The 57,671-nt window shown below is 45.7% G+C and carries 21 protein-coding genes and 1 pseudogene (1 of these 22 running past the window's edge); 17 read left to right on the plus strand and 5 right to left on the minus strand.

Annotation, left to right across the window (positions count from 1 at the left end):
- Positions 1-386: 386 nt before the first annotated feature.
- Together AB204_RS09390 and ydgH are read right to left on the minus strand one after the other, a co-directional pair.
- Complete coding sequence (locus AB204_RS09390) at positions 387-1,778, minus strand: basic amino acid/polyamine antiporter (protein ID WP_047963143.1); 1,392 nt, start codon at positions 1,776-1,778, stop codon at positions 387-389.
- Between the two features lie 433 nt (positions 1,779-2,211).
- Positions 2,212-3,165 carry a DUF1471 family protein YdgH gene (gene ydgH / locus AB204_RS09395; RefSeq protein ID WP_047963124.1) on the minus strand — a complete coding sequence of 318 codons (954 nt, stop codon included), beginning with the start codon at positions 3,163-3,165 and terminating at the stop codon, positions 2,212-2,214.
- A 391-nt stretch (positions 3,166-3,556) separates the two neighbouring features.
- Here ydgH and pntA point away from each other — a divergent pair, with 391 nt between their 5' ends.
- Positions 3,557-5,095 carry a Re/Si-specific NAD(P)(+) transhydrogenase subunit alpha gene (pntA, locus tag AB204_RS09400; RefSeq protein WP_047963125.1) on the plus strand — a complete coding sequence of 513 codons (1,539 nt, stop codon included), beginning with the start codon at positions 3,557-3,559 and terminating at the stop codon, positions 5,093-5,095.
- A gap of 10 nt (positions 5,096-5,105) precedes the next feature.
- Positions 5,106-6,524: a Re/Si-specific NAD(P)(+) transhydrogenase subunit beta gene (gene pntB, locus AB204_RS09405; RefSeq protein ID WP_047963126.1), complete on the plus strand. Its 1,419-nt coding sequence runs from the start codon at positions 5,106-5,108 to the stop codon at positions 6,522-6,524.
- A 128-nt stretch (positions 6,525-6,652) separates the two neighbouring features.
- Here pntB and AB204_RS09410 read toward each other — a convergent pair whose 3' ends face one another.
- Entirely contained in the window at positions 6,653-7,882 is a 1,230-nt protein-coding gene (locus AB204_RS09410) for an MFS transporter (RefSeq protein ID WP_084728557.1), read from the minus strand.
- Positions 7,883-8,209: 327 nt separating this feature from the next.
- On the opposite strand from AB204_RS09410, the gene AB204_RS09415 reads away from it, so the two are divergent.
- The 14 genes and pseudogenes from AB204_RS09415 (at position 8,210) to AB204_RS09480 (ending at position 54,673) form a co-directional block, all read left to right on the plus strand.
- Positions 8,210-28,186: a non-ribosomal peptide synthase/polyketide synthase gene (locus tag AB204_RS09415; RefSeq protein ID WP_047963127.1), complete on the plus strand. Its 19,977-nt coding sequence runs from the start codon at positions 8,210-8,212 to the stop codon at positions 28,184-28,186.
- Positions 28,187-28,614: 428 nt separating this feature from the next.
- A complete protein-coding gene (locus tag AB204_RS09420; RefSeq protein ID WP_235428059.1) occupies positions 28,615-29,301 on the plus strand; it encodes a class I SAM-dependent methyltransferase in 687 nt (228 codons plus the stop codon).
- Positions 29,295-30,425 carry a peptidogalycan biosysnthesis protein gene (locus tag AB204_RS09425; protein ID WP_047963129.1) on the plus strand — a complete coding sequence of 377 codons (1,131 nt, stop codon included), beginning with the start codon at positions 29,295-29,297 and terminating at the stop codon, positions 30,423-30,425. The genes AB204_RS09420 and AB204_RS09425 overlap by 7 nt, the downstream gene beginning before the upstream one ends.
- Positions 30,426-30,436: 11 nt before the next feature.
- Positions 30,437-30,781: a hypothetical protein gene (locus AB204_RS09430; RefSeq protein ID WP_047963130.1), complete on the plus strand. Its 345-nt coding sequence runs from the start codon at positions 30,437-30,439 to the stop codon at positions 30,779-30,781.
- A gap of 1 nt (position 30,782) precedes the next feature.
- On the plus strand, positions 30,783-31,304 hold the full coding sequence (locus tag AB204_RS09435) for a pyridoxamine 5'-phosphate oxidase family protein (RefSeq protein WP_047963131.1): 522 nt from the start codon (positions 30,783-30,785) through the stop codon (positions 31,302-31,304).
- Positions 31,305-31,874: 570 nt separating this feature from the next.
- Positions 31,875-32,567, plus strand: a pseudogene (locus AB204_RS09440) (IS5 family transposase).
- Positions 32,568-33,239: 672 nt separating this feature from the next.
- Positions 33,240-40,838 carry a Tc toxin subunit A-related protein gene (locus tag AB204_RS09445; protein WP_047963132.1) on the plus strand — a complete coding sequence of 2,533 codons (7,599 nt, stop codon included), beginning with the start codon at positions 33,240-33,242 and terminating at the stop codon, positions 40,836-40,838.
- Between the two features lie 52 nt (positions 40,839-40,890).
- Entirely contained in the window at positions 40,891-45,384 is a 4,494-nt protein-coding gene (locus tag AB204_RS09450; protein ID WP_047963133.1) for a SpvB/TcaC N-terminal domain-containing protein, read from the plus strand.
- 53 nt (positions 45,385-45,437) lie between these two features.
- A complete protein-coding gene (locus AB204_RS09455) occupies positions 45,438-48,488 on the plus strand; it encodes an RHS repeat-associated core domain-containing protein (RefSeq protein WP_047963134.1) in 3,051 nt (1,016 codons plus the stop codon).
- Between the two features lie 897 nt (positions 48,489-49,385).
- Positions 49,386-50,303 carry a tyrosine-type recombinase/integrase gene (locus AB204_RS09460; RefSeq protein ID WP_235428060.1) on the plus strand — a complete coding sequence of 306 codons (918 nt, stop codon included), beginning with the start codon at positions 49,386-49,388 and terminating at the stop codon, positions 50,301-50,303.
- 238 nt (positions 50,304-50,541) lie between these two features.
- Positions 50,542-51,420, plus strand: coding sequence for a DMT family transporter (locus AB204_RS09465; RefSeq protein WP_047963136.1), 879 nt, complete (start codon positions 50,542-50,544; stop codon positions 51,418-51,420).
- A 158-nt stretch (positions 51,421-51,578) separates the two neighbouring features.
- Positions 51,579-52,670 carry an amidinotransferase gene (locus AB204_RS09470; RefSeq protein WP_047963137.1) on the plus strand — a complete coding sequence of 364 codons (1,092 nt, stop codon included), beginning with the start codon at positions 51,579-51,581 and terminating at the stop codon, positions 52,668-52,670.
- 117 nt (positions 52,671-52,787) lie between these two features.
- A complete protein-coding gene (locus tag AB204_RS09475; protein WP_047963138.1) occupies positions 52,788-53,783 on the plus strand; it encodes a fatty acid desaturase family protein in 996 nt (331 codons plus the stop codon).
- A 23-nt stretch (positions 53,784-53,806) separates the two neighbouring features.
- On the plus strand, positions 53,807-54,673 hold the full coding sequence (locus AB204_RS09480; RefSeq protein WP_047963139.1) for a 2OG-Fe(II)-dependent halogenase WelO5 family protein: 867 nt from the start codon (positions 53,807-53,809) through the stop codon (positions 54,671-54,673).
- A gap of 120 nt (positions 54,674-54,793) precedes the next feature.
- Here the strand turns inward: AB204_RS09480 and uspE are convergent, their stop codons facing one another.
- Positions 54,794-55,738 (minus strand): universal stress protein UspE, encoded by a 945-nt coding sequence (gene uspE, locus AB204_RS09485; protein ID WP_047963140.1) that lies wholly within the window; start codon positions 55,736-55,738, stop codon positions 54,794-54,796.
- Positions 55,739-55,865: 127 nt separating this feature from the next.
- Positions 55,866-56,621 carry an FNR family transcription factor gene (locus AB204_RS09490; protein WP_047963141.1) on the minus strand — a complete coding sequence of 252 codons (756 nt, stop codon included), beginning with the start codon at positions 56,619-56,621 and terminating at the stop codon, positions 55,866-55,868.
- Between the two features lie 266 nt (positions 56,622-56,887).
- Between AB204_RS09490 and AB204_RS09495 the strand changes: the two genes are divergently transcribed.
- Positions 56,888-57,671 carry the 5' portion of a dimethyl sulfoxide reductase anchor subunit family protein gene (locus AB204_RS09495; RefSeq protein ID WP_047963142.1) on the plus strand. 113 nt of this gene lie beyond the right edge of the window, so only the first 784 of its 897 coding nucleotides appear in the window; its start codon is at positions 56,888-56,890; the stop codon falls past the right edge of the window.

Here is a 57,671-nt window from a genome sequence, read left to right on the forward strand (position 1 = left end):
GGTTCATTTATCCCATAGTAATATCTAGCGAGCTATTTTCAGAATTAGTAGGAATGTTTTATTAATATAACAAATGAATAACATCTGAAACAGAATAAATATTTATGTATAGAACGGATTTTGATCTGTCCCTATCATTTTAGTTACAACATACTTATTGAAAATAAAAAACTAAGAATATTTGAAACCAATAAGAAATAATCAAAACCTTGCTATATGCAACAACAAAAAAAATCTCTAAGCCTACAAATCAACATCTATTTCTGTCCACGTCCATAGAACTTGTGAATAAAAAAAGGGGAAGAATTTTATTTCTTCCCCTTTGGAAAACGACTTGGAATCGAAAAAATTTGTATTAAGCTAACATCAATAGTGTCAGCTTATTATTAATGTATTAACAACCATGTAGCAGGGATCGTTGTAAGAAATAAGACTACAATAGCCAGCTTTTCCATTACGTTCAGTGGGTTTCTTTCCGTATTTTGCCTGCGAGCATACAGGAAAACCAATAACCCAGGAGCATATAGCACAACTGAAAGCAGTAGATTCATCAAACCTGATGCATAAATTAGCCATAATCCGTAAGCACAGGCACCTATTGCAATAGATAATAACGCTCGGCTGCCACGTTCAAAAGCAACCTTCACTAAAAATGCGCCTACAAGAAAGTAGGGAACAAGGATCATCTCTGACGCAATTGAAAATAATGTATTGTAATTGCTGCCGCTTAACCAGATTAAAATCAAAGAGATTTGAACCGCGCCATTTGTGATCCAAAGTGATGATTCAGGCGCTTTCTTGTTGTTTTGTTTATTAAATATTTTTGGGAATGAGCCGTGTAAGGAAGCGATAAATGGCACTTCTGCGGCCATAATTGTCCAGCTCAGATAAGCGCCACAGACAGAAATGATTAAACCAGCAATAATCACAATATCCCCGGCAGAACCCATTAACCCTACCATAAGGTTTGCCATTGAAGGATTGCGCATGGCAGCTAATTCAGGTCTTGTGACTAATCCCAGTGAAAGAAGGGTAACAAGGACATAAACACCCAATGCTGAAATGACGGCCAGCACAGTTGCGATACCAATATCTTTACGTTTTCTAGCTCGGGCTGAAACAACAACTGCACCTTCAACACCAATAAAAACCCATAAAGTAATTAGCATCGTATCTTTAACTTGCTGCCAAACCGGAACACCCATTTCAATGCCGCTGAAATCAAAGGAGAACACATCCATTTTGAAAGCAATGACGGCCAGAACAATAAACATGCCCAATGGCAAGAGTTTCGCCATCGTAGCCAATTGGTTGACTCCCGCAGCAGTTTGTACCCCTCGAAGGACTAACCCATGAACAAACCACAGTAAAATAGATTCACCTATCAGCGATTGCCACGTATTTCCATCACCGAAAATGACTGAATGTTCGGTATCGGTAAAAAAACTTAAGGCTGCAAAAACGATAACCAAATAAGAAACATTAGCAATAATGGCGCAGAACCAATAACCCCATGCAGAACAGAACCCGACTAATTCCCCGAATCCTTCCCTTGCGTAGGTAAAAATACCACTATCCAAATCAGGACGAAGACGCGAAAGCAAAAGTAAGGACGTGGCTAAAAAGAGAATACCTATGCCTGTTATTCCCCAACCTATCATTAATGCAACAGGGCTGCCTACCTGTGCCATGTTTTGTGGCAGACTGAATACGCCAGCCCCAACCATGGAGCTGAGTACCAGTGCTGTCAGAGATGTGAGGCCTAATTTTTTTTCCAAAGATACGTTCCTAAAAATAATATAATCGACACGATTAGCCAGAACACTTGTCCTGAATATCAAACACATATTGGACATTTGTTGCATCCATGCTATGGATTGCAGATAAAATTCAGTAGATAAACCTAAAAAACAGGGCGATTCTACGGAGTGAAAGGATTGTATGCAATGGTTGACTATGCAAAAAAATATAAATTTTATGCATAAAATTATGTAGAGGAATAAAAAAACGAATTACAGATATTTTTTCTAATATGCAATATTGCCTTGAGAAACATAGGAATAAGTACATGATAAACACTTTTGATAATACACATTGTGTATTTTACAGACAAAAAACAAATAATGAACAATTATGCAAATCTTGTAAACAAGAAAAAAGGCACAGTGTTTTATTTGTGCCTTTTTCATGGTGTGATGAATAACGTTTCGATTATTTGAATAAGTCAGCACTGATCGTCACGTTACCACCATTGGACTGCCATTCTCTGGTGACATGGTAGTATTTTGCGCCTTTTTCGGCTGCACGTTTAGCAACCTGATAAGACACTTCCGGGGCAGTAGTGTAATAACCAGAGAAAGTGATGGAATCAAATGGCACCATCTGAGCGGCGGATGCTTTATTCAGTTCTTGAATTTTTGTGCCATTCGGTAAGGTTACAGTGTAACGCCCACCTTTTGCTGTCTGGGTTTCAAAAAAGCGACCAACGACATTGCTTGTTGAAGTTGAAGAAGCCACACCAGGAATTTCTACTTTCTCAGCTTCTTCACCACCTTTTGCCAGTGCCTGACGGCCCGCATCAGAATCGGCCGGAATTACAGCTTGATTAGATTGAACTTTGCGTTTTGGTGCATCTTCTTTATAAACATATGCTGTAACTATTTGGTTCCCGCCATTATTTGGTGCAATGTCACGAACAATAAAGAAGGAGGCTGCATCTTTCTTTTTGGCCGCTTTGGCGATGGCTTCTTTCATGTCAGGATCAGTGGGGAAATAGCCATTCACCGTTACCGTATCAAAAGGTTCCAAAGTAATTGCTTCTGTTTTAGGTAATTCTTTAATACCACGATAGATGCGATAATTAGGTGTTTTATCTGCTTTTTCTGCATCCTTATGATACAAATCGGCCACAACACGTAAATTACCACGTCCATTGAGATCGTCGAGACTTTGGATGTAAAAACTTTCAGCGCCTTTTTTATCTGCCTGACGAGAAACTGCATCGGCAGCTTCATAAATTGCATTAAAACGACCTGTGACTGCAATTCGCTCAAAAGGTTTGAGCTCTGCGGCTTGTTCCGGGGACAATTCTTTAGCCGCATGTGCAGCAGTAATCGTGGTTAATGAGAACACCGCAGTAGCGATGATCGTTGTCTTCAGCTTCATAAAAAATCCTTTCGCCTTGCGCATTAAAATATTTATAACGTGCTGAACATTGTTATGTATCACATAGCTCGCAATTATTACATGTAATAATGCCAATTGTCGCAAGAATTTATACCTTCTAAATAAACGATTGTCAGTTTTTAGTATATGGCACTAGGAATTTTGATAAATATAGTGAGTTATATGAGATACGTTATCGTTTAGATTGGAAGGTCATTTTGTTTTTTTCTGACATTATGATGATAAATCATTGACATTATTTTCATTGCGTTACTATTTTATATTCTATTGATAGGTTTTGCTGATGGCAGAAATAAAATCAATCTAATCGTTAAATAGGCTTCAACAAGGTAATAATCGGCAATATTTCATTCTTAAAGAAGGAAACATTATGCATATTGGTGTACCAAAAGAGCGACTTTCCAATGAAGCTCGCGTTGCTGCCACACCATCAACGGTGGAGCAATTGCGCAAATTGGGGTTCAGCGTCACAATTGAGACAGAAGCAGGGCAACTTGCTAGTTTTGATGATATTGCTTATCAAAATGCGGGGGCTGATATTGCAGAATATCATCAGATTTGGCAATCAGATGTTATTTTAAAAGTCAATGCTCCTACCGATGATGAAATTGCCTTGATGAAAGAAGGCGCTACGTTGATGAGTTTCATCTGGCCGGCACAAAATCCTGAATTAATGGCAAAGCTGTCAGAACGTAAGGTGACCGTTCTGGCCTTGGATGCAGTTCCGCGAATTTCCCGCGCACAATCTTTAGATGCGCTTAGTTCAATGGCGAATATTGCTGGCTATCGTGCCATAGTTGAAGCTGCCCATGAATTCGGCCGTTTTTTTACAGGGCAAATTACAGCAGCAGGTAAAGTACCACCAGCTAAGGTCATGATTATTGGCGCAGGTGTTGCAGGGTTAGCAGCCGTTGGTGCCGCGGGTAGCCTCGGTGCGATTGTCCGGGCTTTTGATACGCGTCCAGAAGTTAAAGAACAAGTACAAAGTATGGGCGCTGAATTTTTGGAATTGAATTTCAAAGAAGAGGCCGGTGCAGGGGATGGCTATGCAAAAGTCATGTCGGACGCTTTTATCAAGGCAGAAATGGAATTATTTTCTGCGCAGGCAAAAGAGGTTGATATTATCGTCACTACGGCACTGATTCCGGGCAAACCAGCACCTCGTCTTATTACTAAAGAAATGGTCGATTCCATGAAACCGGGCAGCGTGATTGTTGATCTGGCTGCCCAGAATGGCGGGAATTGTGAATATACAGAAGCTGATAAACTTGCTGTAACACCAAATGGTGTGAAAGTGATAGGTTATACTGATTTGCCCAGTCGATTGCCAACTCAATCATCACAGCTCTACGGAACCAATCTGGTCAATTTATTGAAATTACTCTGCAAAGAGAAAAATGGAGAAATCAACATCGATTTTGATGATGTTGTTGTACGCGGCGTTACTGTCATTAAAGAGGGTGACATCACCTGGCCAGCTCCACCTATTCAAGTTTCGGCTCAGCCTGCCACCGCAAAACCCTCATCAGTCGTGAAGAACGAGGCCAGACCAGAAGAAAAACCTAAATCTTCGTGGCTGAAGTATGGAGGGATCATATTGGCGATAATTCTGTATGGCTGGTTGGCACATGTTGCACCGAAAGAATTTTTATCTCATTTCACCGTGTTTGCGTTGTCTTGCATCGTGGGTTACTACGTTGTCTGGAACGTCAGTCATTCGTTACATACACCATTAATGTCTGTCACCAATGCGATTTCAGGGATCATTGTCATCGGAGCCGTGTTGCAAATTGGTGCAGGGGGATGGGTGAGTTTCTTCTCGTTCATTGCAATATTAATCGCCAGCATCAATATTTTTGGTGGCTTTACTGTCACCCAACGTATGCTGAAAATGTTTCGTAAAGGATAAGGGGTAACTTATGTCGAACGGAGTATTTTCGAATGGAATATTTTCGAGTGGAATAGTTACAGCGGCATATATTGTTGCTGCCATTTTGTTCATTTCCAGCCTCGCCGGGCTTTCCCGTCATGAAAGCGCCAAACGGGGTAATATTTTTGGCATCGTTGGTATGGCAATTGCGTTGATTGCCACTATCTTAGGGCCTGACTCCGGCAAAGTTGGCTGGATTATGTTGGCAATGATCATTGGCGCTGTTATTGGCATTCGTCTCGCCAAAAAAGTGGAAATGACGGAGATGCCTGAATTAGTCGCTATCCTGCATAGTTTTGTCGGTTTGGCGGCAGTTTTGGTGGGGTTCAACAGCTTTATCTCCCATGATATTTTTGCAGATTCCGTTATGGAAAATATTCATCTGACAGAAGTCTTTCTGGGAGTCTTTATTGGTGCCGTGACGTTTACCGGTTCAGTGGTGGCATTTGGTAAATTGAGAGGAAAGATTTCTTCCAAGCCGTTGATGTTACCACACCGTCATAAACTTAATCTGGCAGCATTGGTCATATCTTTGATACTGATGCTCACTTTTATAAGAACGGAAAGTGTTGGATTACAAGTTTTCACTTTGTTACTGATGACAATCATTGCACTTGCTTTCGGATGGCACTTAGTTGCCTCCATCGGTGGCGCAGATATGCCCGTTGTTATTTCCATGCTGAACTCATATTCAGGTTGGGCAGCAGCAGCGGCGGGTTTCATGCTAAGTAATGACTTGTTAATAGTCACAGGTGCTTTGGTGGGTTCTTCGGGGGCCATCCTTTCATATATTATGTGCAAAGCGATGAATCGTTCTTTTATCAGTGTTATCGCCGGCGGTTTCGGTACCGATAGTGTTTCCTCAGGTGATGAACAAGAGATGGGGGAATATCGTGAAACAACGGCGGAAGAGGTCGCTGAACTGTTAAAAAATTCCACTTCAGTAATCATCACTCCGGGTTACGGTATGGCAGTTGCTCAGGCACAGTATCCGGTTCATGACATTACCGCGAAGTTGCGTGAAAAGGGCATAAATGTTCGTTTTGGCATTCATCCGGTTGCAGGGCGTTTGCCGGGGCATATGAATGTGCTGCTTGCCGAAGCAAAAGTTCCTTATGATATCGTTTTGGAAATGGATGAAATCAATGATGACTTTACTGAAACAGATACAGTTTTGGTTATCGGAGCCAATGACACAGTAAACCCGGCCGCTCAGGAAGATCCTTCAAGCCCTATTGCTGGAATGCCGGTACTGGAAGTCTGGAAAGCACAAAATGTCATTGTATTTAAACGCTCGATGAATACGGGATATGCCGGAGTGCAAAATCCACTTTTCTTTAAAGAGAATACCCAAATGTTATTTGGTGATGCTAAAGCGAGCGTCGAAGCAATTCTTCGGGCTTTATAGCCACATAAAGCAATATTAATACCCCGGAATTAATACTCAGGAGCTTCATGTTATAACATGAAGCTCTTTTTTATTGTAGCCCCAGGGAGGAAGTTTCGAATCACCTGAAAATATCCAATTAATTCAAGTTAATTTTTAATAGCTTTATTTTGTTGAATTGAAAAAAGCCAACACATTAACCCGGCTATCAATGCACTGATAATTATCAAACCCCAGGTGCGCGCATAACCTGCTGATTGAATATAAGCCCCAATTAAAATATAGGTAGGCATAAGGCCAACGTTTCTGACTGTTGTCAATATCCCACTTATGCGCCCCCGATGACTACTTGGAGAGTTATTGGCTAAATACACGCCTTCTTTGGTTAAAAGCAAAACCTCTCCTACCGAAAGGAAAAACCATGCTATAAACTGAATGCTGACTGAGCTATAAAATAATATCAGGCTATATCCTAGTGCAAAAGCAAAACCAGAGATGGAAAGGCTTTTAATATCACATAAATTTTCTGTCAGCTTTATTATTATTGGTGTAATGATAACTATTAATATACTTGAAAATGTCATTAATTGCCCATACAGAATTGGACCTTGCTTTTCAAATAAATGGCTTAAGTAGAGCGGGGTAGTGATTGCCATCTGATTCAACGAAAACCAAAGAAAGGTACATAAAATTCCAAATATGAGTAATCTTGGCCTCTCTTTAAAAACCTGCCATACTGAATCTCCAGTAGCTCTTTCAAGCTCAGGATAGTCTGTTTCATTAATTTTATGATTATGAGTATTATGACTTACACCGAATAAAACAATTAAAACACCGACTAAACTTGCAAGCCCATTCCCCCAAAAAACCCACTCTGTGAAATTCCAGAAAAGATAGCCGGCTAATACAGGGCCAATACCAGAACCCAAACTGTATGCAAGGTAGCTTAATGACATTACCGCACTGCGATTATTTGTGGATGATATGTCTGCTGTAAGTGCATTACTGGCAGGAAGAGCCACTCCGTAAAAAAAGTAACCTAAGAAAAGTAAAGCAGGTAACATTACATGCCAGTCTGAAAAAAAACCACTGAATATCAGAACCAATGAACCTGCGGCCTCTCCCAGAACCATCACTTTCTTATGCCCGAAAATATCAGATATATTACCTCCGATAAGGTTACCCACAAGAAAAATCGTGGTGATCCCCATAGCCAGCCCACCAGCCACTGTCGTTGAGTATCCAAGTTTTTGTGTGAACAAAAGAATCATGAATGGCATGATAAAATTACCTAGACCCAGAACAAATTTTGCCAATGCAATAAAATATATGTCTTTAGGTAATCCTTTGTACATCAATAATGGACTAAGCAGTTTCATGGATATTTATATTTTCCCTGTTATTTTCCTGAAAAAACACGTCATCGACGGATCCAGCAAATGAGTGAAATGATCATGCATACGTCAAGTTATCATGCTAAATAGTATATTATTTTTATTATGGAAATCAGACAAAAATATCGACAAGCATAATGAATTTCGTGATATTGATTAAAGTTTATTTGTTGCTAATTTAAAGTTATTTGCTTTAGGCTAAACAATGTTAGCGCGTAATGGCCTGATTCCGTGAGAATTCGAGGAGTGGGAATGGTACTTGGTGATCTTTCTGTCACCGTGTCTTTGGTTAATTAACGTAAGGAATTAGCAATGAAAAACGATAAGGTGATGACTCTACCAACCAAATGTGAAAAAGCAAGTTTATCGACATCACAAGAACAAAAAGGGTCATTTCATCATATTAAAGGTTATTCAGAAAATCACCATATATCGGCATCTTATAAATTGGTGGGAAATTTAAATATTGACCTATTTCAACAAGCTTTAAATGTTTTATCTGTCCGTCATGATATATTATGTTCAACTTGGATTAAAAATAATTCTCTTCCGGTTGTTAATCCTCTGAATGAGGATATTTCATTTTCCCTCGCAATTTCTGATCTCCGTACAGTTGATGAGCAGGAAAAGAGGGTTGCTCAGGTTATTGATGAAACAATCAATGTCCCCTTTGATTTTACCCGGGGCCCATTGTTAAGAGCTGTCTTAGTATTATTGAATAATGATGAATATATATTTTTATTAAATCAGCACCCAGTTATTTCTGACTGTTGTTCCGTTAGCGTTCTCATTAATGAATTATGTGTTATTTATAATGATCTATTGAACCATCGGGCAGTTTCTTTGCCGCACGCCACTCACCATGCTACTGAATCGCCAAAACCGACAACCTATCCAAGGCTTAACAATTTGTCCCCAAAAGGGGATATCTGTGCATTTACTCTCGATAAAAATTTAACAAGTCAGCTTAAGCAGATTAGCCAGAAACATGGGATAACCCTGTTAATGACCGTTATGACGGCTTGGGCTATTGTGCTTAATCGACTTTCAGGGCAGGACAGTGTCGTCATTGGCACTCCTTTTGCTAACAGAAATATTACAGAGCCTTTTACCAATATCTTGCCATTACGGATTGATATTGATGATGACACCACAATTGAAGAACTGCTTGCGCAGGTCAACTATACAATGATTAATGCGCAAGATAATCAGGATATTCCTTTTGAACACCTTGTTGAAGCTATACATCCTGAATGCAGGAGTACTTATCCTTCTGTTTTTCAGGCTGTTATAAACTGGCTGGACTGTTTTGAAAGCGAGTGTGAATTTGAAGGGATCAAAATATCGCCGATTGATTATTACTCAAATACAGTAAACGTTGAGCTTGAATTGTTTATGTACCACCGAGACGGTGAAATTATCGGGGGAATAAACTATGCGACAGCGCTGTTTGATAAACAAGTCATCGAACGCCAGTTAAATTATTTTCTTATCGTTTTGCGCACCATAGCGAAAAATATGGCTCAGCGTGTTAAAGATATTGATATTTTGCCTGCGGATGAACGAGCACTATTGCTAAACCAATGGAATGACACAGCTGGTGATTACCCGTCAGAACGCTGTATCCATGAACTGCTTGAACGGCAGGCGATAAAAACACCGCAAGCTCCTGCCTTGGTGTTTAACGATCATATCCTGAGTTATGCTGAATTGAACCAGCAGGCTAACCAATTAGCACACCGACTGATTGCTGAAGGGGTGGTTCCGGATAGCCGCGTGGCTATTTGTGTTGATCGAACGCCGTTGATGGTGATTGGTTTGCTGGCAATTTTAAAAGCGGGCGGGGCTTACGTTCCACTTGATCCTAATTATCCATCGGCACGCCTTCACTATATTCTTGATGATGCTGATCCTGTCTTGCTATTACAGGATGAAATCGGGGCAAATAAGTTACATGGCATCTCTGTGACAAAAAAACGGCTGGACATAAACGCTGTTCTGGCCGAAGGCGTTGAGTTATCAGCAGAGAATCCCTGTGTAATAGGGCTAAGCTCACGTAATCTGGCTTATGTTATCTACACATCAGGTTCAACCGGCAATCCGAAAGGCGTGCAAAATGAACATCGCAGTGTGATGAATCGCTTGTATTGGATACAGCAAACTTATCAACTGACACCTGATGATGTGGTGTTACAAAAAACCACGTTTAGTTTTGATGTTTCTGTTTGGGAGCTATTTTGTAGCTTTATCAATGGTGCCAAAATGGTATTGGCAACCACAGCTCAACAAAAAAATCTTTCACTGCTGGTTGAGTTAATCAACCAAGAGAAGGTAACTACACTTCATTTTGTGCCTTCAGTGTTGACCGCATTCTTAAAAGAATCCGATGCAGCACATTGTGTAACGTTAAAACACCTGTTTTGCAGTGGTGAAGCATTGCATCCGATAACGGTGAAACATTGTCAGGCGTTGATGCCTTGGGCCAGGATATATAATTTATATGGCCCGACAGAAGCTGCGATTGATGTGACGTACTGGCACTGTCCCGATAATTTTGATGGTCAGGTAGTGCCGATCGGCAAACCCATTACGAATTCCCGTATTTATTTATTAGATGACCAACAACGGCCCGTCCCTTTAGGCGCTGTTGGTGAATTATACATTGGGGGCGTTAGTGTTGCCCGCGGTTATCTGAATAAACCGGAACTGACAGCAGAATATTTTCTGGCCGATCCTTTTCATTCCGAACCTGATGCCCGCATGTACCGTACTGGCGATTTGGCTCGTTATGATCATGACGGCAACATTGAATATATCGGGCGTAATGATCATCAGGTCAAGATTCGTGGTTTCCGCATCGAGTTAGGTGAAATTGAAACTTCTCTTGAAACTCATCCGTCGGTACAGCAAGCGGCGGTTATTGCTTATGAAGGAATCGGAGGAGATAAACGGTTAGTTGCTTATGTGGTCTTGGTTCAGGGCAATAAATCTGATCAGACCGCAGGGATGCTGCGACAACATCTGCTGTCGGCTCTACCCGAATATATGGTGCCGGCAGCTTTTGTCGTAATGACACATTTCCCACTGACGCCCAATGGCAAACTTGACCGCAAGGCACTGCCGGAGCCGGATAGCACCGCTTATCAACGCCAGGATTATCAGTCACCACAAGGTGAGGCAGAAAGCCTGTTGGCAGAGATGTGGAGCCAGCTACTGGGTATCAAGAATATCAGTCGGTTTGATAACTTCTTTACGCTCGGTGGGCACTCGCTATTGATCGTGCAGTTGATGGGATTGTTGCGGGAAAAAAACTATACCGTGCAGTCTGGCGTTCTGTTTTCGAAGCCGATATTAGCAGAGCAGGCGGCTTTACTGATAAAAATTGATGATACCTTTGCTATTCCACCTAATCTGATAGGAATGGAATGTGAGCGTATCATCCCTGAAATGTTGCCGTTGATCGATATCGGGCAGGCAGACATTGACAGACTGGTCAGCCAGATACCGGATGGAGTCACCAATATTCAGGACATCTATGCATTATCACCATTGCAGGATGGCATTTTATTCCATCATTTGTTGGCGGAAGAAGGTGACCCGTATTTGTTGACTCGTCAGATAGTCTTTGCCAATCGTTTTTTGCTGGATCGTTATTTAGCGGCTCTTCAACAAGTGGTTGATCGGCACGATATCCTGCGCACAGTCTTTATCTGGCAGGGATTATCCGTTCCAGCTCAGGTGGTTTTACGTCAGGTGACTTTGTCAGTGACTGAGTTGGCTTTGAATCCGGTTGATGGTCCGGTCTATGACCAGCTAGCTCAACATTTTAACCCGAGTCACTATCGTATGGACTTGGGGCAGGCACCGCTACTGCACTTGGCGATAGCGCAGGAAACTGATGGTCGCTGGATAGCACTGCAATTGCAGCATCACCTGATTGGCGATCATGTAACAATGGAGATGATGAACAGTGAAGTTCGGGCCTATCTCGCTGGACAGGGAGACAAACTGCCTGCTTCAGTCCCTTTCCGTAATCTGGTAGCTCAAGCCCGGCTGGGCGTTAGTCAAACAGAACATACCCATTTCTTTACCGACATGTTGGCGGAAGTAGTTGAGCCAACACTGTCATTCGGTGTAGCGGAAGTACATCACGATGGTTCGCAAACCACAGAATCGCACCGACGGCTGGCTGCTGATCTGAATGAACGCCTGCGCTGTCAGGCAAAACGTCTGGGAGTCAGTTTAGCAGCGTTGTGTCATTTAGCTTGGGCGCAAGTAGTGTCGCGTACCAGTAGTCAAGAGCAAGTCGTGTTCGGAACCTTGCTGTTTGGGCGTATGCAGGTGGAGGAAGGTTCTGGCAGTGGGATGGGATTATTCATTAACACCTTACCACTGCGGTTAGATATTGGTGAAACCTCGGTGCGTGATAGCGTACAAGAGACGCATAGGCGATTGGCGGAATTATTGGCGCATGAGCACGCGTCACTGGCATTAGCACAGCGTTGCAGTGGGGTTGCCAGTGGTACGCCGCTGTTCAATACGCTGTTGAACTATCGGTATAGCTTATTACCGGAGGTTTCAGATGATGTATTAAATGGCATCGAATTTTTTGGTGAACAGGAGCGTACTAATTATCCATTCGCACTGTCGGTGGATGATTTTGGCGATGCATTAGGTCTGACGGCGCAGGTGGTACATCCGTTTGATCCGGTACGGATATGCGGTTATATGCAGCAGGCTCTGGAAAGTCTGGTGGAAGCACTTGAACAGTCTCCGGAGACACCGATACGGGCATTGGAAATTTTACCGGAAACAGAACGAACTCTGTTGTTAACAACATGGAACGCGACAGAAACCGCCTATCCTGAACAGTTATGCGTTCATCAATTATTTGAACAACAAGTGGAAAAACAACCGGATGCAACCGCATTAGTGTATGAAGATCAGACTCTAAGCTATGCTGAATTAAATGCCCGCGCTAATCGGCTGGCTCACCATCTGATTGCGCTGGGTGTAGAACCGGATCAACGGGTGGCCATTTGTGTCACACGTTCACCGGCGATGGTGGTAGGGTTATTGGCGGTGCTGAAAGCGGGGGGAGCGTACGTGCCGCTGGACCCAACTTATCCGGGGGAACGTTTGGCTCATATGCTGAAGGATGCCGCCCCATCAGTAGTATTGGTTGATAAGGTTGGACGGGCTGTGTTAGGTGATAACGCGCTTGCTGGATTAATTACCCTTGATCCGAATGCTCTGCCAGTCCAGCCGGACACCAATCCCTCGATTGCGGCATTGACCCCGCATCATCTGGCTTATGTGATTTATACTTCGGGTTCTACCGGCATACCGAAAGGAGTGATGGTGGAACATCAGGCTGTTTATCAACGCACTCTGGGCCTCAATGAGACTTATGCGGTTACGGCACAAGACCGGGTGCTGCAATTTTCATCATTTGCGTTTGATGCGTCAATCGAAGAGTTTTTCTTGTCATTATGCAACGGTGCAACACTGGTGATGCGTAATGATAGCTGGTTGGCTTCTATTCAGGCGTTTATTTCTCTGGCCCGACAATACCATATCACAGTGATGTCTTTACCAACCTTGTTTTGGTCTGAACTGACAACCCGAGACAAGACACTGCCGTTGCCGAATTGCCTCAGACTAATCATCATTGGTGGTGAGGCGGTGAAAAAAAGGGCTATTCAGGATTGGTTTGCGCATAAAACTCATCGGCCACAGTTATTGAACACGTATGGCCCGACTGAAAATACTGTGATTGCCACTTATCACGAAATAATCTTCCCCGAAAATGATTGTTTAATTGGCCGACCGATAAGCAATACTTGTATCTATTTGTTGGACAAATTTAGGCAACCCGTGCCATTAGGTTGTACCGGAGAAATGTATATTGGTGGTGAGGGGGTAGCCCGGGGTTATCTGAACCAGCCAGAATTGACCGCTGAACGTTTCCTGCCTGACTCATTTAGCCATAAACCAAATGCACGGATGTACCGCACCGGGGATTTGGCCCGTTATCTGCCGGATGGCGATCTGGAATTCCTGGGGCGTAATGACCATCAGGTGAAAATTCGGGGCTTCCGGATAGAGTTGGGGGAAATTGAGACCCGGCTGACAGAGTATCCGGCAGTGAGTGAGGCCGTTGTGCTGGCATTGGGAGAAGGGCAGGATCAGCGTTTGGTGGCTTATGTGGTGGCGGAGCCGGATGATGGATTGATTAATCGTCTGCGTACTCACGTGAGCACCATTTTGCCGGATTATATGGTGCCGGCAGCCTTTGTCCGTTTGGAGGCGCTGCCGTTGACACCGAATGGTAAACTGGATCGTCAGGCATTACCGGCTCCGGACGAAAAAGCGTTTGCCCGTCAGGTGTATGAAGCACCGCAAGGGGAGATGGAAATAACGCTGGCAGTAATCTGGCGAGAGTTGTTGGGAATTGAACAGATAGGCCGGTATGATAGCTTCTTTGCCTTGGGCGGTCATTCTTTGTTGGCAGTAAGGATGATGAACCGTATTGCCGCCTTAAATATTGAACTGCCGTTGTCTACATTATTTAAATCCCCGACTTTGGCAGGTTTTGCTAAAGTCATCGAAATCCGGTTTGGCGAACAGGGCGATAGGCGTCCAGCCATCCTGCCAATATCCCGTGAAGGTCATTTACCGTTGTCATTTTCGCAACAGCGTCTGTGGTTTCTGGCACAGTTTGAAGGGATCAGTCAGACTTACCATATTCCGATGGCTCTGCGCTTGCGAGGTCAGCTTAATATTGATGTCTGGCAGCAAGCGCTTGATGCGCTATTTACCCGCCATGAAGCACTGCGTTCTGTTTTCGTTTCCAATGACGGTCAGCCTCAGGTTGAATTGTTATCAACCGATTTGGGTCTACCGATAAGACAATACGATTTACGGAAAACGCCTGATGTAGATGAACAGCTTGAGCGTTTATGTGCGCAGGAAACGGAAGTGCCATTTAATCTCGTTTGCGGTCCGTTAATCCGGGCCAGTCTGATACAACTGGCTGACGATGATTACATCTTTTTGCTAATCCAGCATCATATTGTGTCAGACGGCTGGTCTGTTGATGTATTGATGCGAGAGTTAAATACATGCTATGCGGCCTTTTTAGCAGGGCAACCGAACCCATTACCGCCGCTGACAGTGCAATACCCTGATTACGCCGCCTGGCAACGCCAGTGGTTTTCGGTTGAACGCTTGCAATCCCAATCGGACTATTGGCGTACGGCATTAGCCGGCGTGCCGGTTTTATTGGATTTGCCCACTGACCGGCCACGGCCGTCTGAACAGTCATTTGCCGGGGATCTTGTGCCTGTCGTTCTGGAGCCGGCATTAACCGACTCCCTCAAACGACTGAGCGGGCAACAGGGAACCACGCTATTTATGACGCTGTTGTCTGCCTGGGCAATCGTCTTATCGCGTTTGTCCGGACAGGAAGACATAGTGATAGGCACCCCGAGTGCGGGCCGCAATCATCAGGCGGTGGAATCTTTGATTGGCTTTTTTGTCAACACACTGGCTTTACGTGTCGATTTATCCGGTGCGCCCAATGCGGCTGAACTGCTCACCCGTGTGAAACAAACCGCGCTGGCGGCACAGGAACATCAGGATCTGCCGTTTGAACAGGTGGTGGAAATCGTGCAGCCATCACGCCAATTGGCCCATACCCCGCTGTTTCAGGTGATGTTTGCCTGGCAGAACAATGAACGCACCGGGTGGGAATTACCGGGGCTGGCCGTCTCTCCAGCTGACGTCCTCCTGAACATCGCCAAGTTTGATCTCGAACTGAACCTGTTTGAGGAAGAGGGCCAAATTGTGGGGGCGCTGCATTATGCCACGGCGTTGTTTGATAAACCGACCATCGAACGGCAGGTGGGATATCTGCACGCAGTCTTGCAAGCGATGGTTGCTGACCTGCAACAGCCGGTGGGGAAAATGGATATTCTGGCCCCGGCAGAGCGCCAATTATTGCTGGAGACGTGGAATGGGACAGAAACACCGTATCCTGATCCATTGGGTATTCATCAGGTGTTTGAACAACAGGTGGGGAAAACCCCGGGTGCAACAGCCCTGGTATATGAAAAACAAACCTTCAGCTATGCAGAGTTGAATGCCCGGGCCAATCGGTTGGCCCATCAGCTGATTGCGCTGGGCGTCACGCCGGATCAGCGGGTCGCTATTTGTGTGACGCGCTCTCCGGCCATGATCATCGGGCTGCTGGCGGTACTGAAAGCCGGCGGGGCCTATGTGCCGCTGGACCCGGATTATCCGGAGGAGCGTCTGGCCCATATTCTGACCGATGCCGCACCGGTTATCTTGCTGGCGGACCATGCTGGGCGGGCCGCGTTGGGCGAAGATGCCATTGCGGTCAGGGTTGTACTCGACCCCAATGTATTGCCGGATCAGCCGGAGACCAACCCACAGGTCCCGGCTTTAACTTCCCGGCATCTGGCGTATGTGATTTATACCTCCGGTTCGACAGGCACACCGAAAGGCGTGATGGTTGAACACAGGCAATTGGTTCACCAAATTACGGCATTGAATACGCAATGGGTGTTTACTGCTTCGGATCGGGTATTGCAGTTCTGCAACCCTTGTTTTGATGTCAGTGTATCAGAAATATTTAGCGCCCTCGCCAATGGTTCAGCCTTGGTTCTACGGACAGATCAGTGGACATTCAGTGCGCAGGAATTCTGGCACCTGTGTGAGTCTTTTAAAATTACCTACATGACCATACCGGTTCAATTCTGGCGGGTAATCGCAGATATCGGTGAAAGCCGCATTTATAAGGATCTAAAGGCTATTTGTATCGGTGGGGAAACAATACCTCATCATGAACTGGAACGCTGGTTATCCGTTCACCGTCAGCATCCTGTGCTGACCAATTGTTATGGTCCCACTGAAGCCACCATTATTACAACAACATATTGCCTGAATGACATGGTCGGGCAGGCCAATATTATTGGTCGTCCGCTGCCGAATATGCGTGCTTATCTGCTGGATGCTGATGGTCAGCCCGTGCCCTTAGGGACGGTAGGCGAGCTATACATTGGCGGTACCGGCGTGGCACGGGGTTACCTGAATCGCCCTGAACTGACGGCTGAACGTTTCCTGACAGATCCGTTCAGCAATGAACCAGATGCACGGATGTACCGGTCCGGCGATTTGGCCCGTTACCTGCCGGACGGTAATCTGGTGTTTATCGGCCGTAATGACCAGCAGGTGAAAATCCGCGGTTTCCGGGTTGAACCGGGGGAAATTGAGGCCCGGTTAGAAGAACATCCTCTCGTACGCGAAGCGCTGGTCGTGGCTTTCGATGACAGTCAGGACAAACATCTGGTGGCTTATGTCGTGGCCCAAGCGGAGGAAGGGTTATCTAACCGCCTGTATACCTACCTCAGTACCCTTTTACCGGATTATATGGTGCCAACCGCGTTTGTGTGTCTGCCCGCATTCCCGCTGACACCAAACGGTAAGCTAGATCGTCAGGCGTTACCCATACCTGATGAAAAGGCACTCGCCCGCCAGACTTATGAAGCACCACAAGGGGAAATGGAAATAGCCCTGGCTTCTATCTGGCGTAATTTGTTGGGAATTGAACAGGTAAGCCGACATGATAATTTCTTTGCCCTGGGAGGGCATTCGTTACTTGCCATCCGAATGATTGAACGGCTGCATCACCTTGGCCTCACGTTGGCCGTGCGCGATCTGTTCCAGTCTCCGGTATTGTCCGGGTTGGCACAAACTCTGAAACCGCACCAAACCGTGGTGGTTCCTCCCAATGCCATTACACCCGCCACTACCACGCTGACACCCGCAATGTTGCCCTTAATTGACCTCACCCAGCCAGAGATTGACCATATCATCCGGCAAGTGCCGGGCGGGTTGGCCAATATTCAGGATATCTATGCGTTATCGCCGTTGCAGGACGGTATTTTATTCCATCATTTGTTGGAAGACGAAGGTGATCCCTACTTGTTGGTCAATCAGATGATTTTTTCTGACCGAATCTTGTTGAACCGTTATCTGGAGGCCGTTCAGTGGGTAGTTAATCGGCATGATATCCTGCGCACAGCTTTTCTCTGGCAAGGCTTATCCATTCCGGCTCAGGTGGTTTGGCGTCAGGCTTCTTTGTCTGTCACAGAGCTGACTCTGGATCCGGCCGATGGCCCGGTCAGTGAGCAACTGGCTCAACGTTTCGACTCATATCATTACCGTCTTGATCTGAGCCAGGCACCATTGTTGCGTTTTGTGGTGGCCCAGGAAACGGACGGTCGCTGGCGTGTATTAGAATTGTTACATCATCTGATTGGCGACCATACAACACTGGAGGTGATGAACCGGGAAGTTCAGGCCTATCTGGCCGGACAAAGGGATAGTCTGCCTGCTCCGGTACCTTTCCGTAATCTGGTAGCACAAGCCCGGCTGGGCATCAGCCAGATGGAACATACTCGCTTTTTTACCGACATGTTGATTGGGGTGAGTGAACCTACGTTGTTGTTTGGGGTAAAAAAGATTGAGGTGAAAAAAACAGATCATGATGCTTCTCAGATAACACAATCACACCGGATGTTACCTTCCACACTTAATGATCGCCTGCGCAATCAGGCCAGACTTCAGGGAGGCAGCCTGGCTACTTTATGTCATGTAGCTTTGGGGCAAGTATTATCTCGTATCAGTGGTCAGTCGAAAGTGGTGTTCGGCACAGTGTTATTTGGGCGTATGCAGGCAGGGGAAGGTGTTGATAGTGGAATGGGGTTATTTATCAACACATTACCGCTTCTATTGGATATAGATGAAACCTCAGTACGTAGCAGTGTACAGGCGGCGCATAGCCGGTTGGCCGAATTGTTGGAACATGAACATGCGTCACTGGCACTGGCTCAACGTTGCAGTGGGGTTGCCAGCGGTACGCCGTTGTTCAATATGCTGCTGAACTACCGACATAATACGCTGGTAGAGTCTACCGATAACATAATGAAAGGTGTTGAGTTCCTTGATGGGCAGGAGCGCACCAATTATCCGTTTGTCCTGTCGATAGAAGATTTTGGTGATGCTCTGGGGCTGACGGCACAGGCAATACAACCGTTTAACCCCGGATGGATATGCGGTTACATGCAGCAAGCATTGGAAAGTCTGGTGGAGGCGCTGGAACAGGCACCGGAAAGGCCAATAAGGGCATTGGAAATTCTGCCGGAAACTGAGCGGACACGGCTGTTAAAAACGTGGAATGCGACAGAAACCGCCTATCCTGAGCAGTTATGTATCCATCAGTTGTTTGAACAGCAGGTGGAGAAAAACCCGGATGCTCCGGCTTTAATATACGAAGAGCAAACTTTCAGCTATGCAGAATTGAATGCGAATGCTAATCGACTGGCTCATGAACTAATGGCATTGGGTGTCGGGCCAGACCAGCAGGTAGTCATTTGTGTGACCCGTTCTCCGGCAATGATAATGAGTGTGTTGGCCGTATTGAAAGCCGGTGGAGCTTATGTACCACTGGATCTGGCCTATCCGGGAGCACGATTGAGGCATATTCTGCATGAGGTGGCACCGTCAGTAGTTCTGGCTGATAAGACCGGACATATCGCCTTAGGTGAAACCGCATTAGGCGGAATAGTTGTCCTCGATCCAAATATGTTAGTGGATCAGCCGGACAACAATCCGACAGTGCCAACACTAACATCCCGACATCTGGCATATGTGATTTATACCTCCGGTTCGACGGGTACGCCGAAGGGGGTGATGGTAGAACACCGCGGGCTGGTTAACCTGATTCAGGAGAAAATCACCCAGTTCGGTATCAGCATTGAAAGTCGGGTATTACAGTTTGCCGCCTTGGGTTTTGATGCAAGTATCTGGGAAATGATGATGGCATTGGGAAGTGGAGCCAGTCTGGTTATCGCGATTGACACCATCCGTCAAGACCCGCGTCGTCTCTGGCATTATCTGGAGCAACAGGCAGTAACGCATACCTATCTGCCTCCGGCATTACTTCAGGATGGGGCCGATTTACCGGAGTTAACGATAAAACTGACAGTAATACTGGGCGGTGAAGCACCGAGTGCGCTATTGCTTCAGGCTCTGTGTAATCGGGTAACGCTGTTTAATGTTTATGGCCCGACAGAAATCACGGTGTGTGCCACAACTTGGCATTGTCCGTCAGACTATACGGGGACAGAAGTGCCTATTGGGCGCCCGATAGCCAACACTCAGATTTATTTACTGGATGTTCACGGTCAGCCCGTACCGTTGGGCGCTGTGGGCGAGTTATACATTGGTGGTGCGGGTGTGGCGCGGGGTTACCTGAATCGCCCTGAACTGACAGTTGAACGTTTCCTGACAGATCCGTTCAGTAATGAACCGGATGCACGCATGTACCGCACCGGGGATTTGGCCCGTTATCTGCCGGACGGTAATCTGGTGTTTGTCGGCCGTAATGACCAGCAGGTGAAAATTCGCAGTTTCCGGATTGAGCCGGGAGAAATTGCAGCTCGGTTGATTGAATACCCAGCGGTACGTGACGCCGTGGTATTGGCACAGGGAGATGGTTATGACAAACGGCTGGTTGCCTATGTGGTGGCAGAGGCGGATGATGGATTAGTGAATAACCTGCGAACTCATCTGAGTGCCATTTTGCCGGATTATATGGTGCCAGCGGCGTTTGTCCGTTTAGATGCCTTTCCGTTAACACCGAACGGTAAACTGGATCGTCAGGCACTGTCAGCACCGGACAAAGCAGCCTTTGCTCACCAGATTTATGCAGCTCCGCAAGGAGAGATGGAAATTGCTCTGGCGGCTATTTGGCGCGAGTTATTGGGAATGGAACAAGTCAGCCGGCATGACAATTTCTTTGCACTCGGTGGTCATTCATTGTTGGCGGTACGGATGATGAATCGTATAACAGCTTTAGGTGTTGAACTGCCGCTGAGTGTGTTATTTGAATCACCTTCCTTGATTACTTTTGCTGAGGCGATAAATACCCGGCTGGATAAACAAGAAAGTATACTGCCTGTTATCATGCCGATATCCCGTGAGAGTGAGTTGCCACTGTCATTTGCTCAACAACGTTTGTGGTTTCTGGCTCAGATTGAGAATGTGGGTGATACCTATCATATTCCGATGGCTCTGCGTTTGCGGGGACAGATTAATATCACAGCTTGGCAACAAGCACTTAATAGCCTGTTTGCTCGCCATGAGGCGTTACGTTCCATATTCTTCTCTGTTGAGGGTCAACCACAGGTGAAACTATTGGCATCAGACAGTGGAATGCCTTTGGTTCAGCATGACCTGCGAGAGATACCTGATGCTGGTACGATGCTTGAACGTTTGAGTACAGAGGAGATCTACACACCATTTGATCTCAGCAAAGGGCCGCTTATCCGCGCTTGCCTTATCCGGCTTGCGGATGATGAATATCAGTTTCTGCTTACTCAACATCATATTGTTTCAGATGGCTGGTCTGTCAGTGTCTTAATGCGTGAACTGAGTACTCTTTATGCTGCTTTTCTGGCAGGGCAACCGAACCCATTACCGCCGCTGACAGTGCAATACCCTGATTACGCCGCTTGGCAACGCGAGTGGTTTTCGGTTGAACGCTTGCAATCCCAATCGGACTATTGGCGTACGGCATTAGCCGGCGTGCCGGTTTTATTGGATTTGCCCACTGACCGGCCACGGCCGTCTGAACAGTCATTTACCGGGGATCTTGTGCCTGTTGTTCTGGAGCCGGCACTCACTGCTGCCCTCAAACAACTGAGCGAACAACATGGAACCACATTGTTTATGACGCTGTTGTCTGCCTGGGCAATCGTCTTATCGCGTTTGTCCGGACAGGAAGACGTAGTGATAGGCACCCCGAGTGCGGGCCGCAATCATCAGGCGGTGGAATCTTTGATTGGCTTTTTTGTCAACACACTGGCTTTACGTGTCGATTTATCCGGTGTGCCTAATGCGGCTGAGCTGCTCACCCGTGTGAAACAAACCGCGCTGGCGGCACAGGCACATCAGGATCTGCCGTTTGAACAGGTGGTGGAAATCGTGCAGCCATCACGCCAATTGGCCCATACCCCGCTGTTTCAGGTGATGTTCGCCTGGCAGAACAATGAACACACCGGATGGGAATTACCGGGGCTGGCCGTCTCTCCGGCTGATGTTCTCCTGAACATCGCCAAATTTGATCTCGAACTGAACCTGTCTGAGGAAGAGGACCACATTGTGGGGGCGCTGCATTATGCCACGGCGCTGTTTGATAAACCGACTATCGAACGGCATGTGGGATATCTGCACGCAGTCTTGCAAGCGATGGTTGCTGACCTGCAACAACCGGTGGGGAAAATAGATATTCTGGCCCCGGCAGAGCGCCAATTATTGCTGGAGACGTGGAATGGGACAGAAACACCGTATCCTGATCCATTGGGTATTCATCAGGTGTTTGAACAACAGGCCGGGAAAACCCCGGGTGCAACAGCCCTGATATATGAAAAACAAACCTTCAGCTATGCAGAGTTGAATGCCCGTGCTAACCGGTTGGCCCATCAGCTGATTGCGCTGGGCGTCACGCCGGATCAGCGGGTCGCGATTTGTGTGACGCGCTCCCCGGCCATGATCATCGGGTTGCTGGCGGTACTGAAAGCCGGCGGGGCCTATGTGCCGCTGGATCCGGACTATCCGGGTGAGCGTCTGGCCCATATTCTGACCGATGCCGCACCGGTTATCTTGCTGGCGGACCATGCTGGGCGGGCCGCGTTGGGCGAGGATGCCATTGCGGTCAGGGTTGTACTTGACCCCAATGTATTGCCGGACCAGCCGGAGACCAACCCACAGGTCCCGGCTTTAACTTCCCGGCATCTGGCGTATGTGATTTATACCTCGGGCTCGACGGGCACACCGAAAGGCGTGATGGTTGAACACAGGCAATTGGCGCACCAAATTACGGCATTGAATACGCAATGGGTGTTTACTGCTTCAGACCGGGTATTGCAGTTCTGCAACCCTTGTTTTGATGTCAGTGTATCAGAAATATTTAGCGCCCTCGCCAATGGTTCAGCCTTGGTTCTACGGACAGATCAGTGGACATTCAGTGCGCAGGAATTCTGGCACCTGTGTGAGTCTTTTAAAATTACCTACATGACCATACCGGTTCAATTCTGGCGGGTAATCGCAGATATTGGTGAAAGCCGCATCTATAAGGAGTTAAGGGCCATTTGTATCGGTGGGGAAACGATGCCTCATCATGAACTGGAACGCTGGTTATCCGTTCACCGTCAGCATCCTGTGCTGGCAAATTGTTATGGTCCCACTGAAGCCACCATTATTACGTCGATATTTTGTATGAATGATATGGTCGGGCAGGCCAATACCATTGGTCGCCCGCTACCGAATATGCGGGCTTATCTGCTGGATGCTGATGGTCAGCCCGTGCCGTTGGGCGCTGTCGGTGAGCTATACATTGGCGGTACCGGCGTGGCACGGGGTTACCTAAATCGCCCTGAGCTGACGATTGAGCGTTTCCTGACAGATCCGTTCAGCAATGAACCGGATGCACGGATGTACCGGTCCGGCGATTTGGCCCGTTACCTGCCGGACGGTAATCTGGTGTTTGTCGGCCGTAATGACCAGCAGGTGAAAATCCGCGGTTTCCGGGTTGAGCCGGAAGAAATTGAGGCCCGGTTAGAAGAGCACCCTCTCGTACGCGAAGCGCTGGTTATGGCTTTCGATGACGGTCAGGACAAACGTCTGGTGGCTTATGTCGTGGCCCAAGCGGATGAAGGGTTATCTAACCGCCTGTATACCTACCTCAGTACCCTTTTGCCGGATTATATGGTGCCGACCGCGTTTGTCCGTTTAGATGCCTTTCCATTAACGCCAAACGGTAAGCGGGATCGCCAGACATTACCTGTACCGGATAATAAAGCCCTTGTTCATCAGGTTTACGAAGCACCGAAAGGAGAACGGGAAACAGCTTTAGCCATTATCTGGAGAGACTTGCTGGGAGTTGAACAGGTAAGCCGACATGATAATTTCTTTGCCCTGGGAGGGCATTCGTTGCTTGCCATCCGAATGATTGAACGGCTGCATCACCTTGGCCTCACGTTGGCCGTGCGCGATCTGTTCCAGTCTCCGGTATTGTCCGGGCTGGCACAAACTCTGAAACCGCACCAAACCGTGGTGGTTCCTCCCAATGCCATTACACCCGCCACTACCACGCTGACACCCGCAATGTTGCCCTTAATTGACCTCACCCAGCCAGAGATTGATCATATCATCCGGCAAGTGCCGGGCGGGTTGGCCAATATTCAGGATATCTATGCGTTATCGCCGTTGCAGGACGGTATCTTATTCCATCATCTGTTGGCAAATGAGGGAGATGCTTATCTTTTGATGATCCAACAGGCTTTTGCTAACCGGGATTTATTAGACCGCTATCTGGCAGCGGTTCAATGGGTGGTCGATAGGCACGATATCCTGCGCACGGCTTTTCTCTGGCAAGGCTTATCAGTGCCGGTTCAGGTGGTTTGGCGTCAGGCTTCTTTGTCTGTCACAGAACTGACTCTGGATCCGGCCGATGGCCCGGTCAGTGAGCAACTGGCTCAACGTTTTAACCCGCATCACTATCGCCTTGATTTGAGGCAGGCACCGTTGTTGAGCTTTATAGTAGCGCGGGAAGAAACAGATGAAACAGATGGTCGTTGGATCTTATTAGGGCTTCAGCATCATCTGATTGGCGACCATACAACGCTGGACGTGATGAACCGGGAAGTTCAGGCCTATCTGGCGGGTCAGAAGGATAGCTTACCTGCTCCAGTTCCTTTCCGGCGCTTAATTGCTCAGGCACGGATGGGAGTGAGTCAGGAAGAACATACGCGTTTCTTTACCGATATGCTGGCTGAGGTAAAAGAGCCGACGTTACCGTTTGGGCTGATGGAAGTCTATCGCAATGATTTTCAGGTTACAGAATGTCATCAAATGCTGATATCGACACTGAATGAACGCCTGCGCAGTCAGGCCAAAGATTTGAATGTCAGTTTGGCGGCGTTATGTCATGTAGCTTGGGCGCAAGTATTATCGCGTACCAGCGGACAGCAGAAGGTGGTGTTCGGCACGGTGCTGTTCGGACGTATGGCGGTAGGTGAAGGCACTGACAGTGGTATGGGGATGTTTATCAATACCCTGCCATTGCGGTTGGATATGGATGAAACCTCGGTACGGGAAAGTGTACAGGTAGCGCACAGACGACTGGCTGGATTGCTAGAGCATGAACATGCATCATTGGCATTGGCTCAGCGTTGCAGTGGTGTACAAGGTGAAATCCCACTCTTTAGTGCATTACTAAACTACCGACATAATGTATTACCAACAATGTCAGATGGCATTGTGAACGATATTGAGTTTCTTGGTGCTCAGGAAAGTACTAACTATCCATTAGTGCTGTCGGTAGAGGATTTTGGTCATGCTTTAGGTTTGACGGTTGAAGTGGCGCAGCCCTATTCGCCGGAACAAATAGTCGGTTATATGCAGCAGGCTCTGGAAAGTTTGGTAGAGGCACTTGAGCAGCATCCAGAAACATCCGTACAAACACTGGAAATCCTGCCGGAAGTAGAGCGAAAACGACTGCTGGAAACGTGGAATTCGACAGCAACAGAGTATCCGAATACGTTGTGTATCCATCAGTTATTCGAACAACAAGTGGAAAAAACCCCGGATGCAACCGCATTAGTGTATGAAGATCAGACTCTAAGCTATGCCGAATTAAATGCCCGCGCTAATCGGCTGGCTCATCAGCTGATTGCGCTGGGTGTAGAACCGGATCAACGGGTGGCCATTTGTGTCACACGTTCACCGGCGATGGTGGTAGGGTTATTGGCGGTGCTGAAAGCGGGGGGAGCGTACGTGCCACTGGACCCAACTTATCCGGGGGAACGCCTGACACATATTTTGGCGGATGCCGCACCGGCTATTTTGTTGGCAGATAATGCCGGATGTATCGCATTAGGGGATAAAGCCCTTGCTGACCTGATTGTGCTTGACCCGAATTCATTACCAGCTCTGCCAGACAATAACCCACAAATACCTGCATTGACCTCACGGCATCTGGCGTATGTGATTTATACCTCCGGTTCGACTGGCAGGCCGAAAGGGGTGATGGTTGAGCATGACTCTTTATTAAATTTGCATGGAGCTTTGACACAGCATGTTTTTGCAAATTCATCTGTGCCTTACCGGGTTAGCCTGAACGCCAGTATTTCATTTGATGCGGCATTACAAAATTTACTTGGTCTCTTGAATGGCTATACGCTGGTCATTGTTCCACAAGCTGTGCGAGCCGACAGTGTGGCCTTCTTGCAATTTTTAACCACCGCTGACCTTGACGTGTTGGATTGTACGCCAATGCAATTGGAGATGTTGCTAGCGGCAGGGTTGTGTCAGCATAAAAAGGGCTTGGTACTGCTGGTTGGGGGGGAAGCGATATCTCCCCAAACCTGGCAGGCCGTAGCCAGTATGCCGCAACTGACGGCCTATAACGTTTATGGTCCGACCGAATGTACGGTTGATGCAACGCTGGCACGTATAGAGCCGGACCAGCCTTATCCGACAATGGGTCGCCCGCTGGACAATACGCGCCTTTACTTACTGGATAACGCCGGTTATCCGGTACCATTGGGGGCCGTGGGAGAGCTGTATATTAGTGGTGCGGGCGTAGCACGGGGTTATCTGAACCAGCCAGAATTAACCGCTGAACGTTTCCTGTCTGACCCCTTTAGCGGTAAACCGGATGCACGGATGTACCGCACCGGGGATTTGGCCCGTTACCTACCGAATGGCAATCTGGAATTTCTGGGGCGTAACGACCAACAGGTGAAAATCCGGGGTTTCCGTATAGAGCCGGGAGAAATTGAGGCCCGGCTGATAGAGTATCCGACGGTAAGTGAAGCCGTTGTCATGGCGCAGGGGGAAGGGCAAGATAGACGGCTGGTGGCCTATGTGGTGGCCCCCGTAGATGACAGACTGATTAATCATCTGCGTGTTCACCTGAGTAAGCTGTTACCGGACTATATGGTGCCGGCAGCGTTTGTCCGTTTGGATGCCCTGCCGTTGACACCGAATGGTAAACTGGATCGTCGGGCATTGCCAGTACCGGGCGAAGAAGCTTTTGTCCGTCAGGCTTATGAAACACCGCAAGGGGAGATAGAAATTGCATTAGCGGCTATCTGGTGTGAATTGCTGGGGATTGAGAAAGTGGGGCGGCACGACAATTTCTTTGCATTGGGAGGCCATTCACTACTTGCCATGCGGATGATAAATCTGACAGCAAAACGTGGCTTGTTTTGTACCCTGAATGCGCTGTTCCAATTTCCCGTGTTATCCGAATTAGCGGCAAAAATTATGTCAGATTGGTTATCTCAGCCACAACACAGTGCAACTTCTGTCCGATCTGACGGAACGCAGCTGCCTTTATTCTTTGTTCCCAGTGGGATAGGTGATTACTCCTATGCTTTTGGGTTAGCTGAACTTATGCAGTCAGGTTATCCGATTTATGCGCTGCCTTGGCCGTCCGTCAACGAGGAATGGATACCGACTATGGAAATGCTGGCAACCAGACTAATTGCCTTTATGAAAGCAGTTCAACCAGAAGGCCCATACCGGATATGTGGTTACTCTTCTGGTGGGGTACTGGCTTATGCCATTGCCCAGCAATTGCTGAATAGCGGCGATAAGGTTGATTTCCTTGGGTTGATTGATACATTTTCCCCTCATTGTTTCAGGAAATTAAAGACTCAACTCAAACATGAGTTTCTAACTGAATTAGTAAAGCAATCAGGGAACGAACACTCTACTGCAATTTCAGCATTATATCCGCGAACTGATGAGCTGAGTTGGGTGCAATTGATTGAGTTTGCACAGCAATTAGGGTTATATCCCTCAAATCTGAGTTCTGACTTAGTCGCAAGGCATATGGAACAGAGAGAAAACTATACACGAATAGTTAAGGATTATGTGCCGGAAACACTGACGGTAACATTGCATCAGTTCTATGCGACAGAACCTTCTCCACTTATGCCTGTTGTTACCGATTCGGAACAGGAACCTTTAACCATGGACTGTTCATTAGGGTGGGGTGAGGTAATGCCGGCTTCTTTACTGCGACTGATGGCTGTACCTGGTGATCATTCCAGTCTGTTTGAAGATAAAGAGAATAGAATTGTTTTGGCTCAGGTGCTCAATAGGGCATTAGCAAGCAATGATTACACTTAGTCATTTAGTATGGCAGTGATAATCATCCAATCCGGCATACATTATGTATGCCGGATTTGACAGAGTGTGCGACTGATTTCTGAAAATGTGTCAGGAAGAAATCTATGGCCCTTGACACTTTGTGTCAATTAAATGTCATTTAATGATAGTCGAAACCCCATCCAAACTCTATATACTAACTTGAATGTAATATTTAGAGTATGGAATGTTCCTTTTCAGGATGATTTAATCCTTACACTTATTTTAATTAATTTATCCCAGGGAATGGTGGCAGGTATAACTTTCTCCTCATCATACTTGTATGAAACATGCATTGGATTAGGTTGCAAGAGATAAACCTGTTAATTCATTTTTTAATTAATGGATTAGGATATATGTTTTCTATTAACCCCTCAACATTTGATGAGTATGCAGGACTCTATGAAAAGATGAGTTCCTGGTCCTACCGTAAAGAATTAGAGCTGCCAACGCTAGAAAATTTATTGGGAGACTTATCCGGTCTGAGTGTGCTGGATTTCGGATGTGGCCCGGGTGCAATTACACGTTGGCTGAAAGGTCGAAAAGCCAAATGTATTGTTGGTCAGGATATTTCCGAAGGCATGCTTAATTATGCCCGTCGCCGCGAAGAAAAAGAAAAGGATGATATTAGATATATTTCAGAAGTTAGTGAAGATTATAACGAATATTTCGATGTCGTCCTTGCTGTTTATGTAATGCCCTATGCAGCTAACCACGAAGAATTACTAAAAATGAGCCAAACCATGGCAAGGGTATTAAAGCCAGGTGGCCGATTAATCACACTCCCTATTCATCCACAGTTTAGCGCCGATCCGGAATATTATCGTCCCTTTGGTTTTCGCCTGATTGAAGAGCAACCTCGTGCGGATGGGAGCCCTGTTCGACTTCATATCTGTCAGACACCGTACGATATCAATATTCAAGCCTACCATTGGTCGCATTCGACATTAGAAAATACACTGCAACAGTCCGGTTTCCATGCGATAAACTGGAAGCCGTTAAATATACCCGCCAATCCGGACTTACTGGACCTTTCTCCCTATGTTAAATGCCCGCATGCAGCCATCATTGAATGTATTAAGAGGGAGGCATGCTAAGTTCTTTGGGTCGATATTCTGTCTCCAGCATTGAACATATTGACAGGCATGAGTGGGATGCGCTGGTTACCGACAATGATTTTTTCCACAGTCACGGCTGGTTAGCCGGGTTGGATTACGCTTTGGGTCAGACGGATGTTTTTGCCCTGAACGGGAATACCGGGGTGTTGGGCGGTTGCGCTTTATGGAAAGGTGAAGATCGTCCAGGGCTGTTCTATCTGCCGGATTATTTCCCCGGGCTGAAAGGCCCTTGGCAACAGCCATTCTTGTGGGGAGGTGCCCGTCGCTCGACGCATAATGAGTTCCCCTGTGTACGGGGCGCTCGGCGTGGTGAAGCATTGTCAACCATGGCCGAAATGCTGATTCAGTACTCCGCAAGCCAGAGGTATTACGCAAGCATTGTCCCTTTTATGCCATTACACCGGGCGCTGGAAATGGCTCGCTATTGTCCTTACGCCCGGGTACTGATGCACTCGGCAGAAGCGACTATACCTGTACCCACTGGTGGCCTGGATTCACAATTACAACTACTGAGCTCCCGCCACCGGATAAGAACTAACGCAGAACTGGCTGCTTTTTCACGCTCAGGGAATCGGGTGGAATGGTGTCAACTGGATGAGCATCTACTGAAATCAGCCGCGGAGCTTATCGCCAACAACAGAGAAAAATATGGTAGCCATCAGGGAATTGACTGGATGCTTCGCATATTTGACGGCCAAAAAAAATCTTCAGTCATAGACACTGCCATCGCTGCTGTTGCCAGGCGTGGCCAGCAAATAGTGGGGATCACTATCTTCTACCGTTTTGGTACAACCCTTCATGCCCGCTATTACGGTTCGAACTATCAGATCGATGATAACGACTTTCGTTATTTTGTTCTGACTTACTACCATTCCCTCGATTATGCCGCAAAAAATGGTCTGCACGAATGTCGGTTATCAATTTCTGCCCTTAGAGCCAAGACACTACGTGGAGCGAAAATAGAGCCGCTAGCAGCACTGTTACTGTTCGAGAACGCACCTTTGTCTACAGACGAATGTGAAGATTACAACCATCGTTTTTATCAATATTATCAAAAGCAATACAGTACCCACCTGACCCCCGATTGGGCACTACTTGCTTAAAGGAGAACCCTATGTTGCATCTGATGTATTTACTAAAACCTACACATAAGGCTCATCAGGATATGGCCGCATTTTGGCAATGGGTAGAACAACGTGATGAATGGTTCTACCGTTCGTTGGCGATGGCAGAAGAACGGCGTTGGTATATTCGCACGATTGGCAATAACGTCCATTGCCTTGAGCATTACGTCACATTCGCCGACGAAGCCGCTTGGGGGAAGTATCGCCAGGCCGTGTCAAAACTCTGCAAAGATCCCGAATGGGAAAAGATCCGCATCGAACAAGATCTGTGGTGGGAAATTTTGGAGTCAAGATTATTGAATGATGCACCTTTTATCCATAATGCAAGGAGATAACATGACACTGGAACAACGCAGCCGGGAATTAGTCAACAGCGCTCGCTTTTTCACTCTTGCCAGTCAGGGAGCTGACAACCTTCCCTGGGCTTCTACCGTCAATTACGTTCCACTGTTTGATCCTTTAAGATTGGTGTGGTACTCAATGAGAACCGCCAAACATTCCAGGAATATTCACCATTGTGCAGCAGTCAGTGGTTCACTGTTTCGCTATGACATGCAGAAAACTTCCCCCATAGGTCTGGATGGGGCGCAATTTACTGGCATTGTCAGGGAAATACCAGAATGCGAATGTGAACATATTCATCAGAGCTATTACCATCTCAATTTTCCCGATGAACTGGAGCGTGCACGCTGGGAGTTGCCACTACATGAATTTTATGGGGATGGTTCACGCCGTTTTTACGCACTGCTTATCAACGACTGGTGGTTACTGGATATAGATACCTGGCTGAAAACAAAAGAAGACCGAAGAGTTTCTGTTCCAATCTCTCAATTGCTTGAATCAATAAAGGAAAAATAATGAGTCTACTAGATACGTTGGCTGGCAAGCTGCTCGTCTCCTGCTAAGCATTGTCTGGTGAGCCTCTGCATGGGGCTAATCAGATCAAAAACGAAGGTTTGTGAGAATCGCTACAGCGTCATTATTCTCTTTGAAACTATAATCGTAGTCATATTAATATCGAGAGTCACTCATACAATTGAACTCATAAAATGATGTTGGAAATCTACTATGGGCAAACTTTTTGCCATTTAGTAATGTTGGCCAGCATAAGCAGGTTTGTCTATGTTAAGTTCAATAATGCCCATTTCACTCAACAACACAAACTGCGTTGATCCAGCCACTTTTGGTGATCTGAAAACAACACAACACAGCTACATCAATGTGTTGTACACAAGGGCCAAAAAAGACAATAAAGTTTGTACATAGTGAGAAATTCTACTGTGTAATTATTTGATATCATTTATGAATGAAGTTTAAGAAATGTGTACTGTCACTATTAGGGGCTGTTGACGTTTTGCGGGGAATAATTAGACAGCATGATGATTGGGTATAATTACTTTCGCGAAAAAACAATCAGACCTCCTCATCATGCTACGAACTATATTAACAGATCTCCACTGGAATAAGCTATTTGCATTAATGCAACACACGGGTTGGATTTATAACAAACTTGAACATCGTTTGACTCTGGAAGGCATTTTTTACCGAATGCGAACGAGTGTTCCCTAGCGCGATTTACCGCCTGAATTCGGGATATTGCGCCCAATTCGGCAAATGGAATAGTGTCTTTCACCGCTTTAATGCGTGATCAAAGAAAGGCATTTTAAAGATTATTTTCAGTCGGTTATCTGAAATAGCAGATACAGAATGGCTGTTTATTGATGGGAGCATCGTTCGGGCTCACCAGCATAGTGCAGACACCGCGACGGAGGATGATGAGGTCATTGGCAAAAGTCGTGGCGGACGCTCAACTAAAATCCATTTAGCCGTAGATAGCGGAGGTTTCCCCGTCCATTTGGAACTTTCTGGGGGACAGGTTCATGATAGTATTCATGCCAGAAAGTCTGGTCTCTGAGTCGCCTTCATCCCAAGTGGTCATTGCTGATAAAGGTTATGATAGCCAGCGTTTCAGGAATTTTATTGAACAGAAAGCCGCTATTCCAGTGATCCCTTAAACATTTTCGTGCAATAGCAACAAGATACGATAAGCTTGAACGGAATTACGCCAATATGTTAGTACTGGTGTTTATCATTGTTTGTCTGCCGATATGGGTTGATTAAATTATGGACTTGAAACATCAACAGCCCCTAGCCAGCAGTACCAGGACTTATTATGATCATTGGTGAACGCTGAAAAGAAAGAACAACAAAAGAAGATAGTAACGATTGCGTAAAATTCGGCTGAATTTTAATAATCCCACCTTAATCTAATAGGCAATGAATAACCAATCAAGGTTACATTGAGCCTGAGTTATTTAATAACCGCTTCATGTAACACAATGGAGTTATTTACATGATCAGTTTTTAACATTCCTCTTATACATGGTTTATTCACTAAATATAAATAAGATTATTTTTATAATATCAGAGGAGTAACCATATGAACTCATTGAGTATTTTTATTGTGCTTGGATTTACCTAATAACTTTCATTATTTTTCTGATGCTTTTTGAAATGGTATGAAATTCTCATGTCTGACATTGATAGGGAAGGCATAACGTTTTAAACCACTCTTTATTTGTGAAACGTTATTTATTCAACCAAATTATAAATTAATCATTGAAAATAAAAAATAAGTAAAAAATGCTCTCTATTCCCCCCTTCGTAATAACACCGTAGTTAATATGATTAATATCAAATAAAGAAAATTAGATCGTAAATAAGATAGTAACCGACAAAATATTGACCATTAAACTTTCTGAAACACTTTTTTATAAAATAATTGAGGTTATTATGTACAGTACAGATGTGTTACTGAACAGAATCAATCAAACTCGCGACGGTCAATTAATGACTCTCGCAGACCTTCAGCCTTTCTCATTCAGCGAACTAAGAAAAATGTTCGAGGAACAGCTTAGCTGGGGGGAAGTCCACTATCTCTATCGCGAAGCGGTTGAACAAAAAAAACATCATCGTCTGCTGGAAGCGCGTGTTTTCACCCGTGCCAACCCCCAATTATCCCGTGCCATCCGTCTGGGTATTGAACGAGACGACCTTTCGCGCAGTTATGATGAAATGTTCGGTTCTCGCTCTTCTTCCTTTGTACATCCGGGCTCTGTGGCTTCCATGTTCTCACCGGCGGGCTATCTCACCGAGCTGTACCGGGAGGCAAAGGATTTGCATTTCAAAGACTCGGCTTATCATCTTGATAATCGCCGCCCGGATCTGGCTGACCTGGCACTGAGCCAGAGTAATATGGATACGGAAATCTCCACCCTGACACTATCTAATGAACTGTTGCTGGAGCATATTACCCGCAAGACCGGCAGTAACCCGGACGCATTGATGGAGAGCCTGTCAACTTACCGTCAGGCCATTGACACCCCTTACCATCAGCCTTATGAGACTATCCGTCAGGTGATTATGACGCATGACAGTACCTTATCCGCGCTGTCACGTAACCCGGAGGTTATGGGGCAGGCAGAAGGGGCTTCATTGCTGGCTATTCTGGCAAATATTTCGCCGGAACTTTATAACATTTTGATTGAAGAGATTACGGAAGAGAACGCTGAGGCTTTATTTGCGAAAAACTTCGGTGAAAATATCACGCCCGAGAATTTCGCGTCACAGTCCTGGATAGCCAGGCATTATGGCCTTGAGCTTTCTGACGTGCAAAAATATCTTGGGATGTTGCAGAATGACTTTGCTGATAATACCTCTGTTTATATTGATAATATTTCAACAGGCTTAGTGGTCAATAGTGAAAGTAAGCTCGAGGCTTACAAGATAACCAGAATTCCTGGGAAAGATTATTCGAAGCACCTAAATTTTTGGGACCTGCTTTATCAAGGTGATAATAATTTTGTTATCAGGGTTAGCTTTAAAAAGAATGATAGCGACCTGATGATACGTAAAAGTAAGGCTGGAACGATCAGCAATAGCAAGCCTATAGGCAAGTTTTCTGCACCAATTTATGCGAATACGGTTTATCAAAGTGATGTACTGTCACCTCTTACCGTTGATGAGCTAAAAGAAGGGAAGACCATCTTTGCTTATAATCATGGCAAGGGTAGTGGCAGTCGGGGGACCCCTGTCTTTGTTTTCGAAAGCTACCCACTGAAAATTTTCGCCCTCAAACTGAATAAAGCCATTCGTCTGTGTCTGGCGAGCGGACTCTCACCGGATGAACTTCAACCTATTGTATACAGTGATAACGCACAGGGCATCATCAATGACTCAGTGCTGACCAAAGTTTTCTATACCCTGTTCTACAACAGCCGCTATGCGCTGAGTTTTGATGACGCACAGGTGCTGAATGGCTCGGTCATCAATCAGTATGCCGATGACGACAGTGTCAGCCACTTTAACCGTCTCTTTAACACGCCACCGCTGAGAGGGAAATTCTTTGAAGCCAACGGTAATACGGTCAATATTGCCCCGGGTGAGCAGCAAGCTACCTTTGCCCGTTCAGCCCTGATGCGTGGGCTGGGTATCAACAGCGGTGAGTTGTATCAGTTAGGTAAACTGGCGGGTGTGCTGGACAGCAAAAATAACATCACGCTTTCTGTTTCTGTTATCTCCTCACTTTATCGTCTGAAGTTACTGGCCTATGCACATCAGCTAACGGTAAATGAACTGTGTATGCTTTATAGTTTTTCGCCGTTCAGCAGTAAAACGACGGCTTCTTTGTCTTTTAGGGAGCTGGCGCAGCTGGTTGTCTGGTTGTATCAGGTGACGCAGTGGTTAGCCGAGGCGGAAATCACCACGGAAGAGCTCTGGTTATTATGTACACCCGAATTCAGCGGAAATATTTCACCGGAAATCAATAACCTGCTTAACACCCTCCGGCCACGTATTAGTGAGGATATGACGCAGAGTGACAACCGGGAACTGCAGGCTGAAATTCTCGCGCCTTTTATTGCGGCAACGCTGCATCTGGCGTCACCGGATATGGCGCGTTATATCCTGTTGTGGACCGATAACCTGCGACCGGGCGGCCTGAATATTGCCGGATTTATGACACTGGTATTGAAAGAGACGCTGAGTGTCGCTGAAACCACCCAACTGGCGCAGTTCTGCCATGTGATGGCCCAGTTGTCGCTTTCCGTGCAGGTATTGCGCCTCAGTGAAGCGGAACTATCCGTACTGGTTATCTCCGGCTTCACGGTGCTGGAAACAAAAAATCAGCCAGCCGGACAGCACAATATCGATACCCTGTTATCACTCTACAAATTCCACCAGTGGATTAACGCACTGGGCAGCCCCAGCTCTGACACGCTGGATATGCTGCGCCAGCAGACGCTAACGGCAGACAGACTGGCATCGGTGATGGGTCTGGACACCAGTATGGTGACACAGGCGATGGAGTGTGCCGGGGTAAGCCGTCTTCAGAGCTGGGAAAATATCAACACCGTACTGCAATGGATAGATGTGGCATCAGAACTGCACACCATGCCGGCGGTTATCCGTACGTTGGTGAATATCCGTTACGTGACCGTACCGAACAAAGCAGAGCCGGCGCTACCTTCCTGGAATGAGTGGCAGACGCTGGCAGAAAATATGGAAGCCGGACTCAGTACACAACAGGCTCAGGCACTGTCGGATCATACCGCAGAGCGCCTGAGTAGTGTGCTATCCAATTGGTTTCTGGCGAATATCCCGCCAGAAGGTGTGTCCCTGCAAAGGCGGGATGATCTGTACAGCTATTTCCTGATTGATAATCAGGTCTCTTCTGCCGTGAAAACCACCCGGCTGGCAGAGGCGATTGCCGGGATTCAACTCTACATTAACCGGGCGCTGAACCGGATAGAACCCAATGCCCGGGCCGATGTGTCAACCCGACAGTTTTTTACCGACTGGGCGGTGAATAACCGTTACAGCACTTGGGGCGGGGTGTCACGGCTGGTTTATTATCCGGAAAACTACATTGACCCGACCCAGCGTATCGGGCAGACCCGCATGATGGATGAACTGCTCGAAAACATCAGCCAGAGTAAGCTCAGTAGAGATACCGTGGAAGAGGCGTTTAAAACCTACCTGACCCGCTTTGAAACGGTGGCGGATCTGAAAGTGGTCAGCGCCTATCACGATAACGTCAACAGCAACACCGGGCTGACCTGGTTCATCGGCCAAACGCGGGAAAATCTGCCGGAGTACTACTGGCGTAACGTGGATATCTCACGGATGCAGGCGGGTAAATTACCGGCCAATGCTTGGAAAGAATGGACGAAGATTGATACGGCAGTCAGCCCATATGGAGATGCAGTGCGCCCAGTCGTATTCAGAGAGCGCCTGCACCTGATCTGGGTGGAAAAAGATGAAGTGGCAGAAAATGGCACTGATCCGGTGAAAACCTTTGACCGTTTTACCCTGAAACTGGCGTTTTTACGTCATGACGGCAGCTGGAGTGCCCCCTGGTCTTACGATATCACGAAGCAGGTGATGGCGGTCACCGGCGACAAGCCGGAGACTAAGCGGCTGGGACTGGCCGCCTCAGGCTTTCAGGGCGAAGACACCTTACTGGTCTTTGTATACCAGACCGGGGAAAGTTACCCCGATTTTGGCGGCAGCAATAAAAGTGTAGCAGGAATGGTCATTTACGGTGATGGTTCCCTGAAAAAGATGGATAACACAGCACTGAGCCGCTACAGCCAACTGAAACATACCTTTGATATCATCAACGCTACAGACAGCGAGTTGGTGAGGAAAGCCGGCTACCGTTTCGCTCAGGATTTTGACATGCCCACTTCATTGAATATGGGGTCTGCCACGGGTGATTATACTCTGACGGTGATGGAAAACGGGAATATACCGCAGATAGCCAGCCAATATTCCAGTGACAACCTTGTTATTACACTGAATAACTCGACCTTCACTGTCAGATATCATGGGGGCAGTAATACACTCAGAAACCAACAAACCCGCGCCATGAAGCTTTCTGGTGTGGACGGAAAATCACAGTATGGCAATGCTTTTATTATAGCAAATACCGCCAAGCGTTATGGTGGTTACCAAAATCTTGGGGGCCCAATTGTTGTTTATAATAAAACGAAAAACTATATCGCTTCAGTACAAGACAGTCGCTACGGAAATTATGAAAGAAATCTGATTCTAACTCCTGTTGATATGGGAACCGGAAATATAGGGAATAGCGGAAGTTATAATTCTCGACTTTTCAAGTTTAAATTTTCTCCAAACACTCTTTTACGCCAGGTTTTCAATGTTGGCAGCAACAAAATTAGTGACTTTAAAAAGTGTAGTTATGCTGTTAATGGTAATACTGGTTCAGGCTTCCAAATATTTTGTTCTTATCAATCCTCTGGCTGGCTGGATATTGACACAGGTGTTAACAATACCGATATCAAAATTACGGTGGTGGCTGGCAGTAAACCCCAGACTTTTACCGCCAGTACCGATGCAGCTTCCTTGCCGACAAACAGTTTTGATGGCATGCAATACACCTTTAAGCCCCTGGTCATTGATGCTTCACAACTGGCCTTCACCAAAGATGTCGCCCCGCTAAACATCGTTTTTGAGGCTAAAGCCCGAGACGGGCGCGTGTTGGGTAAAGTCAATAAGACGTTGTCAGTGAAACGGATCAATTATAATCCGGAAGATATTCTGTTTCTGTATGAAACCAGTGCTGGCGCACAGTATATGCAGCGCGGGGTGTACCGCATTCGCCTCAACACCCTGCTGGCACCGCAACTGGTGTCCAAAGCGAATACCGGTATTGATACCATCCTGACTATGGAAACCCAGCAGTTACCGGAACCCCAGTTGGGCAAAGGCTTTTATGCGACTTTCACTCTGCCACCTTATAATCCATCGACGCATGGCTCCAATCGGGCGTTCAAGCTTAACCTTAAACATGTAGTTGATAATAACGTTCATGTTATCTATTCGGGGCTGTTGCAGGATAACGAATTTAATGTCCGACTCTTTATTCCGTTGGATGATAAACCGCTCAGTATTGATTATCTTGCTAAGGTGTTTTTAACCACCCAGAAGAAACCTTATGATGGCACCTGGAATGGAGCACATTTTATATATGTGGGAAGTGAAAACAGCGATATCGGTATCAATAAAAACTCGGATATCAGTATGTTTGCCAATATACAAATACATAACGGCGAAACTACCGAACCATTGGACTTTAATAGCGCCTGTGCCCTCTATTACTGGGAACTGTTCTACTACACTCCAATGATGTGCTTCCAGCGTCTGCTACAGGAAAAACAATTCGATGAAGCCACCAAATGGATGAATTACGTCTACAATCCGGCTGGTTATATCGTTAACGGGGAAATCGCGCCCTGGACCTGGAACTGCCGACCGCTGGAAGATACCACCTCCTGGAATGCCAATCCGCTGGATGCCATTGATCCGGATGCCGTCGCCCAAAATGACCCGATGCACTACAAAGTGGCCACCTTTATGCGTCTGTTGGATCAGCTCATTCTGCGCGGCGATATGGCTTATCGCGAACTGACCCGCGATGCGCTGAATGAAGCCAAAATGTGGTATGTGCGCGCTTTGGAACTGCTTGGTGATGAGCCAGAGGATGACGGCAGCAATCAATGGGCTGCACCATCACTTTCCATCGCGGCCAGCCAGACTGTGCAGGCGACCTATCAGCAGGATCTTGCGGCGCTGGACCGGGGTGAGGTGCCCACGCCGTCCCGTACCGCGAACTCGCTGGTCGGTTTGTTCCTGCCGGAATATAACCCGGCACTGACCGATTACTGGAAAACCCTGCGTCTGCGTCTGTTTAACCTGCGCAATAACCTTTCCATTGACGGACAGCCGCTATCACTGGCGATTTACGCCGAGCCCACCGATCCGAAAGCACTGCTCACCAGTATGGTACAGGCCTCTCAGGGCGGCAGTGCATTGCCGACAGGCACCCTGTCGTTATACCGTTTTCCGGTGATGCTGGAGCGGGCCCGCAATCTGGTGGCACAATTGACTCAGTTCGGAACCTCTCTACTCAATATGGCAGAGCATGATGACGCCGATGAACTCACCACGCTGTTACTTCAACACGGTATGGAGCTGGCGACACAGAGCATCCGTATTCAGCAACGAACCGTCGATGAAGTGGATGCTGATATCGCCGTATTGGCAGAGAGCCGTCGCAGTGCGCAGAACCGTCTGGAAAAATACCAGCAGTTATATGACGAAGATATTAACGCTGGTGAACAGCGAGCGATGTCACTGTTTGATGCCGCATCAGGCCAATCTGTGGCTGCTCAGGCGCTCTCAATAGCCGAAGGGGTGGCTGATTTAGTGCCAAACGTGTTTGGCTTCGCTTGTGGGGGAAGTCGCTGGGGGGCAGCACTGCGTGCTTCTGCGTCCGTGCTGTCTCTTTCTGCGTCCGCTTCACAATACTCCGCGGAAAAAATCAGCCGTTCGGAAACCTACCGCCGCCGCCGTCAGGAGTGGGAAATTCAGCGCGATAACGCTGACGGTGAAGTCAGGCAGATGGATGCCCAGCTGGAAGCCCTGAAAATCCGTCGCGAAGCGGCACAGATGCAGGTGGAATATCAGGAAACTCAACAGTCGCAGACGCAGGCTCAGTTAGAACTTTTACAACGTAAATTCACAAATAAAGCCCTCTACAGTTGGATGCGCGGCAAACTGAGCGCCATTTATTACCAATTCTTTGACCTGACCCAGTCCTTCTGCCTGATGGCACAGGAAGCGCTGCGCCGCGAACTGACCGATACCGGTGTGACCTTTATCCGCGGCAGCGCCTGGAACGGCACGACGGCGGGTTTAATGGCGGGTGAAACCCTCTTACTGAGCCTGGCAGAGATGGAAAAAGCCTGGCTGGAGCGTGATGAGCGCGCGCTGGAAGTGACCCGTACCGTCTCGTTGGCTCAGGTATACCAGACCTTGTCATCAGACAGCTTTAGCCTGACAGAAAAACTCACTCAGTTCCTCCGTGAAGGCAAAGGCAGTGCAGGCATTTCCGGCAATGAACTGAAACTCAGCAACCGCCAGATAGAAGCCTCAGTGCGATTGTCTGATTTGAAAATTTTCAGCGACTACCCAGAAAGCCTCGGTAATACCCGTCAGTTGAAGCAGGTGAGTGTCACCTTGCCGGCACTGGTGGGTCCGTATGAAGATATCCGGGCCGTGCTGAATTACGGTGGCAGCATCGTCATGCCACGCGGTTGCAGTGCCATTGCTCTCTCCCACGGCGTGAATGACAGTGGTCAATTTATGCTGGATTTCAACGATCCCCGTTATCTGCCGTTTGAAGGTATTTCCGTGAATGACAGCGGCAGCCTGACGTTGAGTTTCCCGGATGCGACTGATCGGCAGAAAGCGCTGCTGGAGAGCCTGAACGATATCATTCTGCACATCCGCTACACCATTCGTTCCTAATTAAAACATTGTGATAGGCAGGCTCCTGAGGGAGCCTGTTTAAGGAGTTTTTATGCAGGGTTCAACACCTTTGAAACTTGAAATACCATCATTGCCCTCAGGCGGCGGATCACTGAAAGGAATGGGAGAAGCATTCAACGCTGTCGGAGCGGAGGGGGGAGCGTCATTTTCACTGCCCTTACCGGTCTCTGTCGGGCGTGGTCTGGTGCCGGTGTTATCACTTAATTACAGCAGTATTGCAGGCAATGGATCATTCGGGATGGGTTGGCAATGTGGGGTTGGCTTTATCAGTCTGCGTACCGCCAAGGGCGTTCCACACTATACGGGACAAAATGAATATCCGGGACAAAATGAATATCCGGGACAAAATGAGTATCTCGGGCCGGATGGGGAAGTGTTGAGTATTGTGCCAGATAGCCAAGGGCAACCAGAGCAACGCACCGCAACCTCACTGTTGGGGACTGTTCTGACACAACCGTATATCGTTACCCGCTATCAGTCCCGTGTGGCAGAAAAAATCGTCCGTTTAGAGCACTGGCAGCCGCAGCAGAAACGTGAAGAAGAGACTTCTTTTTGGGTACTTTTTACGGCGGATGGTTTAGTGCACCTGTTCGGTAAGCATCACCATGCACGTATTGCTGATCCGCAAGATGAAACCAAAATTGCCCGCTGGCTGATGGAGGAAACCGTCACGCATACCGGGGAACATATTTACTATCACTATCGGGCAGAAGACGATCTTGACTGTGATGAGAATGAACTTGCTCAGCATTCAGGTGTTACGGCCCAGCGTTATCTGGCAAAAGTCAGCTATGGCAATACTCAGTCGGAAACCGCTTTTTTCGCTGTAAAATCAGGTATTCCTGCTGACAATGACTGGTTGTTTCATCTGGTATTTGATTACGGTGAGCGTTCATCTTCGCTGAACTCTGTACCCGAATTCCATGTTTCTGAAAAATGGCGTTGTCGTCCGGATAGTTTCTCCCGCTATGAATATGGGTTTGAAATTCGAACCCGTCGCTTGTGTCGCCAAATTCTGATGTTTCATCAGCTAAAAGCGCTGGCAGGGGAAAATGTTGCAGAAGAAACACCGGCGCTGGTTTCCCGCCTTATTCTGGATTATGACCTGAACAATAAGGTTTCCTTACTGCAAACGGCCCGCAGATTGGCACATGAAACGGACGGTACGCCGGTGATGATGTCCCCACTGGAAATGGATTATCAACGTGTTAATCATGGTGTGAATCTGAACTGGCAGTCCATGCCGCAGTTAGAAAAACTGAACACGTTGCAGCCATACCAACTGGTTGATTTATATGGAGAAGGAATTTCCGGCGTACTTTATCAGGATGCTCATAAAGCCTGGTGGTACCGTGCTCCGATACGGGATATCACTGCCGAAGGAACGAATGTTGTTACCTATGAGGATGCGAAACCACTGCCACAAATTCCAGCACAACAGGAAAGCGCGATGTTGTTGGACATAAACGGTGACGGGCGACTGGATTGGGTTATTACTGCAACAGGGTTACGGGGCTACCACACAATGTCACCGGAAGGTGAATGGACACCTTTTATTCCATTATCCGCTGTGCCAATCGAATATTTCCATCCACAGGCAAAACTGGCTGATATTGACGGGGCAGGGCTGCCTGACTTAGCGCTTATCGGGCCAAATAGTGTACGTGTCTGGTCAAATAATCGGGCAGGGTGGGATAGCGCTCAGGATGTGATTCATTTGTCAGATATGCCACTGCCAGTTCCCGGCAGAAATGAGCGTCATCTTGTTGCATTCAGTGATATGACAGGCTCCGGGCAATCACATCTGGTGGAAGTGACGGCAAATAGCGTGCGCTACTGGCCGAACCTGGGGCATGGAAAATTTGGTGAACCGCTGATTATGACAGGCTTCCATATTAGCGGGGAAACTTTTAACCCCGACAGATTGTATATGGTAGACATAGATGGCTCAGGCACCACCGATTTTATTTATGCCCGCAGTTCTTACCTTGAACTCTATCCCAATGAAAGCGGCAATCGTTTTGCTGAACCTCAGCGTATCGATCTGCCGGATGGGGTACATTTTGATAATACTTGTCGGTTACAAGTAACGGATACACAAGGATTAGGTACTGCCAGCATTATTCTGACGGTCCCCCATATGAATGTGCAGCACTGGCGATTGGATATGACCACATTCAAGCCTTGGCTGCTGAGTACCGTCAATAACAATATGGGAACAGAAACCACGCTATATTATCGCAGCTCTGCCCAGTTCTGGCTGGATGAGAAATTACAGGCTTCTGAATCTGGGATTACGGCTGTCAGCTACTTACCGTTCCCTGTGCATGTGTTGTGGCGCACGGAAGTTCTGGATGAAATTTCCGGTAACCGATTGACGAGCCATTATAATTACTCACACGGTGCCTGGGATGGTCTGGAACGGGAGTTTCGTGGTTTTGGGCGTGTGACGCAAACTGACATTGATTCACGGGCGAGTGCGACACAGGGGGCACATGCTGAACCACCGGCCCCTTCGCGTACGGTTAATTGGTACAGCACTGGTGTACGAGAAGTCGATATTCTTCTGTCCACTGAATATTGGCAGGGGGATCAACAGGCATTTCCCCATTTTACCCCACGCTTTACCCGTTATGACGAAAAATCCGGTGATGATATCGCCATCATGCCGAACGAACAGGAAGAATACTGGTTGTTTCGGGCGTTAAAAGGACAACGCTTACGGAGTGAGTTGTATGGGGATGATGATTCTATACTGGCCAGTACACCTTATTCAGTGGATGAATCCCGCACCCAAGTACGTTTGTTACCGGTTATGGCATCGGACGTTCCTGCGGTACTGGTTTCGGTGGCCGAATCCCGCCAATACCGATATGAACGGGTTGCTACCGATCCACAGTGCAGCCAAAAGATCGTCCTTCAATCTGATGCGTTAGGATTTCCGCAGGACAATATCGAGATTGCCTATCCGAGACGTCCACAGCCTGAGTTATCGCCTTATCCGGATACCCTGCCCGAAACACTTTTCACCAGCAGTTACGACGAACAGCAGATGTGCCTTAGTCTGACACGCCAGCGTTCTTCTTATCATCATCTGAATCATGATGATAATACGTGGATCACAGGGCTGATGGATACCTCACGCAGTGACGCACGTATTTATCATGCAGATAAAGTGCCGGACGATGGATTTTCCCTTGAGTGGTTTGCTGCCACAGGTGCAGGAGCATTGTTGTTGCCTGATGCAGCAGCCGATTATCTGGGACATCAACGTGTGGCATATACCGGTCCAGAAGAACGGCCCGCCATTCCTCCGCTGGTAGCATACATTGAAACCGCAGAGTTTGATGAACGATCGCTGGCGGCTTTTAAGGAGGTCATGGATGAGCAGGCGCTGACAAAACAGCTGAATGATGCTGGCTGGCATGTTGCAAATGTGCCGTTCAGTGAAAATGCAGATTTCAGTGTCTGGGTGGGACAAAAGGAATTCACAGAATACGCCGGTGCAGATGGATTCTATCGGCCATTGGTGCAACGGGAAACCAGGCTCACAGGTAAAACGACAGTGACGTGGGATAGCCATTACTGTGTTATCACCGCGACAGAAGATGCGGCTGGTCTGCGTATGCAAGCGCATTACGATTATCGATTCATGGTTGTGGATAACACCACAGATATCAATGATAACTATCACACCGTAACGTTTGATGCACTGGGGAGAGTAACCAGCTTCCGTTTCTGGGGGACTGAAAACGGTGAAAGACAAGGATATACCCCGCAGGAAAATGAAACTGTCCCCTTTATTGTCCCCACAACGGTGGATGATGCCTTGGCATTGAAACCCGGTATACCTGTTGCAGGACTGATGGTTTATGTCCCTCTGAGCTGGATGGTTCAGGTCGATTTTTCTAATCAGATCAACTTTTCTCATTATGAAGAGCTGAAATCGGCCGGGATCATCACTGAAGATGGTTATTTCCTGTCGCTTGCTTTTCGCCGCTGGCAACAAAATAACCCTGCCGCTGCCATGCCAATGCAAGTCAATTCACAGAATCCACCCCATATCCTGAGCGTAATTACTGACCGCTATGATGCCGATCCGGAACAACAATTACGTCAAACGTTTACGTTTAGTGATGGCTTTGGGCGAACATTACAAACAGCAGTACGCCATGAAAGTGGGGAAGCCTGGGTACGTGATGAGTACGGAGCCATTGTGGCTGAAAGTCATGGTGAGCCTAAAACGGCGATAACCGATTTCCGCTGGGCAGTTTCCGGACGTACAGAATATGACGGAAAAGGGCAGGCTTTGCGGATGTATCAACCGTATTTCCTGAATAGTTGGCAGTACGTCAGTGATGACAGCGCCCGGCAGGACCTGTATGCCGATACCCATTGCTATGATCCGCTGGGGCGTGAATATCAGGTTATCACCGCTAAGGGCGGGTTACGTCGATCCTTATTCACGCCCTGGTTTGTGGTGAATGAAGATGAAAATGACACTGCCGGTGAAATGACAGCATAAAGTTCAGTGATGTCTGTTCGCTGAACATGCATCACTTTATTTAGGAATGAATTATGAAGAATTTCGTTCACAGTAATACGCCATCCGTCACTGTATTGGACAACCGTGGTCAGACAGTACGCGAAATAGCTTGGTATCGGCACCCCGATACCCCTCAGGTAACAGATGAACGTATCACCGGTTATCAATATGATGCCCAAGGTGCGCTGACCCAGAGTATTGATCCGCGATTTTATGAACGCCAGCAGACAGCGAGTGACAAGAACGCCATTACACCAAATCTTATTCGCTTGTCATCACTCAGTAAGAAAGTACTGCGTACGCAAAGTGTGGATGCCGGAACCAGTGTTGCCTTGCATGATGTTGCCGGGCGTCCCGTTTTAGCTGTCAGCGCCAATGGCGTTAGCCGAACGTTTCAGTATGAAAGTGATAACTTGCCGGGACGCTTATTAAGTATTACCGAGCAGGTAAAAGGAGAGAACGCCTGTATCACAGAGCGATTGATCTGGTCAGGAAATACTCCGGCAGAAAAAGGCAACAATCTGGCCGGGCAGTGCGTGGTCCACTATGATCCCACCGGAATGAATCAGACCAACAGCATATCGTTAACCGGCATACCCTTGTCCATTACACAGCAATTACTGAAAGATGACAGGGAAGCAAATTGGCAAGGTATGGATGAATCTGGCTGGAAAAACGTGCTGGCGCCGGAAAAATTCACTTCTGTCAGCACAACAGATGCCACCGGAACGGTATTAACGAGTACAGATGCTGCCGGAAACAAGCAACGTATCGCCTATGATGTGGCCGGTCTGCTTCAAGGCAGTTGGTTGGCGCTGAGGGGGAAACAAGAACAGGTTATTATTAAATCCCTGACCTATTCGGCTGCCAGCCAGAAGCTACGGGAGGAACATGGTAACGGGATAGTGACCACATATACACATGAACCCGAGACGCAACGCATTATTGGTATAAAAACAGAACGTCCTTCTGGTCATGCCGCTGGGGAGAAAATTTTACAGAATCTGCGTTATGAATATGATCCTGTCGGAAATGTGCTGAAATCAACTAACGATGCTGAAATTACCCGCTTTTGGCGCAACCAGAAAATTGTACCGGAAAATACTTACACCTACGACAGCCTGTACCAACTGGTTTCCGTCACTGGGCGTGAAATGGCGAATATTGGCCGACAAAAAAACCAGTTACCCATCCCCGCTCTGATTGATAACAATACTTATACTAATTACTCTCGCACTTACGACTACGATCGTGGGGGAAATCTGACCAGAATTCGCCATAATTCACCGATCACCGATAATAACTACACAACGAACATGACAGTCTCAGATCACAGCAACCGGGCTGTATTGGAGGAGCTGGCGAAAGATCCCACTAAGGTGGATATGTTGTTCACCCCCGGCGGACATCAGACCCGGCTTGTTCCCGGTCAGGATCTTTGCTGGACACCCCGTGACGAATTACAACAAGTGATATTGGTCAACAGGGAAAATACGACGCCTGATCAGGAATTCTACCGCTATGACGCAGACAGTCAGCGTGTGATTAAGACTCATATTCAGAAGACAGGTAACAGTGAGCAAATACAGCGAACATTATATTTGCCAGAGCTGGAATGGCGCACGACATATAGCGGCAATACATTAAAAGAGTTTTTGCAGGTCATCACTGTGGGTGAAGCGGGTCAGGCACAAGTCCGGGTGCTGCATTGGGAAACCGGCAAACCGGCGGATATCAGCAATGATCAGCTGCGTTACAGTTATGGCAACCTGATTGGCAGCAGCGGGCTGGAATTGGACAGTGACGGGCAGATCATTAGTCAGGAAGAATATTACCCCTATGGGGGAACTGCCGTGTGGGCAGCCCGAAGTCAGTCAGAAGCGGATTACAAAACCGTGCGTTATTCTGGCAAAGAACGGGATGTAACAGGGTTGTATTACTACGGCTATCGTTATTATCAATCGTGGACAGGGCGATGGTTGAGTGTAGATCCTGAAGGTGAGGTCGATGGTCTCAATTTATTCAGAATGTGCAGGAATAACCCCATCGTTTTTTCTGATCCTGATGGCCGTTTTCCTGGTCAGGGAGTCCTTGCCTGGATAGGGAAAAAAGCCTATCGACGGGCAGTAAACACCACTACAGAACATCTTCTTGAACAAGGCGCTTCCTTTGATACATTTTTGAAATTAAACCGAGGATTACGATCTTTTGTTCTGGGTGTGGGGATGGCAAGTCTGGGGGTTAAGGCAGCAACGATTGCGGGAGCGACGCCTTGGGGGATCGTCGGGGCTGCAATTGGGGGTTTTGTCTCCGGGGCGGTGATGGGGTTTTTCGCGAACAACATCTCAGAAAAAATTGGGGAAGTTTTAAGTTATCTGACGCGTAAACGTTCTGTTCCCGTTCAGATAGGCGCTTTTGCTATCACATCGCTTGTTACGTCTGCACTATTTAACAGCTCTTCGACAGGGACAGCCATTTCCGTAGGAACCGCGGTAACCGTTGGAGGATTAATGGCTTTAGCCGGAGAACATAACACGGGCATGGCTATCAGTATTGCCACACCCGCCGGACAAGGTACGCTGGATACGCTCAGGCCCGGTAATGTCAGCGCGCCAGAGCGGTTAGGGGCACTATCAGGCGCAATTATTGGCGGAATATTACTTGGCCGCCATCAGGGAAGTTCTGAGCTTGGTGAACGGGCAGCGATTGGCGCTATGTATGGTGCTCGATGGGGAAGGCTCATTGGTAATCTATGGGATGGCCCTTATCGGTTTATAGGCCGGTTACTGCTCAGAAGAGGCATTAGCTCTGCCGTTTCCCATGCTGTCAGTTCCAGGGGCTGGTTTGGCCGAATGATAGGAGAAAGTGTAGGAAGAAATATTTCTGAAGTATTATTGCCTTATAGCCGTACACCCAGTGAATGGGTTGGTGCAGCCATTGGCGGGACAGCTGCGGCCGCTCATCATGCCGTTGGGGAGGACGTTGCCAATGCCGCTAGCCGGGTTACCTGGAGCGGTTTTAAACGGGCTTTTAATAACTTCTTCTTTAACGCCTCAGCGCGTCATAATGAATCCGAAGCATAACAATCATGTTCATTTCCACTTTGTCATGAATGACAAAGTGGGTTTTTCCAATGTGTGGGCAGAGACCCTGTACAGGGTCTCTGTTCAGTTAATGTTTGGATCAAGAACGAATGGTGTAACGGATATGCAGAATGATATCGCTCAGGCTGAGCAATAAGCTTTTCTGTTTACCACTGATACCGGGAAAACTTAAGGTTAATGTGCCTGTATCTGGCGTTATTCGGACGTCAGTGCCTTGCCCACAGGCGTAACATTTTTACTTTGAAGGTATACTGCGGTCGTATCAATATCGATAGTGACTCACACATTAGGCTCATAAAATGATGTTGGAAATCTACTATGGGCAAACTTTTTGCCATTTAGTAATGTTGACCAGCATAAGCAGGTTTGTCTATGTTAAGTTCAATAATGCCAATTTCACTCAACAACACAAACTGCGTTGATCCAGCCACTTTTGATGATCTGAAGACAACACAACACAGCTACATCAATGTGTTGTACATCAGAAATTATCCCTTGCGTACAAACTTTATTGTTCCTTATCAACGAGTTAACTAAACATTATCAATCCGTATTTATTCTACTTATTAAAAGATACATTTGAAAAAGTAAGGTTTATTGAATAAGATGGTGTGAGTAATTAGCCGTAATTTTTACGTAGCATAACCGCTAAGATGCACTTAGATTGCGTGAAAAACAAACTATTAGGGATAATAAAATGGAAATATCTGTTCCGTTCAAACTCTATCAATGGATTATGTTTTGGCGAACTGTAGACATTGAAGTCGGGAGGTAGCTTTGAACAATCACAATCAAAATAAAGATAACCACGAAAATAGTGGTGATAAAAAATCACTTATTGTGCTAACCGACTCTCAACAAAATCAGGGTAAGCTGATGTCGATATCAGCATCGGGAAAGCAGATATATGAAAACCCCGCAGTTGCATATCTTGTCAGTCTTGGCTCAAAACGCAGTCGCCAAACGATGAAATCATTTTTGGATATCGTGGCAAAAATGTTGGGATATCAAAATGTGCGGGACTGTGCTTGGCACGCACTCCGTCGTCACCATGTTCAAGCAATTATGGAAATGCTTTCAGATTCGGGTAAAGCGCCGGCAACAATTAATACTTATCTTTCTGCTTTGAAAGGTGTTGCATTGGAAGCCTGGACAATGAAACAACTCGACACCGACAATTTTCAACATATAAAACAAGTGCGATCTGTCAGGGGAAATCGATTGCCAAAAGGCAGGGCGCTTGAGCGTTATGAAATAAAAGATCTATTTTTTACCTGTGAAAACGATGTTAGTACAAAAGGATTACGTGACGCTGCGATTATTGGAGTGCTTTTAGGTTGTGGTCTGAGACGATCAGAAATTGTTTCGTTAGATATGAAACACATTATTCGTCGCGAACAAGCATTAAGGGTTATGGGAAAAGGGAATAAAGAACGCTTATCTTATATGCCCGAAGGAACATGGGAACGTTTAAACCGTTGGATAGATGAAGTTCGCGGGGATCATGCCGGCCCGCTTTTTACCCGCATTCGTCGCCATGATGACGTAACTGATAACCGCTTGTCAGATCAAGCTATTTATCACATCCTTGAGATACGCAGAATAGAAAGTGGATTGGAAAAATTTGCTCCCCATGATCTGCGCAGAACATTTGCATCAGCCATGTTGGATAATGGTGAAGATATCGTAACCGTCAAAGATGCAATGGGGCATTCAAGTATTACCACGACCCAGAAATATGATCGACGTGGAGATGAACGCTTAAAGAATGCCGCCAGAAATCTCAATTTTTGACAGAGAAGAACTATTTTCTAACCTTAACTAAAAACAAAGCTCCTTTCTTTATTGTGTCACTTCACATCAGGGGGGCTTTTTATCCAATAAAAATATGAGTTCATACTTATCGCTAAAAAATTCAATGCTCCTCATTTCCTGAACTGACTCTTTTTATGATCAAATATCGTTCGACATACCGCTCATTCAATGTTAATTATTTAGTTTTTTATCAATAACCATTGATAGGTGTATTTATATGACCTCAAAAACACTTTGGAGTACTTACGGTCCAACTTCTCTTTTCGTTTTATTATGGAGCAGTGGCGCTATCTTTTCCCGTTGGGGGTTAGATCATAGTTCTTCTTTTGCCATTTTGACGGTACGTTTTTCCATTGCTTTTCTGTTTCTGTTGATACTCTGTATGTTCAAAAAACGTTACCTTCCTGCTCCTGGAAATAGGAAAAAAGTTGCCACAGTGGGTTTATTGATCATCGGTGGATATTCTATTTTTTATTTTCTGGCATTGGAACATGGTATAACGCCCGGTATTTTGGCTACAGTGATGGGAATTCAACCGATTATTACACTTTGGGTGATGGAAAGGCACTTCACTGCTTACCGTTTAATGGGATTAATCTTATCTTTCATTGGCTTAATGCTGGTGGTATTTCAAGGTTTGGTATTGACGGAATTTTCCTTTTCAGGCACTTTTTTTGCTTTGGCAGCTCTGTTTTGCATGAGTATCGGCGCCATCTTTCAGAAACAAATCCATCAAGCTCCTTCTGAAGTCTTACCATTGCAATATGGTGTAAGTTTATTACTTTGCCTGTTATTTATTCCTTTCAAGCCTTTTCATATTGAACCCGTTATAGGTTTTATTGTGCCTGCATTGTGGCTTGGTTTAGTCATTTCTGTTGTTGCTCAATTATTACTTTATCGACTTATCAGAGCGGGTAATTTAGTCAATGTCACTAGCTTGTTTTATCTTGTGCCAGGGGTAACAGCAATAATGGATTATTTATTTTTAGGTAACACGTTATCTATTTTAAGTATCCTTGGAATGTTCGCGATAATAATCGGCTTGGCTCTGGTTTTTAGCACAAAAGAGACAAAGAAGATTGGAAATATCAAGTGAATTCAACGGATTAATTTTCCATAATTTATATGGTTTATTATGATGAATATTTACAATAAGGATACAATTGGAGATCACTGGAGTTGCTAATTTTTAAAATCTGATTAATCTCAACAAACGGGAGCATTAAGAGACATTCAATAACGAAAGGGGGCAAAATGAGACAACCACCTCATTTAAAATCATCTAAATCACCCGTTAATGCATATACTGAGTGGGATCCACTTGAAGAAGTTATTGTTGGTATTGTTAATGGTGCCAGATTTCCTGCATGGCATATGGCACTGGAACCTGTATTACCAGACAATCAAATTGTCAATTTCCAAAGAAATGCAGGGCGTTCTTTTCCCAAAGAATTTATTGAATCCGCTTCTAAAGAACTAGAAGAATTTGTTCACATTCTTGAAAGTGAAGGTGTTAAAGTTCGTCGTCCTGATGTGCAAGATCAATCACAAGTATTTGGTGCGCCAGGGTGGGCGAGTACAGGATTATATTGCGCCATGCCTCGGGATATACTTTTTGTTATTGGCGACAATATTATTGAGTGTCCATTGGCATGGCGTTCTCGTTATTTTGAAACAGCAGCTTATAAATCTTTACTCAAAGAATATTTCAAGGCGGGTGCTAAATGGAACGCAGCACCTAAACCCCAATTGACTGATGCACAATATAATTTCGATTGGGAGAAGGAGAGTAAAGAGCAGCAAAGGGTTGTTCTTGCAGTTACAGAATTCGAACCCACTTTTGATGCGGCTGATTTCTATCGTTGTGGTCGAGACATTATTGCTCAGAAAAGCCATGTAACAAATGATTTTGGGATTGAATGGTTAAGAAGACATATTGGTGATGAATATCGTATCCATGTCTTTGAATTTGATGATCCAAATCCAATGCATATTGACGCCACTTTTTTTCCCATTGCACCAGGGAAGTTGCTAATTAATCCTAAAAAAGTATCGAAAATTCCTGAACTATTTAAAGGTTGGGATGTATTGCACGCACCAAAACCGATTATTCCTGATTCTCATCCTTTATATATGACCAGTAAGTGGATCAATATGAATATATTAATGTTGGATGAAAATCGAGTTATTGTAGAAAAGCAGGATGAACCAATGATAGCAGCGATGAAGCGTTGGGGATTTACACCCATCACATGTAATTTCAGAAATTTCAACAGCTTCGGTGGCTCTTTCCATTGTGCAACATTAGATGTCAGACGTCGTGGTAGTTTACAATCTTATTTTTGATTGTTAATAAAAAATTATTAGCAGTGAATATTTGGCAAAGTTAATTGTATATTTATCGCAATAAAAATATTAACTTGAAAATATATTCACTGTTGAAGTTTTAACGATGAGGTAAATATGAAAATATGGAAATATTCTTCTAAAGATTCTATCATGTTTATTTTTAGCTTGTTAAATATTGTTATGAGCGTCACATTAGCGTGGTATTGGAATGTTTTTTCCATTTCAGGTTGGTTATTTAATATTGCTATTGTTTCATTGATTTCCACTTATAATATTATAGTCATTTCACATTTCTTTAGTCATACACCATGGTTTATATCACCAACCATGAATAGTTTTGTTTCCATGCTAAACTCTATCAATATAGGGCAATCAATCCAAGCCTATAATCTTACACATGTTAGAAATCACCATAAGTATCATAATGATAATGGTGATCCGATTAAAGATAGCTCATCAACGTTCTTGGGAGGTAAAAGCGGAGAACACAATACATTGTGGAACTATGCTATTCTCAGTGGAATCAATACACTTTATAGCATGATTCCTCACGTATTATGGGCAGTATTTTCATGGAAGAAACCATTTAGTCCATATGATCATGGGTTTGATAAACTGATTTCAAAAATCGAAACTAATAAGAAAAAAGAACTCATCCAATTACGTTTAGATCGGGTGGCTATTTTTATTGGGTTGGCTTTTTTCTTTACTCTATCTTGGCAATGGACATTGCTTTGCTATTTACCTTCGTTATTAATTGCTTTTATTTTAGTTAATGTTCAGAACTATTATGAGCATTACGGTGCAAATCCAGAGAATCAATTCTCTAATTCAGTCAGTTATTATGGGAAATTGTATAATTTACTAACTTTTAATGATGGTCATCATCAAGAACATCATATTTCAGGTGGTACGCACTGGAGCCTTTTGCCTAAATTGCGTAAAAGATATGCTTCTAAATTCAAAGAACAGGAAAGAATAGTCAGCCCCGTACCTGCTATTTTAGGTTTTTTACACAGGAAACGAAAATTGCTGCATAAAACTCAAGAAATAAAAATGAATTCCAGTATGAACACCAAAATAGCTGAAAATAAAACAAACAAAACATGACGTAATACAGTAAAGGAACAGCCATGACGCACAAAAAATTATCGCTCACAGGAGTAAAGTTGGCAGAATCAGAATTTGTTATACATGAAACTGAAGGCTGCATAGAAAAAAGTGCTGTTGATGCTCTTCTGGATGGTCATCTTGCAGCATGTCGAATCCGTCATTTTTTATCAGAGGAACAACGAAAGAAAATTATTAATAATTTCTGGCTTTCTCCAGCAAGAAAACCTCGATATGGTGACGGCATCGATGGAGTAGAAGGATATTTCCTTGGTGCTTCCCACATAGAAAAAACAACCTTTGAATATTTCGAAGAAGCCGAATATTTTCGCCTAGCCGTTGATCAACTCTTTCAGGATACGATTAATCCTCAGATTCATTTTATAAATCAGTTAACCAATTCACAGTCAGAACATTTATTACAGGTTCGGCCAGCTATGCATCAAGGGCGGTTTGCTGGCAATGTCAAAGCAGTCTACTGGAATAACTCAGGCGAGTTTTTGTTATTACCCCATGATGATTTGGCTCAACTGAGTGATCCTCGGCAAAATGATTTTGAAATTCAGAGTGTCAAGCGCGTAATGGCTGTCAATTTCTATGCAGAAGTTCCACAAGACGGCGGGCAATTGAAAGTGTGGAATATTGACCCAGACGTAGAATCCCGTTCAGCTCTTGGATTGACTCACAGTGGTTTTCCTTATCCTACAGATTCGCTCGAAGAGCATGAGAATATGGTCATTGAAATAGCCCCTGGGGATTTAATACTACTGAATGGAAATTTGATACATGCTGTTCTAACAGGAAATGCCAATCAATTGCAGGAAAAACGGCTACTTATTACATGCTTTATGGGAGTAAACAAAGATGGCGAGCTTATTTGGTGGACATAAATCCTGAAAATGTTATTGATGATATGGTGTGAAATTGCCCGAAATAAAGTTCGGGCAATCTATCTATCTATCTATCTATCTATCTATCTATCAATGAGCTTCTATCATTTATTGAACTCGTTATTCTTCATCTACCTTGATAGGGCAAACAAATCCATCAGGTTTTATCGCTAACAAATCACATTTAAGCCGATCGATAACATGTTCGGCAGTATTGCCAAGAAATGCGGCTGATAACCCAGTTCGACCAAGGATGCCCAAAACAACCACACCTGCATTTAATTCATCACATATTTCAGAAATCACTTTTTCCGGCACACCTTCATGAACGTGGGTTTGTTGTTCACTGATATGGAATTTCTGTCGCAACTCTTTCATTGCAATCAAATGTTGACCACGCAATGCCTGATTGTACACATTAGGGTCAAAGTCAGGCAATTCAGTTGCAATATTTAAAGGGGCAGTAGGATAAGCACTAACGAGATGAATCAAGGGATCTTTTACAATGCGATTAGCGAGGTCTTGTGTTTCACGCACCAATTTGAGATTCAATTCATTATGGTAAGGTTCTTCATTGGATAAATTGACTGCAACCACAGCAGAACCATTTTCTGGCCATACTTGATCTTTTACCATCCAGACAGGGCAAGGACTTTTGCGTAGCAGATGCCAGTCCAGTGGAGTAAAAATCATCGACTCCAATCGGGAATGCTGATGAGCCATTTTCAATAGTAAATCATGATTTCCAGTGATAACTTCTTGAATAATAGCTTCATAAGAACGATTATGCCAAACCACTTTAATCTCAATATCAATCCCTGATTCAAGATAATAATGGGCTTGTTGCTTTATCCAAGCGACTCGTTGACCAATCACACCTTTTCGCATTGCGTTTCTTTCTTCAGGAGAAAGTAGGGTAGTCATTTCATATGAAAGGTCATAAATAGGTAAAAATGCTTTAATGCGGCCGCCATTGCGTTGCACGATATAAACTGCACGCCTTAATGCGGGTTGATCATCCTGATTGGGATCAATTGCGACCAAGAGGTTTTGGTAGTTTGCCATATTGAATTCCTCGCAGAGTCTGGATGCCTCTTTAATACAGAAGATAAACCAATATGGACAACTATAACAGGGTAAAAGAATGCCAGATCAGCAAAATATAGTGATCTGGCTTAAAGTTTAGATAACGTTAGGAAACATTGGCGGGAGCTTTACCAGCCAATTCGGTCAATTTATCCATATCTTCGACAGCGATATACTTACCTTTGACAGCCAAGATACCATTTTTCTGGAAACGACCAAGCAGGCGACTAATGGTTTCAACGGTCAAACCTAAGTAATTGCCGATGTCGCCACGAGTCATTGTCAGGCGGAATTCACGAGGTGAGAAACCACGTTGCGAAAAGCGACGTGACAAATTATAGATAAATGCAGCCAGCCTTTCTTCAGCATTCTTTTTGGACAGCAACAGGATCATTTCTTGATCACCTTTGATTTCTCCACTCATCAAACGCATCATCTGCTGGCGGAGATTAGGCATTTTTCCTGAAAGGTCATCCAGCGTTTCAAATGGGATCTCACATACCATTGATGTTTCAAGCGCTTGAGCAAAACTTGGGTGTTCAGTGTTAATGATGGCATCAAATCCAACTAGATCACCAGCAAGATGGAAACCCGTAATTTGTTCGTCGCCTTCTTCAGTAATTGTATAACTTTTGATGGTTCCTGAACGGATGGCATAGAGTGATCTCAATGAATCACCAGCTTTGAACAAAGTTTGCCCTTTCTGGATGGGTTTCTTGCGCTCGATGATATTATCAAGCTGATCAAGCTCATGTTCATTTAAGGTGAAAGGAATACAGAGCTGGCTAATGCTACAATCCTGACAGTGGATTGCGCAACCACCAGATTGAATCCGACGAATAATACGTTTTTCCGGAATCATAGGGAGTGCTCATTAGAAGTGATTGATATGCGTAAATTTAACATATTTAGGTAGTTCTGGTAAGAGCCAGATACCCGCATTAATCGCGGCATATATCATCACGAGCGAAAAAAATATGAAATTTTTTTTGGATTAACGTCGAATTTGCGTAAAATTTTAACCATTCCATATAATATCTCAATCAAATTGAAATTTAATTAATAATATATGGATGTAATACGCGTCGATGATGTTGTTTGGTTACAGATAAATGGAATAGGATTGACATGAGTGAGTGGTTGTTAATTGCATTTACAATGATAGTGCAAAGTTCTGTGGGGCTTGTGCTGATGAGTGTACTTTATGTTTACTGGTTTAAGTACGAACTAAACACATGGCAACATTCAGTAACTATTCTTGTGCAAAAAACATTATTAAAAACATACTTAATAAGTAGTGTACTGGCAGGTATCGGGCTTATCTCCTCGTTGAATATTTGGGAATATCCACTTAGTGTTTACCAATCGTTACACAATGTTAAGCAGGAATGGATAAACATAGAAACGATTTTTGCCGCTGTCTATTTTGGCTTGCTCGTACTACATACACTTTTTGTTGTGCTTAGAAAGCGGGTTTATTTTTATATCATGTTGGCAATTGGCATCATTGGAGTCATTGACGTCCACTATATGGCGATTATTTACGTCAATAGTGACATGGTTACATGGACGAACATCAATACCTATTTTCTGTTCTATGGCGCAGTATTTACTTTAGGCCCTGCCTTGGCTTTATCATTTATCGGCTGTCCGTTAAGAAAATCCATTCGAGGAAAATTACCTATTAAGCTAGTAATGACAGCTCTCTTTGTTGTTTTTATCAGTGTTACTGTACGGTTGATTGAGCACCCGGCCTATATGGAATGGTTAGCAGAAGTCACAATGGTTAATGACAATATGATCTTCCCACATCAAACGGAACTTAATATCAAAAGTGCCTTTGGACTAAAAATGCTTTCATGGTGCTTATATATTATTGCAATGGCAACCTGGACTTATGCCTTATGGAAGG

The organism is Xenorhabdus khoisanae, from assembly GCF_001037465.1.
GTDB lineage: Bacteria > Pseudomonadota > Gammaproteobacteria > Enterobacterales > Enterobacteriaceae > Xenorhabdus > Xenorhabdus khoisanae.

What these genes read in the sequence shown, in the direction of transcription:
- AB204_RS09430 (WP_047963130.1), top strand. Translation starts at nt 30,437, where the DNA reads ATGTTGCATCTGATGTATTTACTAAAACCTACACATAAGGCTCATCAG.
- AB204_RS09475 (WP_047963138.1), top strand. Translation starts at nt 52,788, where the DNA reads ATGAAAATATGGAAATATTCTTCTAAAGATTCTATCATGTTTATTTTT.
- AB204_RS09445 (WP_047963132.1), top strand. Translation starts at nt 33,240, where the DNA reads ATGTACAGTACAGATGTGTTACTGAACAGAATCAATCAAACTCGCGAC.
- pntB (WP_047963126.1), top strand. Translation starts at nt 5,106, where the DNA reads ATGTCGAACGGAGTATTTTCGAATGGAATATTTTCGAGTGGAATAGTT.
- AB204_RS09470 (WP_047963137.1), top strand. Translation starts at nt 51,579, where the DNA reads ATGAGACAACCACCTCATTTAAAATCATCTAAATCACCCGTTAATGCA.
- AB204_RS09450 (WP_047963133.1), top strand. Translation starts at nt 40,891, where the DNA reads ATGCAGGGTTCAACACCTTTGAAACTTGAAATACCATCATTGCCCTCA.
- uspE (WP_047963140.1), bottom strand. Translation starts at nt 55,738, where the DNA reads ATGGCAAACTACCAAAACCTCTTGGTCGCAATTGATCCCAATCAGGAT.
- AB204_RS09435 (WP_047963131.1), top strand. Translation starts at nt 30,783, where the DNA reads ATGACACTGGAACAACGCAGCCGGGAATTAGTCAACAGCGCTCGCTTT.
- ydgH (WP_047963124.1), bottom strand. Translation starts at nt 3,165, where the DNA reads ATGAAGCTGAAGACAACGATCATCGCTACTGCGGTGTTCTCATTAACC.
- AB204_RS09490 (WP_047963141.1), bottom strand. Translation starts at nt 56,621, where the DNA reads ATGATTCCGGAAAAACGTATTATTCGTCGGATTCAATCTGGTGGTTGC.
- AB204_RS09460 (WP_235428060.1), top strand. Translation starts at nt 49,386, where the DNA reads ATGTCGATATCAGCATCGGGAAAGCAGATATATGAAAACCCCGCAGTT.
- AB204_RS09420 (WP_235428059.1), top strand. Translation starts at nt 28,615, where the DNA reads ATGAGTTCCTGGTCCTACCGTAAAGAATTAGAGCTGCCAACGCTAGAA.
- AB204_RS09425 (WP_047963129.1), top strand. Translation starts at nt 29,295, where the DNA reads ATGCTAAGTTCTTTGGGTCGATATTCTGTCTCCAGCATTGAACATATT.
- AB204_RS09455 (WP_047963134.1), top strand. Translation starts at nt 45,438, where the DNA reads ATGAAGAATTTCGTTCACAGTAATACGCCATCCGTCACTGTATTGGAC.
- AB204_RS09465 (WP_047963136.1), top strand. Translation starts at nt 50,542, where the DNA reads ATGACCTCAAAAACACTTTGGAGTACTTACGGTCCAACTTCTCTTTTC.
- AB204_RS09410 (WP_084728557.1), bottom strand. Translation starts at nt 7,882, where the DNA reads ATGAAACTGCTTAGTCCATTATTGATGTACAAAGGATTACCTAAAGAC.
- pntA (WP_047963125.1), top strand. Translation starts at nt 3,557, where the DNA reads ATGCATATTGGTGTACCAAAAGAGCGACTTTCCAATGAAGCTCGCGTT.
- AB204_RS09415 (WP_047963127.1), top strand. Translation starts at nt 8,210, where the DNA reads ATGAAAAACGATAAGGTGATGACTCTACCAACCAAATGTGAAAAAGCA.
- AB204_RS09480 (WP_047963139.1), top strand. Translation starts at nt 53,807, where the DNA reads ATGACGCACAAAAAATTATCGCTCACAGGAGTAAAGTTGGCAGAATCA.